The organism is Microbispora sp. H10949 (assembly GCF_014161435.1).
GTDB lineage: Bacteria > Actinomycetota > Actinomycetes > Streptosporangiales > Streptosporangiaceae > Microbispora > Microbispora triticiradicis.
On the sequence record NZ_JABBWZ010000006.1, the window covers coordinates 281,605 to 338,872 of the forward strand.

At 72.2% G+C, this 57,268-nt stretch carries 49 protein-coding genes, 1 tRNA gene and 1 pseudogene (2 of these 51 running past the window's edge); 16 read left to right on the forward strand and 35 right to left on the reverse strand.

What is annotated here, in order from left to right; genetic code table 11:
• The 4 genes in view from HHX40_RS17770 to HHX40_RS17785 are tightly spaced (at most 46 nt apart) and all read right to left on the reverse strand, a layout consistent with a single transcriptional unit that may run on beyond the window.
• Positions 1-77, reverse strand: the start of a protein-coding gene (locus HHX40_RS17770) for a hypothetical protein (protein ID WP_111698019.1). It extends 295 nt beyond the left edge of the window; only the first 77 of its 372 coding nucleotides appear in the window; its start codon is at positions 75-77; its stop codon lies off the left edge, out of view.
• 46 nt (positions 78-123) lie between these two features.
• Positions 124-528, reverse strand: coding sequence for a roadblock/LC7 domain-containing protein (locus HHX40_RS17775; protein WP_182881460.1), 405 nt, complete (start codon positions 526-528; stop codon positions 124-126).
• Between the two features lie 38 nt (positions 529-566).
• On the reverse strand, positions 567-1,433 hold the full coding sequence (locus HHX40_RS37740) for a MarR family transcriptional regulator (protein WP_182881461.1): 867 nt from the start codon (positions 1,431-1,433) through the stop codon (positions 567-569).
• Positions 1,433-1,771, reverse strand: coding sequence for a roadblock/LC7 domain-containing protein (locus HHX40_RS17785; protein ID WP_244302199.1), 339 nt, complete (start codon positions 1,769-1,771; stop codon positions 1,433-1,435). The genes HHX40_RS37740 and HHX40_RS17785 overlap by 1 nt, the downstream gene beginning before the upstream one ends.
• Before the next feature lie 262 nt (positions 1,772-2,033).
• Here HHX40_RS17785 and HHX40_RS17790 point away from each other — a divergent pair, with 262 nt between their 5' ends.
• Entirely contained in the window at positions 2,034-2,525 is a 492-nt protein-coding gene (locus HHX40_RS17790) for a DUF523 domain-containing protein (RefSeq protein WP_182881462.1), read from the forward strand.
• A 1-nt stretch (position 2,526) separates the two neighbouring features.
• On the opposite strand, the gene HHX40_RS17795 is transcribed toward HHX40_RS17790, so the two are convergent.
• Complete coding sequence (locus tag HHX40_RS17795; protein ID WP_182873882.1) at positions 2,527-3,753, reverse strand: DUF4032 domain-containing protein; 1,227 nt, start codon at positions 3,751-3,753, stop codon at positions 2,527-2,529.
• Between the two features lie 56 nt (positions 3,754-3,809).
• Here HHX40_RS17795 and HHX40_RS17800 point away from each other — a divergent pair, with 56 nt between their 5' ends.
• Positions 3,810-5,384, forward strand: coding sequence for a DUF885 domain-containing protein (locus tag HHX40_RS17800; RefSeq protein ID WP_182881463.1), 1,575 nt, complete (start codon positions 3,810-3,812; stop codon positions 5,382-5,384).
• Positions 5,385-5,414: 30 nt separating this feature from the next.
• Here the strand turns inward: HHX40_RS17800 and HHX40_RS17805 are convergent, their stop codons facing one another.
• Positions 5,415-6,068: a class II aldolase/adducin family protein gene (locus HHX40_RS17805; protein ID WP_310738163.1), complete on the reverse strand. Its 654-nt coding sequence runs from the start codon at positions 6,066-6,068 to the stop codon at positions 5,415-5,417.
• A gap of 46 nt (positions 6,069-6,114) precedes the next feature.
• Here HHX40_RS17805 and HHX40_RS17810 point away from each other — a divergent pair, with 46 nt between their 5' ends.
• Together HHX40_RS17810 and HHX40_RS17815 are read left to right on the forward strand one after the other, a co-directional pair.
• A complete protein-coding gene (locus HHX40_RS17810) occupies positions 6,115-6,387 on the forward strand; it encodes a 4a-hydroxytetrahydrobiopterin dehydratase (RefSeq protein ID WP_182881464.1) in 273 nt (90 codons plus the stop codon).
• 1,019 nt (positions 6,388-7,406) lie between these two features.
• Positions 7,407-9,077 carry a DUF222 domain-containing protein gene (locus HHX40_RS17815; RefSeq protein WP_182881465.1) on the forward strand — a complete coding sequence of 557 codons (1,671 nt, stop codon included), beginning with the start codon at positions 7,407-7,409 and terminating at the stop codon, positions 9,075-9,077.
• Positions 9,078-9,105: 28 nt separating this feature from the next.
• Here HHX40_RS17815 and HHX40_RS17820 read toward each other — a convergent pair whose 3' ends face one another.
• Positions 9,106-9,948: a fused MFS/spermidine synthase gene (locus HHX40_RS17820; RefSeq protein WP_310738164.1), complete on the reverse strand. Its 843-nt coding sequence runs from the start codon at positions 9,946-9,948 to the stop codon at positions 9,106-9,108.
• Between the two features lie 32 nt (positions 9,949-9,980).
• On the opposite strand from HHX40_RS17820, the gene HHX40_RS17825 reads away from it, so the two are divergent.
• Positions 9,981-11,615: a penicillin-binding transpeptidase domain-containing protein gene (locus tag HHX40_RS17825; protein WP_182881466.1), complete on the forward strand. Its 1,635-nt coding sequence runs from the start codon at positions 9,981-9,983 to the stop codon at positions 11,613-11,615.
• Positions 11,616-11,620: 5 nt separating this feature from the next.
• On the opposite strand, the gene HHX40_RS17830 is transcribed toward HHX40_RS17825, so the two are convergent.
• Entirely contained in the window at positions 11,621-12,067 is a 447-nt protein-coding gene (locus HHX40_RS17830; RefSeq protein WP_182881467.1) for an Lrp/AsnC family transcriptional regulator, read from the reverse strand.
• Complete coding sequence (locus HHX40_RS17835; RefSeq protein ID WP_182881468.1) at positions 12,064-13,419, reverse strand: transaminase; 1,356 nt, start codon at positions 13,417-13,419, stop codon at positions 12,064-12,066. Before HHX40_RS17835 ends, HHX40_RS17830 begins: the two co-directional genes overlap by 4 nt.
• 227 nt (positions 13,420-13,646) lie before the next feature.
• Here HHX40_RS17835 and lat point away from each other — a divergent pair, with 227 nt between their 5' ends.
• The gene (gene lat, locus HHX40_RS17840) at positions 13,647-14,921 is read left to right on the forward strand and encodes an L-lysine 6-transaminase (protein WP_111698009.1); all 1,275 of its coding nucleotides are present in this window, start codon (positions 13,647-13,649) and stop codon (positions 14,919-14,921) included.
• Here lat and HHX40_RS37745 read toward each other — a convergent pair.
• From HHX40_RS37745 to HHX40_RS17895, 11 genes are all read right to left on the reverse strand, one after another.
• Positions 14,841-15,158 carry a helix-turn-helix domain-containing protein gene (locus tag HHX40_RS37745; protein WP_111698025.1) on the reverse strand — a complete coding sequence of 106 codons (318 nt, stop codon included), beginning with the start codon at positions 15,156-15,158 and terminating at the stop codon, positions 14,841-14,843. The genes lat and HHX40_RS37745 overlap by 81 nt on opposite strands.
• Positions 15,159-15,269: 111 nt before the next feature.
• Complete coding sequence (locus HHX40_RS17850; protein WP_259403691.1) at positions 15,270-17,561, reverse strand: penicillin acylase family protein; 2,292 nt, start codon at positions 17,559-17,561, stop codon at positions 15,270-15,272.
• A gap of 17 nt (positions 17,562-17,578) precedes the next feature.
• Positions 17,579-19,831, reverse strand: a complete 2,253-nt coding sequence (locus HHX40_RS17855) for an FtsX-like permease family protein (protein WP_182881470.1) — start codon at positions 19,829-19,831, stop codon at positions 17,579-17,581.
• On the reverse strand, positions 19,828-20,508 hold the full coding sequence (locus HHX40_RS17860) for an ABC transporter ATP-binding protein (protein ID WP_182873876.1): 681 nt from the start codon (positions 20,506-20,508) through the stop codon (positions 19,828-19,830). Before HHX40_RS17860 ends, HHX40_RS17855 begins: the two co-directional genes overlap by 4 nt.
• Complete coding sequence (locus tag HHX40_RS17865) at positions 20,505-21,029, reverse strand: PadR family transcriptional regulator (RefSeq protein WP_165900476.1); 525 nt, start codon at positions 21,027-21,029, stop codon at positions 20,505-20,507. The genes HHX40_RS17860 and HHX40_RS17865 overlap by 4 nt, the downstream gene beginning before the upstream one ends.
• A 91-nt stretch (positions 21,030-21,120) precedes the next feature.
• Positions 21,121-21,196 (reverse strand) — tRNA-His (locus tag HHX40_RS17870).
• 111 nt (positions 21,197-21,307) lie between these two features.
• A complete protein-coding gene (orn, locus tag HHX40_RS17875; RefSeq protein WP_111698004.1) occupies positions 21,308-21,904 on the reverse strand; it encodes an oligoribonuclease in 597 nt (198 codons plus the stop codon).
• Positions 21,905-21,925: 21 nt separating this feature from the next.
• The gene (locus HHX40_RS35775) at positions 21,926-23,119 is read right to left on the reverse strand and encodes a DUF2510 domain-containing protein (protein WP_220499242.1); all 1,194 of its coding nucleotides are present in this window, start codon (positions 23,117-23,119) and stop codon (positions 21,926-21,928) included.
• Between the two features lie 19 nt (positions 23,120-23,138).
• The gene (locus HHX40_RS17885; protein WP_182881471.1) at positions 23,139-24,545 is read right to left on the reverse strand and encodes a hypothetical protein; all 1,407 of its coding nucleotides are present in this window, start codon (positions 24,543-24,545) and stop codon (positions 23,139-23,141) included.
• Positions 24,542-26,059, reverse strand: coding sequence for a serine/threonine-protein kinase (locus HHX40_RS17890; RefSeq protein ID WP_182881472.1), 1,518 nt, complete (start codon positions 26,057-26,059; stop codon positions 24,542-24,544). The genes HHX40_RS17885 and HHX40_RS17890 overlap by 4 nt, the downstream gene beginning before the upstream one ends.
• A 102-nt stretch (positions 26,060-26,161) precedes the next feature.
• Positions 26,162-26,803, reverse strand: a complete 642-nt coding sequence (locus HHX40_RS17895) for a pyridoxamine 5'-phosphate oxidase family protein (RefSeq protein WP_138462119.1) — start codon at positions 26,801-26,803, stop codon at positions 26,162-26,164.
• Between the two features lie 99 nt (positions 26,804-26,902).
• Between HHX40_RS17895 and HHX40_RS17900 the strand changes: the two genes are divergently transcribed.
• A complete protein-coding gene (locus HHX40_RS17900; RefSeq protein ID WP_310738165.1) occupies positions 26,903-28,306 on the forward strand; it encodes a PLP-dependent aminotransferase family protein in 1,404 nt (467 codons plus the stop codon).
• Here HHX40_RS17900 and HHX40_RS17905 read toward each other — a convergent pair.
• The 3 genes from HHX40_RS17905 to HHX40_RS17915 all read right to left on the reverse strand — a co-directional run bounded on the left by HHX40_RS17905 (position 28,284) and on the right by HHX40_RS17915 (position 32,609).
• Positions 28,284-28,823: a hypothetical protein gene (locus HHX40_RS17905; RefSeq protein ID WP_117408607.1), complete on the reverse strand. Its 540-nt coding sequence runs from the start codon at positions 28,821-28,823 to the stop codon at positions 28,284-28,286. The two genes, HHX40_RS17900 and HHX40_RS17905, sit on opposite strands and share 23 nt — an antisense overlap.
• A 157-nt stretch (positions 28,824-28,980) precedes the next feature.
• A complete protein-coding gene (locus HHX40_RS17910) occupies positions 28,981-30,645 on the reverse strand; it encodes a sigma factor-like helix-turn-helix DNA-binding protein (RefSeq protein ID WP_182881474.1) in 1,665 nt (554 codons plus the stop codon).
• Between the two features lie 167 nt (positions 30,646-30,812).
• Entirely contained in the window at positions 30,813-32,609 is a 1,797-nt protein-coding gene (locus HHX40_RS17915) for a substrate-binding domain-containing protein (protein ID WP_182881475.1), read from the reverse strand.
• Positions 32,610-32,735: 126 nt separating this feature from the next.
• Here HHX40_RS17915 and HHX40_RS17920 point away from each other — a divergent pair, with 126 nt between their 5' ends.
• A complete protein-coding gene (locus HHX40_RS17920) occupies positions 32,736-33,551 on the forward strand; it encodes a TrmH family RNA methyltransferase (protein WP_182881476.1) in 816 nt (271 codons plus the stop codon).
• Between the two features lie 27 nt (positions 33,552-33,578).
• Here HHX40_RS17920 and HHX40_RS17925 read toward each other — a convergent pair whose 3' ends face one another.
• The 5 genes from HHX40_RS17925 to HHX40_RS17945 all read right to left on the reverse strand — a co-directional run bounded on the left by HHX40_RS17925 (position 33,579) and on the right by HHX40_RS17945 (position 40,797).
• Positions 33,579-34,472, reverse strand: a complete 894-nt coding sequence (locus HHX40_RS17925; protein WP_182881477.1) for a D-alanyl-D-alanine carboxypeptidase family protein — start codon at positions 34,470-34,472, stop codon at positions 33,579-33,581.
• A complete protein-coding gene (locus HHX40_RS17930) occupies positions 34,465-34,989 on the reverse strand; it encodes a DedA family protein (protein ID WP_138462113.1) in 525 nt (174 codons plus the stop codon). The genes HHX40_RS17925 and HHX40_RS17930 overlap by 8 nt, the downstream gene beginning before the upstream one ends.
• A gap of 241 nt (positions 34,990-35,230) precedes the next feature.
• Positions 35,231-38,575: a BTAD domain-containing putative transcriptional regulator gene (locus HHX40_RS17935; protein WP_117408613.1), complete on the reverse strand. Its 3,345-nt coding sequence runs from the start codon at positions 38,573-38,575 to the stop codon at positions 35,231-35,233.
• A gap of 228 nt (positions 38,576-38,803) precedes the next feature.
• Positions 38,804-39,994: a lysylphosphatidylglycerol synthase domain-containing protein gene (locus tag HHX40_RS17940; RefSeq protein ID WP_310738166.1), complete on the reverse strand. Its 1,191-nt coding sequence runs from the start codon at positions 39,992-39,994 to the stop codon at positions 38,804-38,806.
• 5 nt (positions 39,995-39,999) lie between these two features.
• Positions 40,000-40,797 carry a PIG-L deacetylase family protein gene (locus HHX40_RS17945; protein WP_182873864.1) on the reverse strand — a complete coding sequence of 266 codons (798 nt, stop codon included), beginning with the start codon at positions 40,795-40,797 and terminating at the stop codon, positions 40,000-40,002.
• A gap of 144 nt (positions 40,798-40,941) precedes the next feature.
• Between HHX40_RS17945 and HHX40_RS17950 the strand changes: the two genes are divergently transcribed.
• Complete coding sequence (locus HHX40_RS17950) at positions 40,942-42,069, forward strand: glycosyltransferase family 4 protein (protein ID WP_182881478.1); 1,128 nt, start codon at positions 40,942-40,944, stop codon at positions 42,067-42,069.
• A 310-nt stretch (positions 42,070-42,379) separates the two neighbouring features.
• Here the strand turns inward: HHX40_RS17950 and cysS are convergent, their stop codons facing one another.
• Positions 42,380-43,747: a cysteine--tRNA ligase gene (gene cysS, locus HHX40_RS17955; protein ID WP_182881479.1), complete on the reverse strand. Its 1,368-nt coding sequence runs from the start codon at positions 43,745-43,747 to the stop codon at positions 42,380-42,382.
• Positions 43,748-43,935: 188 nt separating this feature from the next.
• Here cysS and HHX40_RS17960 point away from each other — a divergent pair, with 188 nt between their 5' ends.
• A complete protein-coding gene (locus HHX40_RS17960; RefSeq protein ID WP_310738167.1) occupies positions 43,936-44,628 on the forward strand; it encodes a DUF427 domain-containing protein in 693 nt (230 codons plus the stop codon).
• Positions 44,629-44,787: 159 nt separating this feature from the next.
• Here the strand turns inward: HHX40_RS17960 and HHX40_RS17965 are convergent, their stop codons facing one another.
• Entirely contained in the window at positions 44,788-45,075 is a 288-nt protein-coding gene (locus HHX40_RS17965) for a hypothetical protein (protein WP_117408619.1), read from the reverse strand.
• Between the two features lie 239 nt (positions 45,076-45,314).
• On the opposite strand from HHX40_RS17965, the gene HHX40_RS17970 reads away from it, so the two are divergent.
• The 5 genes and pseudogenes from HHX40_RS17970 to HHX40_RS38235 form a co-directional block, all read left to right on the forward strand.
• The gene (locus tag HHX40_RS17970) at positions 45,315-46,778 is read left to right on the forward strand and encodes an XRE family transcriptional regulator (protein ID WP_117408620.1); all 1,464 of its coding nucleotides are present in this window, start codon (positions 45,315-45,317) and stop codon (positions 46,776-46,778) included.
• Between the two features lie 22 nt (positions 46,779-46,800).
• Positions 46,801-47,739, forward strand: a complete 939-nt coding sequence (locus HHX40_RS17975; RefSeq protein WP_244302188.1) for a phosphotransferase enzyme family protein — start codon at positions 46,801-46,803, stop codon at positions 47,737-47,739.
• Positions 47,740-47,951: 212 nt separating this feature from the next.
• Positions 47,952-48,155, forward strand: a complete 204-nt coding sequence (locus HHX40_RS17980) for a cold-shock protein (protein WP_117408627.1) — start codon at positions 47,952-47,954, stop codon at positions 48,153-48,155.
• 124 nt (positions 48,156-48,279) lie between these two features.
• On the forward strand, positions 48,280-49,965 hold the full coding sequence (locus HHX40_RS17985; protein ID WP_182881481.1) for an alpha-amylase family protein: 1,686 nt from the start codon (positions 48,280-48,282) through the stop codon (positions 49,963-49,965).
• 165 nt (positions 49,966-50,130) lie between these two features.
• A pseudogene (locus HHX40_RS38235) lies at positions 50,131-50,523 on the forward strand (DUF998 domain-containing protein); the annotation flags it as partial.
• A 60-nt stretch (positions 50,524-50,583) separates the two neighbouring features.
• Here HHX40_RS38235 and HHX40_RS36795 read toward each other — a convergent pair.
• From HHX40_RS36795 to HHX40_RS18005, 3 genes are all read right to left on the reverse strand, one after another.
• Entirely contained in the window at positions 50,584-51,633 is a 1,050-nt protein-coding gene (locus HHX40_RS36795) for a hypothetical protein (protein WP_182881482.1), read from the reverse strand.
• A gap of 58 nt (positions 51,634-51,691) precedes the next feature.
• On the reverse strand, positions 51,692-53,080 hold the full coding sequence (locus HHX40_RS18000; protein WP_182881483.1) for a dihydrolipoyl dehydrogenase family protein: 1,389 nt from the start codon (positions 53,078-53,080) through the stop codon (positions 51,692-51,694).
• Between the two features lie 117 nt (positions 53,081-53,197).
• Positions 53,198-54,175: a malate dehydrogenase gene (locus HHX40_RS18005; protein WP_117408628.1), complete on the reverse strand. Its 978-nt coding sequence runs from the start codon at positions 54,173-54,175 to the stop codon at positions 53,198-53,200.
• Positions 54,176-54,591: 416 nt separating this feature from the next.
• Between HHX40_RS18005 and HHX40_RS18010 the strand changes: the two genes are divergently transcribed.
• On the forward strand, positions 54,592-56,436 hold the full coding sequence (locus HHX40_RS18010; protein WP_310738168.1) for a glycoside hydrolase family 6 protein: 1,845 nt from the start codon (positions 54,592-54,594) through the stop codon (positions 56,434-56,436).
• Positions 56,437-56,522: 86 nt separating this feature from the next.
• On the opposite strand, the gene HHX40_RS18015 is transcribed toward HHX40_RS18010, so the two are convergent.
• Both HHX40_RS18015 and dapD read right to left on the reverse strand, forming a co-directional pair.
• Entirely contained in the window at positions 56,523-56,699 is a 177-nt protein-coding gene (locus tag HHX40_RS18015; protein WP_182873855.1) for a hypothetical protein, read from the reverse strand.
• Between the two features lie 99 nt (positions 56,700-56,798).
• Positions 56,799-57,268, reverse strand: the end of a protein-coding gene (gene dapD / locus HHX40_RS18020) for a 2,3,4,5-tetrahydropyridine-2,6-dicarboxylate N-succinyltransferase (protein WP_182873854.1). Its footprint extends 496 nt past the window's final position; the window shows 470 of its 966 coding nt (coding positions 497-966); its start codon lies beyond the right edge, outside the window; its stop codon occupies positions 56,799-56,801.

Below are 57,268 nucleotides of genomic sequence, written 5' to 3' on the forward strand. Positions count from 1 at the left end.
CCGTAGTCGGCCACCACCGCGCCGACCGCGCCGTCGATGGTCAGCATCTCCTTGAGGGAGACATCCATGTTCGCCATGCGTTCTCTCCTGGTTGGTGTTCGTGTCCGCGGTCGCCCGCTGGCGCTATCCGCGTCCGGCGATGGCGGCGATCCTGTCCGCCGCCCTGCGTCCCTCGATCCGGAGCAGGCCGAGGTTCGCCCCCGGGCCCGCGAGAACGGTGAGGACGAGCGTGGGTCCCGCGGTGTAGCACGCGGTGTGCCCCTGGGCCGCGGAGACCAGCGTCTCCTCCAGCCGCCCGATCTGGGCGAGATCGGTCATCTTCCGGCTCAGCGACAGCAGCGCCGACGTGAGCGCCGCCGTCTGCTCGGTGCCTGTGCCTGTGCCTGTGCCTGCGCCGGTGCCGGTGCCGGTGGAGAGGTCCGTGGTCACGAGCATGCCGTCGACCGTGCACGTGAGCGCCCCGGTGATCTCGGGCGCCCGCTCGCGCAGGACGACCAGCTCCCGATGTATGTCGTGGCGAAGATCCACCGAGGCATCCCTTCCGGCCCGCTTGAGCCACCCGATCACTACAGCGCCTCCAGCGCGTCACGCACTCTGAGCAGCAGGTCCACGTCGGTCACGGCGCCGGCGACCGGAACCGCCGCCGGCCGGGGCGTGCGCGTGGGCAGCGCGGCCGGCGGTTCGTGCGGCTGTTCGTCCGACTGTTCGTCCGACTGTTCGTCCGGCTGTTCGTCCGGCTGTTCGTCCGGTTCCGCCTGATCCCTCGCCAGCAGGCCCGCCGCCGCGAGCTCCCGTACGGCCAGCAGCGTGGAGTAGGCCGGGTGCCCGAGACGGCGGGCCAGCTCGACCGGAGTGGCGGTGGAGTCGGCGGCCAGCAGCAGCTCCCACTGCAACCGGGTGAGCAGCGCGTGGGTGCCGGGAATCCGCCGCAGGGGCGTCACCGGCCGCGCGTCCAGCTCGGCCGACGGCCACGCCCGCTCCAGCCGCGCCCGCCGCCTGGCGCACTCGCGCAGCAGCCCCGGCACGTCGAAGAACCAGTGGACCCCGAGCCAGTGCGCGTCGCCCGCCCTGAACCTGGTCCGGAGCGTCCTCGGGGCGAGCAGGAAGAACGCGGCGTCCAGCGTGGCCGACAGCACGCAGAACTCCAGCTCGCCCCGGCTGAGCACGCCCCTGCTCACGAGCAGCGCGCCGCCGTCCCCGCCCGGCCCGGCCTCCTGCCGCGCGTGCCGGATCCCGGCGGCGTCGATCCGGCCCGACCCGCCGAGCAGGTCCTCCACCCCGGGCGTGGCCGCGCAGTCCACGTACGACACCCGGCCGCGTACGAGGTAGACCGTGCCCTCCTTGCCCACCCGCAGCGAGCCGGTGGCCTCGTCCTGGGCGAGACCGGCGAGCACGGTGTCCAGAGCCGGAGCGGACCCGGGCCGGGTTCCCATCAGGAGGCGACCAGCTCGTCCGTGACGGCGCGCAGCCGCAGCCGGGCCAGGGCGAGGTTCGCCCGCTCCACGTCCAGCCGTACGCACAGCAGCAGCGGGCCGTCGAACATCATCTCCATGGGCCGTACGAGGTGGTAGGACGTGCCCGTGGTCACGATCACGTCCTCGACCCGGAGGCCGGTCTCCTCGGACGCCGTCGCTACGCCGTCGAGCGTGGCGCGGTAGGCCGCGCTGAGCCCGGCGGCCGCCCGGCCGGGATCGGCGATCCCCCTCGCCGCGACGGCCATTCCGCTGGTGTGGTCGACCAGAATGGCGCCGAGCGCGCCAGGGATCGACATGGCCTCCGAGAGGCAGTCCTCTATCCCGATCAACCCGTCACTCCCGTCACGTCACGCCTCGCCGGTACAGCGCGGCCAACATTAGAGGAGCAGGTGGACGGGCCACCCGAGTCGGAAACGGGCTGGGATGAATGGATTAATCCATAAGAATAAGAATTGTTCTCCCCGGACTGGTAATCCCGGTTTTCATGAAATTTCCTCGTATCGAGCGTCTCGGTGGGCAGGGCGCGGGGAGCCTCGTACGGCGGCCAGAATGGGAGGCGTGGAACGGATCCTGGTCAGCGCCTGCCTGCTCGGCCGCCGGGTGCGGTACGACGGCGGGGCCAAGACGAGCGACGACGACCTGCTCGCCCGGTGGCGGGCGGAGGGACGGCTCGTACCGTTCTGCCCCGAGGTCGAGGGCGGGCTGCCCGTGCCCCGCCCGCCGGCCGAGATCGAGGGCGGTGCGGGCGGTGCGGCGGTGCTCACGGGAGAGGCCCGGATCCTGACGCCGGACGGCGCCGACGTGACCGAGGCGTTCCTGTCCGGGGCGCGGCAGGCCCTCGCCGCCGCCCGGTCCTCCGGCGTACGGATCGCGATCCTCAAGGAGGGCAGCCCGTCGTGCGGGTCGCTGCGGATCTACGACGGCACCCACCGCGGCAGGACCACCCCGGGGCAGGGGGTGACCACCGCGCTGCTGGAGCTGAACGGCGTCCGCGTCTTCGGCGAGGACCGCGTCCCCGACGCCGCCCGCTACCTGGAGACCCTCACGTAGCTCAGGGGGACAGCGGATCCGCGGTGACGATGACGGCCTTCTCGTCGGGCTTGTGCACCAGGACGTTGTCCACGTAGGACCGCACCGCGGCGTCCAGGCCGACGTCCTTGCCGGCCGCCTCCGACATGTACCAGCGGTGGTCGAGCACCTCGTGGAAGAGCTGGGCCGGTTCCAGCTTGCGCCGCATGGCGGCCGGGATCGCGCTCACCACCGCCTGGAACACCTCGGCCAGCCAGCGGTGCGCCACGATCGCCTCGTCCTCGTGCCGCAGCCCGTTCGACACCCGGAACGCGTCGAGGTCGTTGAGCAGCCGCCTGGCCTGGTTCTCCTCCACGTCGAGGCCGGTCAGGCGGAGCAGCCGGCGCTGGTGGTGCCCGGCGTCCACGACCTTCGGCCGTACGATCAGCCGGGACGTGCCGGCCTTGCGGCGCACCATCATCTCGGCCACGTCGAAACCGAGCGAGTTGAGCCGGCGCACCCGCTGGTCGACCCGGTGCCAGTCGACCTCCTCGATGATCTCGTCCTCGGTCAGCTCGTCCCACAGCCGGTGATAACGCTCGACCAGCTGGTCGGCGAAGACCAGCGGGTCGATGGTCGGGTGGAGCAGCCCGCCGGCCTCCAGGTCGAGCATCTCCCCGTAGATGTTCACGTGCGCCACGTCGATGTCGTGGGCGCGCTGGCCCTCGCTGATCGCGGGGTGGAGGTCGCCGGTCTCGGCGTCCACGAGATAGGCGGCGAACGCGCCGGCGTCCCGGCGGAACAACGTGTTCGACAGCGAGCAGTCGCCCCAGTAGAAGCCGCTCAGGTGGAGCCGTACGAGCAGCACGGCGAGCGCGTCGAGCAGGCGGGTAAGCGTGTCGGGCCGCACCGAGCCCGACAGCACGGCGCGGTACGGCAGGGAGAACTGCAGGTGCCGGGTGATCAGGGCGGAGTCGAGCTCCGAGCCGTCGGCGGCGCTGCGCCCGGTCACCACGGCCACCGGCTCGACCGACGGCGCGTCGTGCCGGGCCAGATCCCACAGCAGGCGGTACTCCCGCTTGGCGTACCGGGTGCTGATCTCCTTGATCGCGTAGACCCGGCCGGACAGCCGGGCGAAGCGCACGACGTGCCGGGAGATGCCGCGCGGCAGCGTCACCAGGTGGTGGACGGGCCATTCTTCGAGGGGGAGGTCCCAGGGCAGGCGGATCAGGTCGGGGTCGCTGGGGGCTCCGGTGATCTGCAGGGGCACCGATTGCTCCTTATCTGGGGGCTTCCACACAAGTGTCGCGGATAGAGTCGGGCGCTATGACGCTGGTGGACGAGTTCATCGATTGGTACCTGGCCGAGAACCCGGTCATGGCCGCTCTGCTGGGGGCCGACGGGTACGACCGCACGCTGGGCGACTTCAGCGAGGCCGCCTTCACGGGACGGGAGCGGGCGGCCGAGGAATGGCTGCGCAAGCTGTCGGAGGCGACCCCCGAGGACCCGGGGGACGAGATCGACCGCGACCTGGTCGCCGCCCATCTGCGCGGCGCCGTGGCGCTGGCCCGCTGGCCGGAGTGGCGGCGCGATCCGGCCGCCTACCTCGGTCTGGTCTTCGCCTCGATGTTCACGCCGTTCCAGCAGCGCCTCAAACCGGAGGCCGAGCTGGTCGACGCCGCCGTCGCGCGCCTCGCCGAGGTGCCGGCCGTGCTCGCCGCCTGCCGGGCGAACCTGGACCCCGAGATCGCCGCCGACCTGCTGGTCCGGCGCGGCCTCGACCAGGCGCGTACGGGACGCCGGTTCCTGACCGAGACGCTGCCCGCCCAGGTCGGCGACCCGGAGCTGCGGGCGCGGCTCGCCCGGGCCGCCGAGCCCGCCGCCGACGCCTTCGACGGGCTGGTCCGCTTCCTGGAGGACTTCCGGCCGGGGGGCAGCTGGCGGATGGGCGAGGAGCTCTACTCCGCCCTGCTGCGCGAGCGGGAGATGCTCGGGTACGGCGCCCCCGAGCTGCACGAGAAGGGCAGGCAGGCCTGGGCCGAGCTCGACGGGCGGATGACCGAGGTCGCGTCCCGCCTCGGACCGGGCACGTGGCGGGAGGCGATGGAGTCGCTCATGGACGACCACCCGCCGACCCTGGAGGCCATGCGCGCCGAGTACGAGGCCGAGACGTTGCGGGCCCGCGACTTCGTCCGCGAGCGGGGACTGGTGACCTTCCCGGAGGGGGAGGAATGCCGCGTCGAGCCGTCTCCGGAGTTCCAGCGGCCCATCATCGCCGTGGCGAGCTACCTCGCCCCGCCGCCGCTGTCGGCCTCGCGGGACGGGATCTTCTTCGTGCCGTACACGCCGGACGGCTTCACCGAGGAGCAGGTGCGGCAGCGGCTGCGGACCAACTCACGGGCCCAGATGCCCTCGATCAGCGTCCACGAGGCCTACCCCGGGCACCACTGGCACCTCGGGTGGATGGCCGGCAATCCGCGCCGCGCCCGCAAGATCTTCCGTACGCCGTACTTCGTGGAGGGCTGGGCGCTCTACGTCGAGAAGCTGATGCACGAGCAGGGCTACTTCGACACCCCGCAGACCGAGCTCGCCCACCTCGACTGCCGCATCTGGCGGGCCGCCCGCATCGTCGTGGACACCGCGCTGCACTGCGACGACATGACGCCGGAGCAGGCGGAGGAGTTCCTCACCACGAAGGCGTCCCTGTCGCCGGGGACCGCCGCGGGAGAGGTCGGCCGCTACTGCGCCTGGCCCACCCAGGCTCCCTCGTACCTCACCGGCGCACTGGAGATCGAGCGCATCAGGGCCGACTACGCGGGCGACCTGCGGACCTTCCACGACACGATCGCCGGGTCGGGCGGCCTGCCGCTCGGCCTCGCCAGGAAGGCCGTGCTGGGCTGAGCTTCGCATCCCGGGTTCCGGGCGCGTGGGTCAGCCGGCGAGCGCACGTTCGATCACGGCGGTGAGCTGGTCCTCGGTGAGCACCGCGGGCCGGCCCACCCCCAGGGCGCGGACGTAGACCTCACACAGCCATTCGAGCAGGCGGGTCGCCTCGAACGCCTGCTCCAGGCCGTTCCCGATCGTCACCGCGCCATGGCTGGCCATCAGGGCGGCCTGCCTGCCCTCGATCGCGGCGAGGACGCCCCGCGCCAGTTCCGGCGTGCCGTACGTCGCGTACGGGGCGACCCGGACCGTGCCGCCGAGCAGCAGCGCGTTGTAGTGGACCGGCGGCAGCTCGGTCATGGTGGAGGCGACGACGGTCGCGAAGACCGAGTGGGTGTGGACCACGGCCCGCGCGGAGGTCGCCTCGTACAGGGCGAGATGCGTCGGCGTCTCCGAGGAGGGCTTGGTCCCGCCGTCGACCACCCGGCCGGTGAGGTCGAGGACCGGGCAGTCCTCGGGCCGGAGCCGGTCGAGTGCCACTCCGGACGGAGTGACGACGACCAGGTCGCCCTCCCGGGCACTCAGGTTGCCCGAGGTCCCGATCACCAGACCGAGTTCCGCCGCCCTGCGGCCGTACTCGCACAGCTCACGCCGCAGCTCGTCCACTCGCTCGTTCACCTGCTCGTCCACCCCGTCATCCACCCGGCGAATCTACACAATCGGCGGGTTTTCGTGATGTCCTGAACCCATGTACGAGGCTTCCGAGTGGCGTCGCGAGGGTGACACGATCCGCAGGACCGTCGTCGCCCGCGACTTCCGTACGGCCATCGCGATCGTCAACGACATCGCCGAGCAGGCCGAGGCGCTGAACCACCATCCCGACATCGACATCCGGTGGCGCACCCTGCATCTGGCGCTGACCACCCACGACGCGGGCGGCCTCACCGACCTCGACTACAAACTCGCCGCCCGCATCGACGCCATGGTCGCCGACCACGAGGCAGGATCCGCACAACCCTGAAGCACGGGCTCCCGATCTTCGAAGCCCGTGCTGCCCGAGCTGCCCGCGCTGCCGCCGGCCCTGCGCATCGCGGGTGCGGCGTCACGCCGCTGCGCCCGAGCACGGTTCGCGGAGTCGTCCCGCCCCTTGCTGCGGCTTTTTTGGGCGATTTCGTACGGCTGAACCCCCTTATGCGGTGGCTTTGATCGGCGCGTGACTGTGCGATTTGTGCTGGGAGCTGACGACGTCGTGCAGTGATATATGCCGATTTATTTGATTCGCTGTCGCAGCGTCATCCCTGCGCGCCTGTGACTCCAGCAAAATCGCTGCTCAGGGTGTTCGTGGCGCGCTGGTGTGGAAGAATTCATACAGGATTTCGAATCGGCAGGGGAGGTGTGATGGATCTGTTCGACATCGATCCTGAGCGCCTCCGTCGTTCGAACGATACTGGTGATGGCGACTGGTGGGATCAGCTCACCGCCGGCTCGCCCCTTTGGTCTTCCGAGGGCGCACTTGCCCGTGAATACGTGCCGATCGTCGATCCCGATGTACGAAACGACGCGAGCCGGCACGGTATCCCGGCGAATTTCCCCTTCATTCGAGCATTTAAGACTCGTGCGGGTACCGCTGCCGTTGACGACTCCAGCGCTGACGACTCCAGCGCTGACGACTCCAGCGCTGATGAAATCGTGAATGGCCCCGCCCCTGATGGTGCTCCTGACCATGCCGACATCCTCGGCCCTGGAGTCGGTCCCACCGCCCCTGCCCCTCGCGCAGGAGATGCCGACAGCGGCGCCCCTGGCCCTGGCCCTGCCGGTGCCGGTGCTGATGCCCTGGGCGCCGATGCCGCGCGCGCCGATGCCGCGCGCGCCGATGGCGGTGCCGCCGACGGTGCTTTTCCTGACGGTGATCCTCCCGGTTGTGCTTCTCCCGACGCGGCTTGTCCGGATGGCGCCGGGGGTGCCTACAGCGGCGCTTCCGGCGGCGCTTCCGCTGGTGCTTCTGGTGCTGGTGGCAGTGGTGCATCGTCGTGGGTGGCGGTGGCGGCTGTTGGTGAGGCGGCGCGGGTGGTGGCGTTGGTGCCGGTGCCTGAGTCGGCGGAGGTGTGTCTGGCTGAGGCCGAGGAGTTGCTGTCGGCCCGCGACCGCATCACCAGCGCGTTGGCCGCCCGGGTGGGGCGGGTGCACCGGGCCGGAGAGGCGGACCGCCGCTTCTTCCGGGTCCGGCGGCGCAGGAACGGCGGACTGGAGGGAGAGTTCTACCTCCCGGTCGAGGCCGCCGCGCGGATGCAGCACCTGCTGGACGTCTACGCCAAGCCGAAGGCCGAGGGCGACGACCGCACCCCGAGCGTGCGGAACGCCGATGCGGTCATCGCGTTCCTGGAGAACAAGATCGCGACCGAGCTTCTGGTGCTGGTCACCGCCGAAAGCCTCCCCGACGACCCCCCAGCCGACGAACCCTCAGCCGACGAACCCTCACGCGAGCCCGCAGGCACCACCCCCTCAGGCGACTCCACAGCCGACCCCTCTGCCGACCACCCCACCACCGACTCGGTAGACCCAGCCCCGAGCGATGGCCCTGGTCCCGACCTTTCGGGCACCGGCCCCTCAGGCGATCCCACAGCTGACGCATCTGTCGACCACCTCACCAGCGACCCCTCAGACGCCGGCCCGAGCGACAGCTCTGGTCCCGACCTCGGCTCCTGCGGCCCAGGCTCCGTCCCCGGCTCTGACGCCTGCGTCAGCGAGGACTTCGGCATGCCTTACGCCGGCACAACCGACGCCGACAGCGAGCCCTCTGCTTCCGAGCGCCCGGCCACAGGTGGCCCGGCCGTCGTCTGGCCGCACTTCGACGCGGCCGACGGCGACGAGCGTGCCGACCTCGGCGAGGTCGGCGAGGTGGGCGATACCCGGCAGGGTCACGCCGACGAGGCAAAGACGCACAGACACCGAACCTGGAATTCGCAGCGCACTCGTGCGCAGCAGACGCATGCTCCTGATCCCCCGACTGAGCCCCCGACCAAGAGTGACGACACCACTGGCGCTCACACCGAGGACAGTCCAAGCGGGGACTGCCCTAGGGATCGCCGTGCTCACGGCAGCCCCGGCGGGGACCGCCCTGCCGACGACTGCCCAGCGGAGGGCTACCGGCACGCCTCCTGGACAGGCGAGGCACAGCATGAGACGTCCCGGACAGGAGCCGATGCTCCGCCGGGAGTGGAACGCGACGATGACGCGTGGCCGAGGGCGGGGGGCAACAGTCCGCCGGGGGTGTGGTTGCGGGGGTTGCCGGGGTTGATCCTGGCGACCGGGCATCTGCTGCCCGTCTCCAGGGTGCACCGGCTGGCTCGCACCAGCACTTTGGTGCGGATCGTGATGGACGCCGGTGGGCAGGTGCTGGACATGGGCCGCAAGGTGAGGTTGGCGACCCCGGCTCAGCGGCGGGCGGTCTTCGCGCGGTATGCGACCTGCTGGGTGGACGGCTGCCCGCTGCCGGCCACGATGTGCCAGGTCGACCACGCCGAGGACTGGTGCAGCGGCGGGCTGACCGACCTCAAGCTGCTGGGACCGGCGTGCCAGTTCCACAACCGCGACCGCTACCGCCACCCCACCCGCTACACCCGCCGCAAGATCGGCGACGACCGCTGGGCCTTCACCTACCGCAACCCCCGAGACTCCCGAAACCTCCGCAGCACCCGGCGGCGCCTATGACTGTGAACCTCTCGACGCCGCTGGCCGGTCAGCCGAACAGGTCGGCCGGGGGTACGGGGGCGAGGATGGAGTCGCCGTCGTGAATGGGGGCGGCCCCCGCGACCAGCCGGGTCAGGTCGCCGTCCGCGACGCATCGGGCCTGGGTGAGGCCGCCCGCGGCCCTGCGGGTCAGCGCCTCGACGGGCAACTGCCCGGGGGCCGCCGTCAGGATGACGTTGCCGAACCTGCGGCCGCGCAGGATGCCGGGTTCGGCGAGCAGCGCGGTATGGGGGAACACGCGGGCGGCCGTGGAGACGACCCGTTTGACGAAGGGCAGGCCCTTGCCGTCCGCGATGTTGATCAGGGCGGTACCGGAGGGACGCAGGACACGGGCCATCTCCGCCATGTACTCCGCGGTCGCGAGCTCGACCGGCATGGTCGCGCCCGAGAACGCGTCGAGCACGAACAGGTCGGCCGAGGCGTCCGGCAGAGCGGCGGTCGCCGTGCGGCCGTCCGCCACCCGGACCTTCAGCCGGGGCACGGACTTGAGCCTCAGCTGGTCGCGTACGAGCTGGACCAGTCCGGCGTCCGGCTCGACGACGATGTGCCGGGACCCGGGCCTGCGGGCGGAGACGTAGCGCGGGATCGTGCAGGCCCCGCCGCCGACGTGCACGGCGTCGAGCGGGCCCTCCGGCAGGCAGTCGATCACGGCGGCGATGAGCTGTACGTAGGAGAAGTCCAGATAGGTGGGATCGGTCAGGTCCACGTACGACTGGGGCACGCCGTCCCTGATCAGCATCCACCCGTCGGGCCGGTCGAGGTCGCGCAGGAGCTCCACCTCGCCGAAGGTCACTTGATAGCGGCCTGGCAACGGTTCTTTGCTCCTTGCCACCTTTGGCTCCTTTCGCGTGATATGAGAACCGTATGCGGAACAGGGCCCTGCTCGCCCTCGTCACGGTCGCCGCGGCCATTTTCGTCTTCGGCGTGGTCGGCCTCGTGGTCTCGGGCAGGCAGGAGCCGGTGATGGTCGCCACGCCGGTCGCGTCCCCCACCCTTCCGCGAACGCTCCAACTGCGTCCGGACGGCTCGCCGGACGAGACGGCCGCCGCCTACTTCGACGCCTGGGCCAAGGGTGACTACGAGGCGATGCGCGACCTCGTCGACGAGCCGCCGGCCGACTTCGCCGACCAGCACCGCCAGTTCGAGGACGCCGCGCTGTCGAACTCGATGCGGATCACGCCCGGGACCGTGAAACGCGACGGGGACGAGACGGCCGAGGTGCCCTTCACGCAGGAGCGGGACGAGCCGGACAAGGGGCCCTGGCGTTTCGACTCGGTCCTGCGCCTGGCCGTACGGGACGCCACCTGGAAGGTCCTGTGGACGCCGGCCGTCCTGTTTCCCGAGATCGAAGCCGGTGGCCGCCTGGTCAGGACCACACCGACGACCGGGCCGTTGCGCCCGGTGACCCGGGAGGGAGAGGAGTTCCCCCAGGACTCGGACGCCGACGCGTACCTCGACGGGCTGGCGGGCCAGGTGGCGGCGCCCACGAACGGTGTCGAGGTGGGGTGGGAGCTGCGGGTCGAGAACCCCGCGTCGCCGTCGAAGGTCGTCCTCGCCTACACGCCCAAGCAGCAACCGGCCGGCGTGCGGACGACCATTGAGTGGTCGGTTCAGGCGGCGGCGGCCCGGGCGCTCGACGGCGTGCCGCAGCGGGCCGCCATCGTCGCCGTACGGCCGACGACCGGGGAGATCCTCGCGGTCGCCGACCGTCTGGGCGGCCGGGGCGCGTTCGAGCGCAAGTACGCCCCCGGTTCGACGTTCAAGACGGTCACGGCCGCCGCCCTGCTCGGTGGAGGGCTGGCCCCCGACACCACGGTGGAGTGCCCGGCGGTGTACCAGATCCCCTTCCACCGGGCGATCCCCAACTACCACGACGAGGACCACGGGGCGGTCACGCTGCGCCACGCCTTCGCCCTGTCGTGCAACACCACCTTCGCTCGGTTGACGGTCGAGCGGCTGAACGCCGACAGGCTGGTCGAGCAGGCGAGGGCGTTCGGCTTCGGCGTGCAGGGGGAGAGCGGCGGCGGGGAGGGCAGTGGGCAGGGCGGAGGCTACACCTGCGGCAGCCTGAAACGGCCGGAGAACCCCGACGCGCTCGCCGAGGACTCCTTCGGGCAGGGCACGGTCGAGGCGACCCCCCTGTGCATGGCGCTGGTCGCGGCGGCGGTGAAGAGCGGCGAGTGGCGGCCGGCCCGCCCGCTGGCGGATGACGCGTCCCAGGGCGAGCTGCCGCAGAGCGTCCCCCTACCGGCGAACGTGGCGGAGGGGCTGCGCGACCTGATGAGCGCGGTCACCGTCGACGGGACCGCCGCCGAGGCCCACCTGCCGGAGGGGGTGGCCGGCAAGACCGGCACGGCGGAGGACTGGCAGGGCGGCCAGGACCACGCCTGGTTCATCGGCTACCAGGGTGACCTCGCCTTCGCCGTGTTCGTCGAGCACGGCGGCACCGGGCGGAGCGCCGCCGTGCCCATCGCCGCCCGCTTCCTGCAGGCCCTCTAGACCCTTCAGACACCGGGCCAGGCGAACCGGTGGGTGTGGATCCCGAAGTAGGTGAACGCCTCGGCCCTGGTGACGCCGGGCACCCGTTTGACGTGGTCGTTGAGCACCGCGAGGAGCTCGGCGGGCTCCTGGCACACCACCTCGGCGAACAGGTCGAACGAGCCCGCCGTGAGCACCACGTAGATCACGCCGGACAGTTCGCTGATCCGGTCGGCGACCTCGTGCACGTCGCTGTCGACGCGTACGCCGATCAGCGCCATGACCGGCAGGCCCAGCGCCATCGGGTCGGTGACCCCGACGATCTGCACGACGCCCTCGTCGCGCAGCCGCTGCACCCGCTGCCGTACGGCGGGGGCGGACAGGCCGGTCGCCTCGGCGAGCGCGGTGTAGGAGGCCCGGCCGTCCCGCTGCAGCTCGCGCAGCAGGACCCGGTCGATCTCGTCCGGGATCATGCGACCAGCTCGGCGACCGCCGCCGCGAACACCTCGTGGTGCCGGTCCACATCGGCCTCGGTCGTGGCCGGGGACATCAGCGCCATGTTGTGGAACGGCGTGAGCAGCACCCCCCGGTTGGCCAGGTAGACGTGCAGGTAGTCGTCCAGGTCGGGATCGCCGGCCGCGTTCGACTCGCCGCCGTTGCGCGGGGCAGGGCTGGTGAAGCGATACTCGGCGCGTGCGCCCAGCCGGCTGACCGACCACGGCAGGCCGTGGTCGCCGATGATCTCCTCGACACCTTTGGCGAAGCGGGTCGCCAGCTCGGTCATGGCGGTGAACGCGTCGTCGGTGAGCACGTGCTCCAGCGTGGCCCGCATGGCGGCGACCGACAGGGGGTTGCCCGCCAGCGTGCCGCCGACCCCGCCCATGTCGACCAGGTCGAGCCCGTCCATCGCCTCGATCCGCGCGGCGACCTCGGCCGACAGGCCGTACCCGCCGCTCGGGATGCCGCCGCCGACGGCCTTGCCGATCGTCACGATGTCGGGACGCAGGCCCCAGGCCTTCGTGCAACCGCCGGGCCCGGCCGAGAAGGTGTGGGTCTCGTCGTTGATCAGCAGGCTGCCGTGCCGCCGGGTCAGCTCGCGCACGCCCTCCAGGTAGCCCGGCTCGGGCAGCACGATCCCGATGTTGGTCAGCGCGGGCTCCATCAGGACCGCCGCGACGTCGCCGTACGCCAGTTCGCGCTCAAGCGCGGGCAGGTCGTTGAACTCCACGACGCGGGAGGTCACAGTGGGGTCGACCGGTGCGCCGACGTTGCCCTCGCGGGACACCTGCCGGCCGTCCGGGCCGACCACGATCAGCACCTCGTCCACGCTGCCGTGGTAGCAGTAGCTGTTGACCAGGATCTTCGGCCTTCCGGTGATCGCCCGCGCCAGCCGGATGGCCCACCGGTTGGCGTCGGTGGCGGTCAGCGAGAAGCTCCAGTACGGCAGGCCGAACCGGCGGTCGAGCTCGGCGCCGACCCAGGCCGCGTCCTCGGTCGGCATCATCACGGTGGCGCCGCCCAGGCGGCCGAACCGGTCGGCGACCGCCTCCACGGTCGCCCGCGGTGAGTGCCCGGCCATCGCGCCCGTGTCGCCGAGGCAGAGATCGACGTACTCGTGGCCGTCGAGGTCGGTGACGCGGGCGCCGTGGGCCTCGGCCAGGTACAGCGGGAAGCCCGCGGCCGTCTTGTTCATCCACGTCATCGGCACGCCGCCGAAGAGGTGCCCTCTCGCCTGCTCGTACGCGGCGGCCGAGCGCGGGTTCCGCTCCCGGAAGAGGCCACGCTCGCGGTCGAGCAGCCGGGCCAGGTGAGTACGGTCGATCATGTTCCCTGCCTCAGAAAAGCTTGCCGAACCCGGTGTCGGCCACGGATTCTGAAGTAAACGTACACAACTACGTTCGTTTCGTCATCACCGGGGTGGTCGCGTCCGTAGTCGGGAAAACTTCTCGTCTGAAAAATATTTGTCCTGGACGGTAGTAAGGCGGAAACCATTCACATAGTTGACCGACTGTGAGGGAATCATCTCGTCTCCCAGCCTGACGCGGAGGCGACATGGACCCCAGCGCTGTGCACGACGCCCTTGCACGGCACCTGCTCGTCGACGGCTTCCGGCTGGTGCTCGACCTGGACCGGAGCGCGGGCTCCTGGCTGGTCGACGCCCGTGACGGGCGCAGGTATCTGGACTTCTACACGTTCTTCGCCTCGTCGCCGCTCGGGGTCAACCCCTTCGCCGGCGACCCCGGGTTCGTCGGACTGCTCGGCCGGGTGGCGGCCAACAAGCCCGCCAACTCCGACATCTACACCGTGCACCTCGCCGAGTTCGTCGAGACGTTCCGGCGGGTGCTCGGCGACCCGGAACTGCCGCACCTGTTCTTCGTCGAGGGTGGGTCGGCGGCCGTGGAGAACGCGCTCAAGTGCGCCTTCGACTGGAAGAGCCGCTGGAATGAAGCCCACGGCCGTCATCCGGGTCTCGGCACCCGGGTCCTCCACCTGACCCGGGCCTTCCACGGCCGCGGCGGCTACGCGCTCTCGCTCACCAACACCGACGCCGTCAAGACCGACCGGTTCCCCCGGTTCTACTGGCCGCGCGTCGACGTCCCGGCGATCCACCTCGGGGACGTCGAACGCGCCGAGAAGCGGGCGCTGGCGCAGGCGAGGGAGGCGTTCGAGCGGTTCCGCCACGACATCGCCTGCTTCATCGCCGAGCCGATCCAGGGCGAAGGGGGCGACAACCACATGCGCCCCGAGTTCCTGCGGGCCATGCAGGGCCTGTGCCACGAGTACGAGGCGCTGTTCGTGCTGGACGAGGTGCAGACCGGGGTGGGTCTCACCGGCACGCCCTGGGCGTACCAGCAGCTCGGGCTGGCCCCCGACATCGTGGCCTTCGCGAAGAAGGTGCAGGTCGGCGGCATCATGGCGGGCCGCAGGGTGGACCTGGTGCCGGACAACGTGTTCCGGGTGAGCGGCCGGATCAACTCCACCTGGGGCGGCGGGCTGACCGACATGGTGCGGTCCCGCCGGATGCTGGAGATCATCGAGCGGGACGGGCTGATCCCGAGAGCGGCCATCCTGGGCGAGAAGCTGCTGGGCGCCCTGCGGGGCCTGGAGTCCGACGGCCTGGTCGCCAACGCGCGGGGTCGTGGGCTCATGTGCGCCTTCGACGTCCCCGACCCCGGCGGGCTGGTCACCCGGCTGCGGGAGGAGCGGGCGATCCTGGTCCTGCGCTGCGGCGAGCGGTCGGTGCGGCTACGCCCTGCCCTGTCCGTCCAGCCCGACGAGCTTGAGCACGGCCTCGCCGGTCTCCGCGCCTGCCTCGCCGGCGTCTGAGCACCTCTCCCGTCCTTCCCCGGACGGCTCCGCCTCCCCGCGCCAGCGGCAGATGGCCCTGACCCGCGACTCCACGCCCAGCTTCGCGTAGATGCGGTTCACGTGGTTCTTCACGGTCTTCTCGCTCAGGAACAGCCGCTGGGCGATCTCGCCATTGGAGTGACCTGTCGCGATCAGCTCCATGACCTCGCTCTCTCGCTTACTCAACCCAAGGGCGGTGTGGTCGTCGCCTCTCATCCGGCCTCCGTCGAAGACGTCAGAGATCGCCGGGGCCCCCGCGCGGCGGTTGTCAGGCAGCATAACCCGCAATGTCCACCGATGGGGGCTAAGAGGGCTGACTTGCCCGGGTCAATGCCCTCCGTGGACCGTGACGGTTTCGAGGTGCGGATCGGCGGCGATCTCGGCCGGCGTGAAGCGCTCGGTCACCCACCCGCCGCGCGAGAACAGCGCCGTCTGGTCGGTGTGGTGCGGCGACGCGGGGTTGGCGGACAGGGAGTAGGTGAGGACGGTCCGCGTGCGGGGGCCGTCCTTGGTGAGCTCGACGGCCATCAAGAAGCTGGAGCCGGTGTTCACCTCCGGATAGCGTCCGTCCGTGCCCAGCGGTCCGCCCGTGCGCACCCGGTCGAAGCAGCCCTCTCCTTCTGTGCAGCCGGGAATCGGGATCGAGGAGTAGCTCTGCGCCTGCCCGGGGGTGAGCGTCAGGGGAATCCGGTTGGACCGGAAGCGGAGCACGGCGTCGGCGAGGGCCTGCCGTACGGTCGGGTCGTCGCTCTTGAGCCCGCTCGGGGTGGTCAGCGGGCGCGCGGGGTCGAACGGCACCCGCCAGGGGCTGAAGACCGGCTCTCCCGGCTTGGTGGGGCGGCCCAGCCGGCTGAAGAACTCGCGCCACAGGACGGTGCCCTCGCCGTCCAGGGTGGCGCGCCCGTTCCACTTCTCCAAAGTCCGGCAGGCCTCGCGCACGTCCAGGAGTTCGGGGTGGGTGCGGCACAGCTTCAGCAGGTCGTCGCGCATGAGCTCGAAGGTGAGGTTGCGCTTGCCGCGCACCGTGGCCTGCAGCGTCTCCAGCGTGAAGCCGGGCGCGCCGAGCCCGTCGGCGCCGGACAGCCGCTGGGCGATCATGTCGAGGCTTACCCGCGGGCGCGGCTCCAGGTCGGTGCCCGTCTGGCCGTACGCCTCGGGATAGCCGGTGAGCGGCTTCGCCGGGTTCGTCATCCAGTAGGTGTTGTTGGAGTTGGCCACGTAGTCGGCGCGGACCAGCCTCGGCTGGTTGCCCGGCCCGAAGACGCCCGGCACGACGGCGTCGCCGTCCCTGCCCCACAGGCACGCGGACGTCGAGCCGTCCAGGACGTACGCATCGAGGCCCGGAACGGGCGAGGGCCTGGCGCAGCGCTCCGCCTCGGCGTCGGTGACGTGGGGGACGAGAGAGGTGTCGGCGAAGTAGGCGGTCCCGCTCGCGTCGGTGGCGAGGGTGTGGACGAACGGCATCCCCTGGTAGGTCCGCTGGGCCGTGCGCAGCTCGTCGAGGCTGCCCGCCCTGGCCATCGCCAGCCACTCGTCGGCCGCCCGCAGGTTGGCGGCGTTCGCGTCGGCCAGCGCGTACGCGGCCTCGTCGGTCCGGCCGATGGCGAGCACCGGGCCGTAGCGGGAGGTGAGGAGCGTGTGGCCGGAGACGGTGCCGTCCGGCAGGGTGACCTCCACCTCCTGCTCGCCCATCGGCTCCGCCCGGCCGTCCACGGTGTAGCTGTGGCCGTCCGCGAGCTTCAGCCGGTAGACGGTGAAGTGCTGGGCGTGGGAGACGGTGTGGGTCCAGGCGACCTTGGCGTTGTGGCCGATCTGGACGACCGGGGTGCCGTACAGGCTGCCACCGGAGACGTCGAGCACGCCGGGGATGGTGAGCTGGACCTGGTAGAAGCGGCGGATCCCCTGCCAGGGGAAGTGCGGGTCGGCCAGCACCATGCCGCCGCCCCCGCGCGTGGCCCGACGGCCGAGCGCCCAGGCGTTGCTGCCCGCCGCCGGCTCGGGCTTCGGTCTCTTGTCTTCTGGGGGCCCCTCGGGTTCGGCTATCCCGGTGACGGCCTCCTTGAACGAGGAGCTCGACGTCATGCGGGCGAGGTCGAGCAGATTGTTCCACATGTCGGTGGCGGTGATCGGACCGACCCACGCCTTGCCCCGGCAGGTGGGGTCGGGCAGGTTCGCCACGCCGGTGTCCGCGAGGTAGCGGTTGTATCCGGCGACGTAGCCGTCGACCAGGCGGCGCAGCTCGTCGCTCGGGCCGACCGGCGCGGGCCGGGCCAGCAGCCGCCGTACGACGCCGGAGGCGGCGACGCTCTTGTAGTAGACGTCGCCGGCGAGATTGGAGACCGGGCGGACCGGATCGTCGGACTCGGCCTCCGGGCCGAAGTAGCGGGAGCGTTCGCCGCGCAGCGTCACCACCCAGGAGGCCAGCGTGCACAGGTTGTCCTGGGCGAAGGCGTAGCCGTACCCGAATCCGAGGCCGCCGTAGTCCTTGGCGGTGATGTGCGGGATGCCGTACTCGGTGCGCCGGATCGTGGCCGAGTAGCCTCCGCCGGCCGCCTCCGCGGGGGGTACGGCCGCGACGGCGGGGGCGAGTAACGCCAGCGTGATCGCCGCAGTAGGCATGAGCCTCATGGGAGCTCCTATTCGAAACGCGCGTTGTCAGGCGTGGTCATGCGCCGCAGCAGCGGCAGCGTCGTGAGGATCACCAGGAGGGAGGCGGCCAGGCCGCCGCCGAGGGAGGCGAAGTAGACGGGTCCCGGCATCGCGATCGACGCGCTCCTCATCGCGAGGGCGTCGATGAGCGGCTCGGCCACGCCGAAGCCGGAGCCGGCGGCGAGCGCGGCGGCCAGCACGAGCGGCAGCGCCGACTCCAGCAGCACCACCGCGGCCAGGGTGCGCGTGGGCGTGCCCGCCAGCCGCAGCAGGGTGAACGGCCGCCTGCGCTCCACCAGCCCGCCGCCGGCCGCCACCACGAGGCCGCAGGCACCGGCGACCAGGGTGAGCCCGACCATGGCCAGCGCGACGTTCTCCGCCCGGACGTAGAGGTCCGCCCTGACCTCGGCGATCTCGGCGAAGGTCATCGGCGCTTCGACGGTGTAGCCGGACAGCAGGGTGCGCAGCCGCTCCAGTGTCGCGGGATCGCGTGTGGTGATCATGATGGCCGCCAGGTCGAGCCCGTCGGTGGAGGCGTGCGGGCTGGCCGGGCCCGCCAGCGGAAGGAGTCTGTCGACGGTGAGAGGGTTGTCGGCGCCGACGATGCGGGCGAAGTTGCCCGCCACGGCCCGGGCGCCCCTGCCGTCGATGTTCACAGGGCAGCGGCCGAGTACGGGGAAGCGGGCCAAGTCGGTGCACTCGACGACGTACGGCATGGGCGGCGGGCCGTCGGGCCGCGGGCCGGCATCGACCGGCAGCGCATTGATCGGCAGCGCATTGATCGGTAGCGCGTAGATCGGCAGCACGTCCACGCCCGGGCGGGCGTGCAGCCGGTCGAGGAGCTCCGTCCCCGCCCGCGGTGAGAGGCCGGAGACGCCCGGCCGGTCGAACCTGGCGCCCAGAACGTCGTTGAGCGTGCCCCCGGCCACCTTCTGCTGGCCGGCGACCACCGTCGGCACGAGGGCCGCGATCGTCGTTCCGATGAACACCGCCAGCACCAGCCCGCTCACCGACCTGAAGGCGGTCTTCGGATCGGCGGCCAGGCGCCGCGCGGCCAGCAGCGTCGCCCCGCCCCGGGTCAGCCGGGCGGCCAGCCGTGCGGCGACCATGGTCAGCCAGGGACCGGCCAGCATCAGCCCGGCCATGACCAGCGCGAGCGCGACGACGGCCGGCAGATCGTCGGGCTCGCCGTTCCGGTACACCGGGCCCGCGAACATCCCCAGCCCTGCCAGCAGCGGGATCACCCGCCAGGCTCGCGGCGGGGACGCGGCGGTCTTCCGCGCCACGCCGAGCGGCGAGATCCGCACCCGGCGCAGCGACCACAGGGCGGCGCAGGCCGCCACGACCGGCACGCCGCAGAGCACGGCGGCGTACTGCCAGGCGTGCGGGGCGACCAGCCCGGGGAAGAACCGGGCACCGGTGATCCGCACCCCGGCCACGGCCGGCCGGACGAGCTGGAAGATCGCGAGGCCGGTCAGCGCGCCCACCAGCGCGCCCAGCGCGGCGTCCACCGTCGCGAGCACGTTGATCTGCCGCGTGGTCGCTCCGACCAGGCGGATCGCGGCGAAGCGGGTCTCGCGGCGAGCCGCGGCCAGCCGGGTGGCGGTGCCCACGAGCACCAGCAGCGGGACGATCAGCCCGACGGCTGCCATGCCGAAGCCGAACCGGTAGACGTCCGCGCTGTCGTCGAACGCGGGCTCGGTGGAGACCGTGTCGACCTGCCTGGCGCCGGGCATGGCGACGACCTGATCCGGCGTCTGTCCTACCACCACGACCAGCTCGTCGGGCCCGGACAGCGCCGCGTCGCCGATCAGTCCGGCGCGCGTGCCGGGGAAGCGGGCGGCCAGCTCCTCACGGGGTGCCGAGTCCAGCAGCCCGGCCAGCGCGGGCGAGGCGTAGTACTGCCCCGGGCCCGGCATGCGGGACAGGCCGGGGACGACCGGCGCCCGCGTGCCGAGCGCGGCGGCGTCGAGCCTCTTGATCGTCCGGCCCCCGTAGAAGTCCTCGTGGTAGTTCCACAGCGCGCCGTCGGCCGTCGCGTCGAGGGCCCAGCCGCTGGGCGCCGAGCCGGTCGTGCACTCCCAGCAGGGACGGCCGCCGGTGGCCTGGAAGGCGTTGAACAGCGACAGCGTGGCCAGCAGCACCGCGACGCCGGCCGCCACCCCGACGACGATCAGCGCCAGCCTGGCCGCCGCCTCCCTGCCGCTGCTCAGCGACAGCCGCAGGCCCAGCCGGATCACCGGACGGCCCCGATCGTGTACGGGTCGGAGACACGGCCGTCGCGCACCACGACCTCCCGGTCGGCGCAGGCGGCCACCCGGGCGTCATGGGTGACCACGATCACGGTGGCGCCCTCCTCGCGGGCCAGGCCCACCAGCAGGTCCATCACGTGCTCGCCGGTGAGTGTGTCCAGCGCGCCGGTGGGCTCGTCGGCGAACACGACCCGCGGCCGCGTCACCAGCGCTCTGGCGATCGCCACGCGCTGCGCCTGCCCGCCGGACAGCTCCCCGGTGCGCCGGCCGCCCAGGTCGGCCAGCTCCAGCCGCTCCAGCCATTCGGCCGCCCGCCGCTGGGCGTGCTTTCTCCTGGCGCGGCCCAGCAGCAGCGGCAGCATCACGTTGTCGGCCGCGGTCAGCTCCGGCACGAGCTGGCCGAACTGGAAGACGAAGCCGAAGGCGGTGCGCCGCAGCTCGCTGCGGCGGCCGTCGTCCAGGGTGTCCAAACGGCGTCCGTCGAACCACACCTCGCCGCTGTCGGGCGTGAAGATGCCGGCCAGGCAGTGCAGCAGCGTCGACTTGCCGGACCCGCTGGGACCCATGATCGCCACGACCTCGCCCGCGGCAACCGACAGGTTCGCCTCCCGCAGCGCGGGCGTGCTGCCGTAGGAGCGGCTGACCCCCCGAGCTTCGATGATCACGACGCGCGCACCACCTCGGCCAGGGCCCCCAGCCGGGCCTGGGTGACGTCGATCCACCGCAGGTCCGCCTCCAGGTGGAACATGGCGTGGTCGGCCAGCAGGGCGTCGGTCAGAGGGCCGCCGCGCTTGATCTCCGCCAGCTCCCGCATGCGCCGCATGTGCGTGGCGCGCTGCGCGTCCAGATAGCCGGCCGCGTCCCGGCCCAGCATCAGCGCCAGCACGACCTTGGTGAACAGCACGGTCTGCAGATACGGCTCGGCCGCGACCGGTTCGGCCAGCCACGTGGCGACCTCCTGCCTGCCCAGCGGGGTGATGGCGTAGCGCTTGCGGTCCGGCCCGTCGCCCGGTTCGCTCTGACCGGTGACCTTGCCGTCCCTGGCCAGGCGGCCCAGCGTCGAGTACACCTGCCCGAAGGGCAGCGGCCTGCCCCGGCCGAAGATGGTGTCGTAGTCGCGTTTCAGGTCGTATCCGTGGCTCGGCTCCCGTTCCAGCAGGCCGAGCAACGCGAGGGGAACGGTCATGTCCGCGACTATACATCGAGTGTATACGCGGAGGTGCTAATTCCTCATGGAAAAACGAACGGCCGGTCCGTGAGGACCGGCCGTTCGCCGTTGGGGTGAGTGATGGGACTTGAACCCACGACATCCAGGACCACAACCTGGCGCTCTGCCAGCTGAGCTACACCCACCATGTCCGCCGTTCGCGGCGTACGAAGAAAGTGTAGCGGTATTTTCGAGTCCTCCGCGCCCTCGATACCGCACGTCCCTCCCGAGGTCCGGAGGGTCCGGAGGTCCGCCTCCTACGATCCGGAGACGGCCTCGGCGACCTCGCGGGCGGTGGCCGAGTCGGGACCCGGCTGCGGGACGAAGACCGCGGCACGGTAGTAGCGCAGCTCCCGGATGCTCTCCGTGATGTCGGCCAGCGCGCGGTGTCCACCCTGCTTCTCGGGAGAGGCGAAGTAGACCCGGGGATACCAGCGGCGGGCAAGTTCCTTGATCGACGACACGTCGATCATCCGGTAGTGCAGGTGGCCGTCCACCAGAGGCATGTCCCGGGCGATGAAGGCGCGGTCGGTCGCGATGGAGTTGCCGCACAGCGGCGCCCGCTTGGCCTCGGGGATGTGGGACCGGATGTAGCCGAGCACGACCGCCTCGGCCTCGGCCAGCGTCACCCCCGTCGAGAGGGCCCGCAGCAGTCCCGAGGCCGTGTGCATCTCCCGCACGACGTCCGACATCTGTTCCAGTGTCTCGGCGGGCGGCTTGATGACGACGTCCACGCCCTCGTCCAGCTGGTTCAGCTCACCGTCGGTGACGATGCAGGCCACCTCGACCAGCGCGTCACGGCCCAGGTCGAGCCCGGTCATCTCACAGTCGATCCAAACCAGCGGGTCAGTCATGCCTCAAGCGTAATAGGGACGTCACTGGGCTTGGAGCGAGTTCAGCACCCGCTTGACGACCGACTGGTCCAGGTTGTCGGGCACCGAGACGTACAACATCGCCGGTTGGACCCCCTGGCCGCGGTCCACGAGGACGAACGCGCCCCGCTCCGTCTTCCAGGCGAGCTTCTGGGCGGTGGACGCCTTGGAGAAGTCCATCTCGAACTCGATGACCCAGCCCTGCTTGCCACTCACCTTCATGGCCTCGCTGCGCAGGACCTTGCGCGTGTGCGGAAGGCCGTAGAAGGCGGGTTCGTACGCGACGAGCATCGTCTGGGAGAGCCGCTCGAAGTCCTGGGGGCCGGTGTAGGGGATGACCCGGGGCAGTTCGGCGGCGAAGACGCTGCCCACCCAGCTGCTGCCCTTGCCGTCGTAGTCCTGCTGGGACATCGCCTGGTAGCCGCTCGTCCACAGCGGGAACTGTTCGTTGGACGGGTTGTTGATCTCCTGCGACTTCGGCACCACCCACTTGCCGCCCGGGAAGGCGTAGGACAGCCCGGACACCGAGTCGTTGATCCGGCCGCCGGCCGGCTCCGGCAGCGTGGGCAGCGGCCGGGACTGCTCCGGGCTCGGCTGGGGCGGCACGGTCTGGTCCAGCCGCGGCGGGGCCGTCGTCGCCGGCTCGGGGCGGGCGGTCACCGTTCCGGCGCGGTCGCGCAGGAGGACGAACGCGCCGCCGATGAGGAGCGCCAGCACGACCACCGCCGCGATGCCCCCGACGATCCACGGCCACACCGCCGTGCTCCGCTGCTGCGTGCCGAACTGGGGCGCGGGAAGCTGGGCCGTGGGCGCGCCCTGCTGGCCGGGATGGCCCTGCTGACCCTGATAGCCCCACGGCGGCCCGTAACCCCCGGGGCCATAGCCTCCAGGGCCGGGGCCTCCGGGACCGCCGGGGCCGTAACCTCCGGGACCGCCCGAGGGCTGGGTCCACTGCTGGGCCGGTGCGGACTGGCTCGGCACAGCCTGACTCGGCACAGTGTGGGCTGGCACAGTGTGGGCCGGCGCAGTGTGGGCCGGCGCCGTCTGGGGCGGTGCCGTCTGATCGGGTGCGGCCGCGGCCTCCTGCCCCGGCTGTCCGGGGGCGTGGGTGGCGTCGGTCCACTGATTGCCGTCCCACCATCGCAGGAGGGGGGAGCCGTACGGGTCCGGATACCAGCCGGCAGGGGTCGTCGTCATGCGCGCCACACTAATGAAGTCAGCATTTGTAGGTAAAACTTGCCGCGTCCTGAATCGATTTCCCGGTCGTCGTGGGGGAAAGGACACGGAGCGTCGCCGATCCCTTGAACGATCCGGGGCCGGTCACCTTCCAGTGCAGGGGGAGATGTACCGACGTGTCCCCGGAGGATACCCGCTGCTCCTGCTCCTGCCGTTTGCGGTCGTCGCTGCGGATCCAGAGGTAGCGGATCGTCCCGGCCCCGCCGTTGGTCGTGACCACCCCGACGAAGTCGGCCGTGCCGTCACAGCGCACCGTCTTCTTGGCCACCTTGACGTCGACGCCGCTCACCGCGGCCTCCACGGCGGGTGTCTGCCGAAGCCACAGGATCACCGCCGCGATCAGGATCGCCAGCAGCGCCGTGCCCGCCCAGGCCGTCGTACGCCGGCGGCGCCGGGGCGGGGCGGCGGCCGGGCGCCCCTGGGCGACGGCGGAGGTCCGGCCCGACCGCCAGATCTGCGCCGCCGTGGTCTCGGACGGGGCCTCGGTCGGCACGCCGGGCCCGAACCGCATCAGCACGTCGTCGTCCATGCCGGAGGACGCGCCGGAGGACGCGCCGGAGGACGCGGCGGAGGGTACGGCGGAAGGCAGGTCGAGCAGGGTCACCGCCTCACCCGCGGCCGGCACAGAGCCGGGAACAGAGCCGGGCAGAGAACCAGGCACAGGACCGGGCACAGGACCGGGAACGGACCCGAAGAAGTCGCGCGCGGCCCGGGCGAGCCGGTCTCGTGTCATGAACCCGGGCGGCAGCCCCTCGCGCCCGGAGAGCAGGGTGTCACGGGCGGCGGCCAGCCCGTGGGCGGTGGCGGCGCTGATCGCCCGGCGCAGGAGATCCGCCTCGGGCCCGGCCGTCTGTCCGGCGGCGAGTCGCCGGGCGAGCGTCACCCAGGCCGCGACGTCGTGTTCCGGCGGCGCGTGCTCGCCGCGGAGCGCCGCCACCAGGCCGCGCTCGGCGAGCAGCGCCGCGCCGTCCTCGGAGACGACGACGGTTCCGGCGCCGAACGCGCCGTGCGTCAGCCCGGCGGCGTGTACGGAGGCGAGCGTCTGCGCCGTCTCCAGGAGGACGGCGGCCACGCTGCCCGCGTCGAGATGCCCGCCGGCGCTCCTCAGCAGCTCGTCGAGGGACGGCATCGCGCGGCCGGTGATCAGCCACACCTCGTCGCGCGCGGCCACCAGGTCGACGACGGGCAGCAGCCCGGCCGCCCCGCCGCGCTGGAGGCGCAGGTCGTCGGCGACCGTCGCGACCAGCCGTTCCCTCGCCCGGGCCGCCGCCGCTGGTTCGAACCGCAGCACGCCGGACGGCCTGCCGCCGGGGGAGACCGCGTCCGTCCAGACGCCGGCCTCGCTGATCCGGGTGCGGCCGGTGAGCCGGTGCCCCGCGACCGTCACCGGGGCACCTCCTCCGGCGGTGAGCTGCTGCCGGTCCCGCTCACGGTCGGGGTGGGCCGCGTCGTGGGCGGCGTCGAGGTCCGGGTGGCGCTCGGCCTGGGGGAGGGCCGCGTGGTGGGCGGGTCGCCGGGGATCGACGCGGTGACCGTGGGGTCGGGCTGCGAGGTGGGCTTCGCCGAGGGCTTCGGCCGCGTCGTGGGCCGAGCCGTGGGCCGCGGCGTCGGCCGCACGGTGGGCTTGACCGTCGGTTTCACGGTCGGCCTGCGCGTCGGCCGGAGGGTCGGGTTCACGTTCGGCCGGCCGGTCGCGGTGGGCCGGACGACCGGCGTCGGTGAGGCGACCGGCTTCGGGCTGGTGGAGGCGGGGGAGGGCTCGGGGGAGGGCTCGGAGTCCTCCGGCTCCTCCGTTGGAGTGTCGCCGGTCGTCGAGGGATCGATCCCGAGGGGGCTCGGCGTCGCGATCGTCGTGCCCGCCTGCAGGGTGGTCCCGCTGACCGTCTGCACGAGCGCCACGGTTCCGGCCGCGATCACGACCATTCCGGCCAGGGTCAGGCCGATCTTCATCCGGGCCTGGCCCAGCAGGCCGCCCAGCCGGGTCTCGGCCAGCGTCGTGCCGGCCTCGGGAACGTCCTTCTTGAGGGGGAAGAACGGCACCAGCAGCCCGGCGAGCGCCGCGAGCCGCCGCCGTCCCCGCTCCTCCCAGGCCGGGCCGTACGCGCCGGCGGCGACGGTCTCCAGTTCCCGCAGGAACTCCTCGGCGGAGGCGTACCGGTCCTCGGGCCGCTTGGCCATGCCGCGCTCCACGAGCCCGCGCAGCGGCGGCGGCACCTCGTCGACCGGCGGAGGCATGGTCTGGTGCTGGCGGGCCAGCGCGGCGATGTTCTGGGCGCGGAACGGCCGGCTGCCGGTGAGGCACTCGAAGAACACGACGGTGGCCGCGTAGACGTCGCCGGCCCGGCCCGCCCTGCCGCCGGACCACTGCTCCGGCGCCATGTACGGCGGGGTGCCGGAGGCGTTCACGCCCTCGCCGGCCTGGACGGCGATGCCGAAGTCGACGAGCTTGCTGTTGCCGTCGGCCTCGACCATGACGTTCTCCGGCTTGTAGTCCCGGTGAACGACCCCGATCTCGTGCGCCGAGGCCAGGCCGAGCAGCGAGCCCTTCAGCACGGTGAGCGCGGCCTCGGGGCCGGTGGGCCCCTCCGATCGCAGCATCGCGCGCAGCGAGACGCCGTCGACCAGTTCCATGACGATGGCCGCGCCGCGGGAGGTCTCGGCGTACTCGTAGAAGCGGGCGGCGTGCGGATTGGGATCCATCGCCGCGAGCAGCCGGGCCTCGTGCCGGAACCGGGCGACGAAGTGGAGGTCCGTCATCAACTGATCGGACAGGTACTTGATCGCCACCGGGACGTCGTCGGCGTCGTGCCGGGCGAGCACCACCCGCCCGCCGCCCCCCACGCCGAGTTCCTTGATCTCGGTATAGCCGGGGACGCGCCAGGCGTCCGTCTGGCCGTACATAACGGTCTCCTCATCGCCTGGGGCCCCCGCCGAATCCGAGACCGTAGCTTAGTGACGACCCCGCCATTGCGATGAAAAGTCATGATTCAGTTAGGTTTGGTGTCAGTACCGGCGGTCGCCGACATGTGGCGGAACCGGGATGCCGGGGGTGAGGCGCGGGTCGGGCTCGGGGACGCCCCAGGACACGGCGAGCGGCAGCACGCCCGCCCAGACGGGCAGGTCGTAGTCCTCCTCGTCGTCCTTCGGCGGCCCCTGCCGCACCTTCACCGACGCCTCCTCAAGCGGCAGCGCGAGCACGGCCGTCGCGGCCATCTCCTTGCGGTCGGGCGGGCGTACGACGTCCCACTGACCGGGCGCGAGCTGCTCGGTGATCGCCCGCAGCCCGGCGAGCCGCTCCTCGGGGTCGTCCACGAGCCGGGCCGTGCCGTAGACCATGGCGCAGCGGTAGTTCACCGAGTGGTGGAACGCGGAGCGGGCCAGCACGACACCGTCGAGGTGGGTCACGGTGACGCAGACCTGAGCGCCGGAGCCGGCCCGCAGCGAGGCGGCCCCGGTGGAGCCGTGCAGGTAGAGGGTGTCGCCGATCCGCCCGTAGCCGGTGGGGATCACCATGGGGGAGCCGCCGGCCAGCACGCCGAGGTGACAGACGAGACCGGCGTCCAGGATGGCGTACAGGTCCGCGCGGTCGGTGCGGGCCCGGTCCTTCGAGCGGTTCAGGGTGGTGCGAGGGGTCGTGGAGAGCATGTCCGTTACGTTATGTCCAGGGTGGACTGGTGGAACATGTCCACTTCTGGCCGCCGCGGGGAGACCACTTTTGCGGAGAACACTTTTGCGGAGAACGCTGTGCGCCTGACCATCGATGTGCCGCTGACGGTGGACCGCGCCGCTCCGGCGTCGCTCGCCGTCCAGGTCGCCGCCCAGTTGCGGGAGGCCATGCGTACGGGCGGGCTCAAGGCGGGGGAGCGGCTGCCGTCCACCCGGAGACTCGCGGTCCTGCTGGGGGTCAGCAGGACCGTCGTGACCGACGCCTACCAGCAGCTCTACGCGGAGGGGTGGCTGGAGGGGCGGCACGGATCGGGCACCTACGTCGCCGAGGACGCGCTGCCGTACGAGTACGCGGTCCCGGACCACGCCGCCACCGGCACGGCCGGGACGGGGGAGGACGCCCCGGCGGCGTCGGCCGCTCCCGGGGACGTGGTGGACCTGCGGCCGGGGCGGCCGTGGGTGTTCGGGTACGACCGGGCGGCCTGGCGGCGGGCCTGGCGATCCGCCGGCGACCTGCCGCTGAACGCCTTCCCCGACCCCTACGGCCACCCGGAGCTGCGCGAACTGCTGGCCGGGCACCTGCGCAGGGCCCGGGCGGTGCCGGTGGACGCGGGGAACGTCATGGTGACCCGGGGCACCGGCAACGGCCTCGACCTGGTCGCGGCGACGCTGCTGGGTCCGGGAACCCGGGCCGGGGTCGAGGAGCCGGGCTGGGGGGCGGCCCGGCGCGTGTTCGCTTCGCGGGGGGCGGAGGTCGTGCCCTGCCCGGTGGACGAGCAGGGCGTGATCGTCGAGGCGCTCCCCGACGACCTGCGGGTGCTCTACACCACGCCCGCGCACCAGTTCCCGGTGGGCGGCAGGCTGCCGATCCCGCGCAGGGAGCGGCTGCTCGCCTGGGCCCGCAGGACCGGCGCGATCGTCGTGGAGGACGACTACGACGCAGAGTTCCGCTACGACGTCGCGCCGCTGCCCGCGCTCTACGGGCTCGACCCCGCGCGGGTGGTGCTGCTCGGCACGCTGTCGAAGTCGCTCGGCCCCGATGTGGGCCTCGGCTGGCTGGTCGCCCCGGCGGACCTGCTCGGCAGGGTCGCCGAGCGCCGGGCGCGTGTCGCCGACCGCACGTCGGGGCCGGTCCAGCGGGCCGTGACGACCCTGCTGGAACGCGGCGACCTCGACCGGCACCTGCGCAGGATGCGGCTGGAGTACGCCCGCCGGAGGGCCGCCATCGTCGAGGCGCTCGGGCCGTGCGTGCGTGGCGACACGGCCGGGCTCCACGTGATGGTCGCGCTGCCCGCCGCCGTCGTCCCCGGCCTCGTGCGGCGGGCCGGGGAACACGGCGTGCTCCTGGACACGACCGAACGCCACCACCTCGGGCCGCCCCGGGTGCACGGCCTCGTGCTGGGGTACGGCTCCGCCTCCCTCGCCGGGGTGCGGCGCGGATGCGCGGTGATCCGGGCGCTCATACCTCCTGGAGAAGCCTGAGCCCGCCCCTGGGCAGGGCGTCCTCCAGGCCGGGCGCGTCCTCTCCGATGATGCGGGCGATGTCGATCGACCCCGGGTCGCCCTCCCGGGTGCCGGGCACCTGGGAGTGGCCGAAGTGCCCGCCCCGCGCCCACAGGCGCCTGCTGCGCTCCGCCGCCAGGGAGTGGGGATAGGGCAGCGGGGGGCCGGCCGGCCAGCGGCGCGGCACCCCCCAGGAGTCGAGCCAGGCCAGGATGTCGTCCAGGCCGTCGAGCTTGGTGTCGGTGAACGGTTCCCTCGCCGAACCGATGACGTGGATCTGCACGCAGACCCGTCCGTTCCTGCCCCGGTCCGCCGCCAGCGCGCCGCCCGCCAGGGTGGGCGGGAGCAACTGGACGATCTCCCCGGTCACCGGGTTCCACACCAAGTGGGAGGGCCGGCGGAGATGGATCAGCCGCTGGGCGACGGATCTGGCCGAAACCCCGTGGGGATCGGCGGGCCAGATGAACCAGACGGTCCTCGGGGCTCCTCCGAGCATCGATCCGGAGTCCCCGGGGGAGGGAAGTCGGCTTGCGCCGGGCAGCCATGCTTGGGCCACAATGCCCCCTCAAATCCTCGGTCGCGTCGTTTTTCCCCTTTCAAACTTTCCTCGACACCTCAGGTCGCCTGATTGTTACCGCCCGGTGCGGATCTCCTCACGAGGAAGGAGAGGACACCGGATCGTCGGCGGGACTCGGGCTGGGGGTGGACTCGTCACCGGGGTCGTCACTGGGCCGGGTGGTCGGGCCGGGACCGTCGTCGCCGTTCCCCTCCTGCCCGTCCCAGGAGATCCGGCAGGACGGCCGGCCCGCGGCCGACCGGAAGGTCACCACACCGCTGCCCGGGACCGCCGGATCGGCGACGGCGAGCGTGATCCGTCCGCTCGCCCCCGCGCGTAGCCTGCCCTGCCGGGGGGAGACGGTGACGCCGCCGGACGCGGCGGCCGTCCACTCGATCACAGAGCCGCGCGCGGCCAGGGTGATCGTCGCGCCGGTGGCCCCGCCGAGGTCGCCCGGGCACAGGGCGGTCAGCGACGGCCTCGGCGCGCGGGTCGTACGGGAGGATGTCGGCCGCGACCGCCCCGGCGGTGGGAGGGTGTGGGGCGGGGCGGTCGCGGCCGGGTGGGGGGAGTCGTCCGGAGGGGCGGAGGGGTCGCCGTCCTGGTCATCGGTCTGCTCATCAGCCGGGTCCTCGTCGGCCGGCGGGTCGCCCTCGTCCAGATCCAGCGCGGGATCCATCGCGGGGTCCAGGGCGGGGTCCGGCGCGGGGGAAGGGGCAGCGGAGGCGGTGGGGGGCACGCGCACCGCCTCCAGGCGGTCGGCGGGGGACTCCCCGGAGACCAGCGCGAGCCCGCCCGCGGTGGCGAAGACGCAGGCGGCGGCGAGCAGCACCGGGGCCACCTTGAGCGGCCGGGGCCGTCTGCGCGCTCCCCCGTGCCCACCGCTGTGCCCACCGCTGCGCCGGGCCCGCCCCTGTGCCCGTCCCCGCGCCGCGGCGGCCGGGAAGCCGCGGTGGTCGAGGGGAGCGGTGGCGTCGGCCGGGGGGTCGGCGCGCAGGATCGAGTCGATCACCTGGCGGCGGGCGGACAGCGGCGGATACGCGATGGGGATCATGTCCAGCAGCCGTTCGGCCGACACATGCCTGCCCCGGCCCTCCCGGCAGATCTCGCAGCCGGCGACGTGCCTGCTCAGCCGCTTGCGCAGCGGGTCGCTCAGCGGCCCGTCCCGCCAGTCGGCGCCCACGCCGTTGTCCACCAGGGCCGACAGGCCGGGGCAGTGGGCCCGGGCGACCCTGGCCAGCACGAGGGCCGCCGCGCCGTTCTCCAGGTGGTCCCGGGCCCGGCCGAGCCGCGCCGACACCTGCCGGGAGGACAGCCCGAGGACCGATCCGGCCTCGGCGGGCGTCAGGCCGTGCCGTACGGCGAGGATGAGCGCCTCGCGCTCGGCGGCGCCGAGTTCCCCCAGCACCTCCTGCACGAGCGCGGCGAGCGGGGGATCGGCGGACTCTTCGAGAGCGATCACCGGTCCGGCGTGGCCGCCCGTGGTCTCGGGTGCGGCGCACTCGGACCGGGTCAGCGCGTACAGCCACGCCCGCAGCCGGGCGGGCTCGGTCAGCCGATCCGCGTAGCAGGACGCGGCGACCAGCGCGTCGTGCATGGCGCGCGCCGCGGCCTCCAGGTCGCGAAGCAGGGTGTAGGCGTAGTCGCTCAGCCGGTCGGCGTACGCGTCGTACAGGGCGGCCGCCGCCTCGGCGTCGCCACGCCGCAGCGCCTCCAGCAGTCGATGGTCGTCGGCTCGCCCGACGCCGGGCCATTCGGGCAACGGATATTCCTCCCCGTGTGACGGAACCGGATGTCGCCGATCCCCACACGAGTGGGACGCCGCCCTGACGGGCGCCGTTTACGGGCCGCACGGCCGTGCCCGAAATCATGCCCAACCGGCATGACCTGCGAAAACAGGGACTGATGCGACCCTTGTGAATCAGGAGGTCACCGCTGCCCGCCGTCCCCGCAGTCGGGCGCGCAGAGGCGGCGCGCGATGCCCTTGAGGAAGATGTTGCGGATCTCCAGCACCGTCTGCGGGAAGAACGCGGCGCCGCCCGTGGCCTTGGCGATGGAGGTCATCTGCGTCCGGTCCTCGTCCTTCTGCGTGTTGTAGGAGATGATCAGGAGGCTGACCGGCCGCTTGGGATCGAAGGCGCCCTTCAGCTTTCGCAGGATCTCGGTGTTGGAGATGCCGCCGTTCGGGTCGTCGTTGCCGACGCCGTCGGTGAACAGCAGGATCGTGTTGACCTTGTCGGGTTCGTACTCCTTGGTCATCTTCTGGTAGGCGGCCCAGAGCGTGTCGTTCAGGCCGGTGTTCCCGGTGGGGATGGCCTGCGCGCTCTGCAGCGCCTTCGTGATCACGTCACGGCGGGTCACACCGTTGATCTGCTGGGCCAGTGGCCCGATGTGCACGACGGGCTTCCAGTCGACGCCCTTGCCCTGCAGGTTGTCGGAGAACGCCCAGATGCCGATCTCGGCCTTGTCGGGGAACAGCTTCAGGCCCTCGACGCTGATGTCGGTGATCGCGCGCATCCGGGTGATGCCGCTCTTGTCGGCGGGCAGCGCCATGGTGCCGGAGATGTCCATCAGCGCGAGCAGCTTGGTGCCGAGCTTGATCTGGTGCCAGGCCTGGGAGAGCCGGGTGACGGCCGCCGCGTCCGGCAGCGGGATCGTGGCCGGTTTCTTGGCGCTGACGCCGTTGTCCGGCTTGAGCAGGCTGCCGCCCTTGCCGTCCGGCGTGCGGAAACCGTAGTCCTGGACGGTTTTCCTGCCGCTGGGCGAGGAGACCTCGGCGGCGAAGGCCTGCGCGGCCTTGCGCGCCGCGGCGTCCCGGGCCGTGACGATCAGCGGGTAGTCCAGGCTGACCGTGCCCTCGGCCGGATAGAGCGCGACCGCCGGGTTCGAGGGGGTCGTCGTCGTGTTGTACGACCAGACGGCCTGCTCGGAGGTCACGCCGACGGGAATGCGGGCCGCGGCCTTGGTCAGCGTGGCGAACAGGCTGTCGGGCGACGGCACGGTCGACTCCGAGAGCCTGCGCAGCACGCCGACGAGCGTCTCCTCGCTCCCGCCTCCCTGGTTGAGCACGGCGGCCCCGGCCAGCAGCGCGCCGAGACCCGCGGCGTTCTGGGTGGGGTCGAGCGCGAGCACGCGCACCTTCTTCGCCAGGCCGTCGGGGTTGGCGGCGTTCGCGGCGCTCATCAGGCCGGTCCAGCTCGGGCTGAAGGCCGACTGCAGCTTGTCCGCGCCGGCCCTGGAAGCGGCCAGTACGACGGGGGTGCTGGCGGCGTTCGCCGCGGGCTTGGGCGCGCTCTTCAGGCCGGTCAGCCAGAGGCTGGAGTCGGGAATCCACAGGTCGGGGTCGAGCTTGCCGCTGGTGGGCCCGGTGCCGGCCAGCCCGTTGGCGACGTCGGCGGACTGCGCGGCCTTGACCGTCACGGCGACGCACCTGCCGTCCACGGATCTGCCCGCCTGGCCGAACCTGGAGGCGATCTTCTTGATGGCCGGCTGGATGTCGGGTGAGGCCACGACCGACAGCGACACCTTCTCGCCGGCGCAGCCCGGGCTCTTGTTCACCACCACGTACGCCGCGACGCCGAGGAGCACGGCCAGGGCGACCGCCCCGGCCAGGGGGACGAGCACCGAGCCCCGCCCGGCCCGCCGCCGCGGCGGGGGCTCGTACGGGGGCTCGTACGGGGGTTCGAAGCCGCCATCGAGCTCGTCTGTGCGGTGCCGTCCGCCCACGGTGCCCCCTTTCTCCACAATTTCTTAGGGGACGATACTGGCAGGGCGAAGCATGGTGGTACGCCCGTTTCTCCGTCTGAGCATGGTTCCGTCCGGCATGGTTCGCGAACGGCGTACCCTGGGCCGGTGGTCATCCCGGTCGAGGACGCCGCCGACGCCCGTCTGGCGGATTACGTGCGGTTGCGCGACGTCGACCTGCGCAGGAGCGTGGAGAGCGAGCGCGGGCTGTTCGTCGCCGAGGGCGAGAAGGTGATCAGGCGCGCGATCGGGGCCGGCCATCCGGTGCGCTCGGTGCTCACCACGGCCAAGTGGCTCGACGCGCTCGCCGACGTCGTCGACGGGACCGCTGGGGGAACCACCGTCTACCTGGTCTCCGACGAGGTGATGGAGGGGGTGACCGGCTTCCCGGTGCACCGTGGCGCGCTCGCCGCCATGGAACGGACCGAACTGCCCTCCGTCGGCGCCCTCCTGACGGACGCGGAGCGGATCCTCGTCCTGGAGGACCTGGTCGACCACGGCAACGTGGGGGCGATCTTCCGCTGCGCGGCGGCGCTCGGCGTCGGCGCGATCGTGCTGTCGCCGCGCTGCGCCGACCCCCTCTACCGCAGGGCCGTCAAGGTGTCGATGGGCGCGGTGTTCGCCATCCCGTACGCCCGGATGACCGACTGGCACGGCGGGCTGGCGGAGGTCAGGGCGGCCGGGTTCCGCCTGCTGGCGCTCACGCCGGACCAGTCGGCCGTGCCGCTGGACGAGGCCCCGCTGTCCGGCCGGGTCGCCCTCATGCTCGGCTCCGAGGGAGACGGGCTGTCGTCCCACTGGCTGCACGAGGCCGACCAGCCCGTCTGCATCCCGATGAGCCCCCGGGCGATGGACCTCGGCGTCGACTCGCTCAACGTGGTCGCCGCCGCGGCCGTCGCCTGCCACGGCCTGCTCAGGCGCTGACTCAGGGGGCTGACTCAGGGGGCTTACTCAGGGGAGCGCGAGCCCCTGCTCGTCGATCCAGTCGAGGAGCCTGCGCGCGGTGGTGTAGCGCGCCCGTTCGCTGCGCTCGCCCAGCAGCACCCCGACGTACGTGCGATCGTCGCGGGTGACGGCGAACGACAGGCAGTATCCGGCCTGGCGGGTGTAGCCGGTCTTCAGCCCCACCGCGCCGTCCTTCAGCAGTTCGTTGGTGTTGCGCCACACGTGCGCCCGGTGGAGGCGCGACTTCGTCACCGCGCGCTTGGGGCTCCGAGCGACGGTCGCGATCACCGGGTCCCCCAGCGCGGCCACGGCCAGCGTCGCCTGGTCGCGGGCGGTCGAGTAGCCCTTGGAAGGCAGCCCGTCGGGGTTGGCGTAACGGGTGTCGCGCAGCCCGAGACGCTTCGCCGTGTCGTTCATCTGCGCCACGAACTTCGCCGTCCCGGGGCCGTACCGCTCGGCCAGGGCGTGCGCGGCGTCCGCGCCGGAGGGCAGCATGAGCGCGTAGAGCAGGTCGCGCACGGTGAGCCGCTCGCCCGCCCGCAGCCCCGCCGCCGAGGCGCCGCCGGCCAGTGCGTGCTTCACGTCGGCCTTGGTGATCGTCAGCACGTCGTCCAGCCGGGCCCGGCGGCGGACGACGTACGCGGTCATGACCTTGGTGAGGCTCGCGACCGGCACCCGCCGCGTCTCCCGCTTGGCGAACTGGATCGTTCCCGTCGTGACGTCGACCAGATAGGCCTCGCGGGCCGTCACCGACGGCGCCGCGGACCGTGCTGAGGACCGCGCCGCGTGTGCTGTCCCAGAGGGCTCCGCGGACACCGGGCGGGCGTCCGCGGGCGCCGCGACGGCCCCTGCCGTGACGAGGGCGGCGGCGGTCAGCGCGATGAGTACCCCGTTACGCATCCCGACATGATCGCACGGCTTCGGGGGCGGGGGCGCCGGGCCGGTTCCTGCGGCGGCGCAGGAGCAGCGCGACCACGACGGCCGCGGCGAGCACGGCCGCGGCGGCCAGCGCCGGGGACCGGGCGGCGAGCGACAGCCAGGCCCACAGGAGCGAGTAGAGACCGAAGGAGGTCACCGGCACCCAGGTCAGGCAGCCGAGGGCGCTCGCCACCAGATACCAGCGGTAGTCCACCCGCAGCGCGCCGGCCACCCACGGCAGGGTGTGCCGGAGACCGGGCACCCAGAAGCAGCCGTACACGGCGAGCGCGCCCCACCGGCGCACCACGCCCTCCACGCGCTCGATGCGCTCCCGGCCGATCCTGCGGCCCACCCGGGAGCGGTAGAGGGCGTCGCCGAGCCTGCGGCCGATCCAGTAGTACGCCTGGAACGCGCCGAACAGGGCGACCGCGCCGACCGCGACGACCAGCCACAGGGGCAGGCCGAACACCGAGGCCGCCGTGGGGTCAGGGATTCGCACGTGCTCTCACCACCGGTCCGGGGGGAGTCATCAGGCAAGCCTCACCTTAGCGTCACCGAACGCCATGTCTGCAAGCAGATGGCAACTCACGGTCAATCCACCCTCCGTACACCTGAGAGTGACGAAAACAACGAGGCGACGGGTTCGCGAAGTTGTGCGGTGTGACGCGGCCGGGGAACGCGCCCACCACCGACAGGGGCCTTCGCGAACTCGCCTCCGCAGCTCCGGCGCGGGCCGGGGCTCATCCGCCGAGCGCCGCGCCGGCCTCGGCGACCCAGCGCGGCACACCCACCCGCTCGGCCACGGCCAGCGCCTTCTCGTAGTGCTCCCGGGACGGCAGGCCGAGCCGTACGGCGAGATCCCCGAGGGTCTTGGCCACCGGCCAGAGGGCGACCACCCCCGTGCCCGCCCCGGCGATGCGGTCGTGGAAGGGCGCTAGCTTCTCGTACGCCTCCCGCATCCTGCCTTCGTCGTCGAGCAGCATCCCCGCGAGCGCGCGCCAGATGAGCGTCAGCTCGTAGAGGAAGTCGGTGCGGACCGGCTCCCGGCTCGCGGCCACCACCCGGGCGTCCCGGTCGTGGCCCGCGGCGGCGAGCGCCACGGCGTAGGCGTCGAGCGTCCACTTGGCGCCGCGCTGGTGGGCCTCGCTCAGCGGATCGACCATCTCCGCGGCCCGCCCGTCCACCAGGTGCAGGCAGAACGTGGCGATCAGCGGCAGGTCCTGGCGGCCTTCGAGCATGCCCGCGCGCGCGGTCAGCCGGGCCGCGTTGCGGTAGGCGCGCTCGGCCCCCGCGTAGTCGCCGGTGATCATCAGCCGCTGCCCGGCGTACCACGCGCCGACGGCGGCGGGGGCGGGCAGGTCGTAACGCCGTCCGAGCCGCTCGGCCTGGGCGAGGTGCTCGTCGGCCTCGGCGAAGGCGCCCCGCGCCGCCGCGCACTCCAGCAGCACGAGGTGCGCCAGCGTCTGCACGGCGATCTGACCCGACTCCGCGCCGACCCGCAGCAGTTCGCGGCCGATCGTCTCCCGCTCGTCGACCTGCGTCAGCGTGTACGACTGCCGCAGCCGGCCGCTCAGCGCCATGGCGAGCAGCGCGGGGTCGCCGCTCGACCTGGCCAGCTCCTCGGCCTCCAGCGACGCCTGGTAGCCGCGCTCGGTCGCCGACCCCTCCAGTTCGAGGGCGAGCGTGGCGAGCAGGCTGGCCCGCAGCGACTGCTCTCCTGCCGGCAGCTCGACCAGGGCCTTCTCGGTGACGTCGACGATCTCCCAGGCCGTGCGGGTGAAGTCGCGGGCGATGCCCTTGTGCGGCACCGCGAGGGCCGCCGCGACGCGGGCGGTCAGCTCCAGGTCGCCGAACGGCAGCGCGACCGCCATCGCCTCTCCCCGGTGCGCGCGGGCGGCGGTCATGTCGCCGCACAGCGCCAGCGCCCTGATCATGCGCAGCTGTAACTCCAGCCGGTTCCGTACGGGTCCCCGGCCCGCGTGCGCCCGGTCGAAGGCGGCGATGGCCTGCTGCCACAGGGTGGCCGCCTCCCGGTGGGCGAACCTCCGCTCGGCCTGCTCGGCCGCGAGGCCGGCATACCGCACCGCCTTGGCGGCCGTTTCCACCGTGCCCGCCGCGTCGTAGTGGTGGGCCAGCGCGGCGACGTCGTTCGGGCTGCGCTGCTCGATGACGGAGGCGACCGCCGCGTGCAGCCGCGACCGGCGCAGCCGGGAGGCGTCGGAGTAGAACGTGTCCCTGACCAGGTCGTGGTCGAACCTGAGCTTCCCGGGGCCGGGCTCGGTCACGAGGCCGGCGAGCAGCGCCGCCTCGACCGCGTCCACCACCGCGTCCTCGTCGCCCGAGACGTCGACGAGCACGTCCACGTCCACGTCGCGGCCGATCACCGCGGCCTGGAGCAGCACCTGCTGGGCCCGCTCGGGGAGCCGGGCGATCCGCCGCCGCAACACGTCGCGCACGCCCGAGGGCACCTCGGAGATGTCCGCCTCGGCCTCGAACAGGCGGGCCGTCTCCTTCACGAAGAACGGGTTGCCCCCGGCCCGCTCGACGATCGTGCTGACGACCTCCTCGTCCACCTCGCGCACGCAGGTCGCCCGGACCAGTTCCGCCACCGCCGCGTCGTCCAGGCCGCCGAGGCCGACCCGCACCGGGTCGAGCCGGGCGAGCGCGGCCAGCACGTCCTGCTGCTGGTCGTTCAGCTCGCCGTCGCGGCAGGTCACCACGACCAGCACCCGGCTGGCGGCGAGCAGGCTCGGCAGCGCGCGCAGCAGCGCGAGCGTCTGGTCGTCGGCCCAGTGCAGGTCCTCCAGGAGGATCAGCAGCGGAGCCTCCCTGGCGACCGCGGACAGGTAGCCGCCGACCGCCCGGTGCAGCCGGAAGCCCCCCGACGTCTCGTCGTCGCCCGTGTCCGGGGCGGCGTCGTCCAGCAGCGGCGCGAGCAGCGCGGCGTACTCGCCCGCGCCCCTGCGGGAGATGAGGGCGCGCAGCACCTCCACCCAGGCCCAGCCCGGCGGGGTCGCCGTGCTGTCGGGGCAGCCGCCGGTCGCCCCTATCCAGCCCTCCTGCTCCAGCCGCTCGAACAGCCGCCGTACGAGCGTCGTCTTGCCCGCGCCGGGGTCGCCGCTGATCACGGCGACGGTGAACCGGCCCGCCTGCGCGCGGGGCACGGCGGAGGCGAGCGCGGCCAGCTCGGCGTCGCGCCCGACGAACGGCTCGGGCTCCAGCGGCGGCGCGTCCCCCGTCGCGACCGGGCGCGGCGGCCAGGTCGCGGTGATCTCGACGGGCCGGCGGGGCGCGGGCAGCACGAGGTCGAGCCCGGGATCCTGGGCGAGGATGTCCGACTCCAGCTTCCGCAGCGCGGGACCGGGGTCGATGCCCAGCTCGTCGTCCAGGATCGTGCGGGCCCTGCGCAGGGCGGCCAGGGCGTCGCCCTGGCGCCCGCACCGGTAAAGGCCGAGCGCGAGCAGCCGCCAGCCCTCCTCGCGCAGGGCGTGCTCGGTGGTCAGCGCCTCCAGGTCGGGCACGGTCTCGGCGTGCAGGCCCATCCGCAGCCCGGCGTCGGCGTGCCGTTCCCTGGCCACCAGGCGCAGCTCGCTGAGCCGCGCCACCTCCGCCTCGGCCCACGACTGGTCGGCGAAGTCCGAGTACGGCGTGCCCTGCCACAGCGCGAGCGCCGACTCCAGCCGGGCCCGGGCGGACTGCGGGTTCTCCTCCAGCCGCTCTCCGGCCGACCGGACCGTGGCCTCGAAGCGCAGCGCGTCGACCTGCTCGGGAGCGGCGCGCAGGGCGTAGCCGGACGCGACGGTCACGAGCAGCCGGTTCGGCCCGCCGCGCGGCCGGTTCGGCTCCAGCACCCGGCGCAGCCGGGAGATGTACACCTGCAGGCCCGACTGCGCGCCCTTGGCCGCGTCGTCGTCCCACAGGTCGAACAGCAGGGTGTCCACCGGCACCACCTGGCCGCGCGCGGCGAGGAGGCGGGCCAGCACCGCCCGCTGCCGCAGCCCGCCGAGGTCGAGCTCGGCGGCGCCGTCGTGCGCCCCCACCGGCCCGAGGACCCGGAACGTCACCGGGCTCGTCGGGGGAGTCATGGGGCGCTCCTCTGCTGTTGTCGTGTGCCAGGGCGGACGGGGTGGCAGGCGTCTGTCAGGCGTCACCGTATGCGCGCCCCGAAGCGGGCACAAGGCTTTCCCCAAGCCGTGCGCCCTCACCTTCTCGCCCTGCGATATTAGGCGATCAACCGGGTGATCACGGGCGATATCGGGGTGAGTCTCGCGGCAGGACTGGCCAGAGGACTGGCGGGAAGACCGGCAGGAGGCTCAGAGGGCGCGGGAGTGCCGCACGGCGGCCGGGTCCGCGTCCGGGTCGGCGTCCGGGTCGGCGTCCGGCCCGGCGGCCCGCGCCTCCCGCCTGCGCAGCAGCGCCCAGCCGCCGAGCGCGAGCCCGCCCCACGGGATCTCGATCGTGTACGTCCAGAAGCCGAACAGCACGGCCGCGGCGGTGGCCCCGCCCGCGGGCTGGCCGAACGCCCCGATCAGCAGGGTGGCGACGCCGCCCTCCATGATCCCCGCCCCGCTGGGCGTGACGAGGGCGGTGGTGAGGACGCGGCTCAGCGCGAACACGGCGACGGTCTCGGCCGGCCCCGGGTAGGAGTCGGTGGCGACCATGCAGGCGGCCATGATGAGGCACTGCAGCGACAGGAACGCGACCATCCCCAGCGACAGCCCGGCCCACCGGGTGTGGATGATCCCGGCCGTGTCCCTGCGCAGCCGCTCGATGGCCGCCGACGCCGCGTGCTCGGCCGGGCGGAACCGCCGGGGCGCGAGCCGTACGAGCCGGTCGAGCGCACGGCCGAGCAGGGCGGCGGCGCGGTCCCAGTAGAGGGCGGCCGCCACCACGGCCACCAGCGCGAGGATCGAGACCGCGCCGGCCCAGCCCGCCTTGGCGACGGTGGGGTTGGTGGCCTTGCCCGCGATCAGCAGGCAGGCGATCCCCACGGCGGGCAGGATGAACCGGAACAGCGAGTTCCAGATGCCGGTGACCAGCGTGTAGACGACGATCGGCCGGTTCGCGAAGCCCCAGCCGCGGGTCATGCCGAACGTCAGGGCCACCCCGGCCGCGCCGCCGAACGGCAGCAGGTTGCTGACCGCGCTGCCGGCCGCGTTGAGCGTGAGCGCCTGCGGGTGGGTGAGGCCGGGCAGGGCGGAGGTCATCACGTACGTGTACGCATACAGGCTGGCCAGCCAGAGCAGGGTCATCAGCGCGATGGTCTGCCAGCCGAGGCCGCCGAACCGCAGGCCGATCTCGTGCCAGCTCACGGTCGCGCCGGTCAGCGTGTGCACGATCTGCGGCAGGTAGACCACCAGGGCCACGGCGAGCCCGAGCGACACCGTGGACAGCGCGATCTGCAGCCACTTCCTGTTCACCCGCGAATGCCCCCAGTCCGGTCTCCGGTCGCCTTCAGTCTGCCGGGCCGCGAGACCGCCCGGCTCCTCCTCACGGAGGATCACGTCCCCTAGGGGGAGTCGAACGGATGCCTGAGGCGGGTGCCTCTGGGCAGCCCCCGGCGGACGAACCACTCGGTGCCGAAGACGAAGCGGTAGGCGGGACCGGGGATCCTGAGCATGGCGCCCAGTGTGCGGTCGCCGTCACCGCCGGTCGCCTGGCTGGCGTGGGCCGCCATCGACGCGCGCTTCGCCTTCGCGTACCTGCGTACGCTGACCCGGTGGGTGATCGCGTCGCGCGGGGAGTAGGCCCGCTCGAAGCTCCGCACGTCGATCGCCGGGTAGAACCTGGCGGCCAGCCGTACGCCCCTGAGTAGCAGGTCGCGGTCGACCGTCGCCTCCAGCACGATGGGCGTGCCGGCGATCTCGGCGGCCCGGCTGCCGACCCGGTAGACCTGCACGTGGTCGGGGTGGCCGTAGCCCCCCGCCGGGTCGTAGATCGTGAGCAGGTCGGCGGCCTCCTCCTTGAGCACCGAGGCCAGCCGTTGCGCCGCGTCCTCGACGTCGGCGTCGATGAACGCGTTGTCGGGCCGGTCGTCGGCCACGCCGCCGTCGATCGCCAGGCCGGAGTCGCCGTAGCCGAGCAGCACGACCCGGGCGCAGCCGAGGGCCGCGGCCGAGCGGTACAGCTCGTCCATTCTGGTCCTGCCCAGTTCCTCGCCCCTGGGCAGTTCGGCGAGGCCGCGCTCTCCGGCGGTCGCGACGACGAGCACCACCCGGTGTCCCTCGTCGGCCAGCATCGCCATGGTTCCGGCCGTCAGCAGCGCCTCGTCGTCGGGATGGGCGTGGAAGAACACCGCTGTGCTCATCGCGCCCCACGGAACGTTGTCATAGTGTGCTCCACCACGTGTCGTCCTCGTGCCATGATCCCACGTGGTCCGCGTCCCGCGACGCCACCCCTGCCGGGGAGCGGCCGGTTTGATGGGCATCGCGCGCTCTGTCAGGCTGACCCGGTGAGGATTCTCCACGTCAGCGACTGCTACCTGCCGCGGCTCGGAGGCATCGAGGTGCAGGTCGCGGATCTCGTCAGGGCGCAGCGTGAGGCGGGCCACCAGGTGGAGGTGGTGACGGCGACGCCGGGGGAGCCGCTGCCCGGCGTACACCGGGTGGTCGCGAACCTCCCGTTCGACCTGCCGGTGCACCCGCGCGGGACCGCCCACCTGCTCCGGATCATGGCGAGCGGGCGGTACGACGTCGCGCACGTCCACACCGGGGCCGTCTCGCCGTTCGCGTGGATGGGGGTGCGGGCGGCGGTGCGGGCCGGGCTTCCGGTGGTCGCGACCGTGCACAGCATGTGGGACCCGGTCACCCGGGGGATGTACCGGGCGCTGCAGGGCGCCTTCGGCTGGCGGCGCTGGGGGCTGGTCGTCAGCGCGGTCAGCGAGGCCGCCGCCCGGCCCATCCGCGACGTGGCGGGTCCGCGCGTGCCGGTGCAGGTCGTCTCGAACGGGCTCGACGTGACCTCCTGGCGGCCCGGCCCGGCGGACGGGCTGGTCGACGGGCCCGTGGACGGCCCGGTGGACGGCTTGGCGGACGGGGCCGTGCACGTGGTCGCGGTGGGCAGGCTGGCGCCGCGCAAGCAGCCGCTGCGGCTGCTCAAGCTGCTGGAGGCGGCGCGTGCGCGGGTGCCGGGGGACATCGCGATGCGCGCGACGATCGTGGGGGACGGCCCCGCCCGCGGGCGGATGGAGCGTTATCTGCGGGAGCGGCGGATGGGCTGGGTGTCCCTGCCGGGCAGGTACACACGGGAGCAGATCAGGGCGTTGCTGGCCGCGGCCGACGTGTTCGTCGCCCCGGCCCCGCGCGAGTCGTTCGGGCTGGCCGCGCTGGAGGCCCGCGCGGCCGGGGTGCCGGTCGTGGCACGGGCGCAGAGCGGCGTGGCCGACTTCGTCAGTCCCGGCAAGGAGGGCCTGCTGGGCCGTACCTTCGACGACCTGGTGGCCTCGGTCGTCCGGCTGACCCGCGACTCCGCCCTGCGGCAGTCGATCGCCGAGCACAACCGGGAGACCGAGCCGGTCAGGTGTTCCTGGCCCGCGGTGCTGGAGGGCTTCGCCCGCTGCTACGAGCTGGCCAGGGGCTGACCGAAGCCGCGTTCAGAACGGGAGGACCCTTCCCGAGGGGGTGCGCAGGTCGACCGGGGCTGGCGTTCTCGGCGGCCGCGGTCGCTGCACGATCTGCACCTTCTTCATCCGGCCCTCCTTTCGGCGGTGTCCGCTCGGCTGGTGCCGTCATGATTCCCATGATTTGGCCAGGATTACCCTCCGTGCGTCAGTTCTTGTTCTTGTAACATCCGCCGTCCGGTCACCCCGGCGTCTCCCGCCGCCGCGGAGGGCCTGGCGCGGGCCGGGGCCGGGGATGTGAACGCTCACTCACCGGCGGGCGGCTCGTGATCTATCTGATAAGGACGGGGTGCTCGATTTGGCGCCGATTAGCGAGCGCCGTCTCGATGTGCTGTTCCATGGCCCGCGCGCGATCGTGATCACCCTGCCGGGAGCTGGCGGAGGCGAGATCGCGAACCACCCGCAGCACCGCCGCCGCGACTTCCTGCAGATGTGTTTCCCGGTGCCAGTTCCCGCTGAGCGGGTCCAGGCCGAGGACATTCAGCATGGCCCGGGCCGAGCGGCATTCCCGCGCCGCCCTCTCGCGGTCTCCGGCGGCCAGCGCGGCGTTGCCGTCGGCCACCGCCGCGTGGACGGCGGCCAGGGCCTGCGGCACGTTCAGGTCGCTGTCCATCGCCGCGCTGAACTGCGCGGGAAGGGGGGAGGGAAGGGGAGCGGCGGCGTCGGAGCCCACCCGCATCACGAACCTCTCGACGCGCCGGTAGGCCGCGGCCGCCTCGTCCAGGGCGTCGAGGCTGAATTCCACCGGAGACCGGTAATGGGCGGCCGCCAGGTAATAGCGGAGTTCGGCCGGCCGTACGCGGTCGAGCAGGGCCGGGAGGGCCAGCGGGTTGCGCAGGTGTTTACGCACTTTCTCGCCGCCCTGGGTGACCGGTCCGTTATGCAGCCAGAATCGCGCGAACGCGTCTCCGGCGGCCCGTGACTGGGCCATCTCGTTCTCGTGGTGCGGGAATATGAGATTGGCTCCGCCGCCGTGGATGTCGAATTCCGTGCCGAGATATCGGCGGGCCATCGCGGAACATTCCAGATGCCACCCCGGGCGCCCCTCGCCCCAGGGTGAGTGCCACACCGGCTCGCCGGGCTTGGCGCTCTTCCACAACGCGAAATCGCGAGGGTCGCGTTTTCCGCGTTCGTGTTCCTCGGCCGCCCGGAGATGCCGGGCCTGCTGCCGCGAAAGGGACCCGTAGTGTGGATAGGAGTCGACCGAGAAATAGACGTTGCCGTCGGCCTCGTAGGCGTGCCCGGCCGCCACGAGCTCCTCGATCATCTCGACCATCTCGGGGATGTGCCCGGTCGCCCGTGGCTCCACGCTGGGAGGAAGGCAGCCCAGGGCGGCGTAGGCGCGGACGAAGGCGCGGTGCACGGGATCGGTGATCCGCCACCAGGGAATTCCCTCGGAAAGTGACCTGCCGATTATCTTGTCCTCGATGTCGGTGACGTTACGGCAGAGCAGGACCTCGTATCCGCTGCTTTTCAGCCAGCGGTGCAGAATATCGAAGTTCACCTGCGACCTGAGCTGTCCCACATGCGGCGGAACGACGACGGTGGGGCCGCAGAGATAAATCGACACCTTTCCGGGAATTCGGGGGACGAAATCGCGGACGGCGCGGCGATGCGTATCGTAAAGGCGAAGACCCACCTAGCCGAGGGTAAGCGACTTATCCGCTCGCTGTCGATAGTGCGGGCCGACCCGGGTTCGCACACCGGGAAATGTCGATTGTGAGGGCGGGTGAGGGTGGGGGAATAAGGACGTCTCGCCCGCTCGTTGCCGCTGCCATGGAGCCGACGAAACGGGGCCGTGTCCGGGTGGAGCCGACGGCCAAGCGCGTGCGCGTCTATGTCGAGGGGCTGCCGGTGGCCGACACCACTCGCGCCCTGCTGGTCTGGGAGGTTCCCTACTACCCGACGTACTACTTCCCGGTGGAGGACGTCCGCATGGACGCGCTCAAGGCCACCGGCGAGACGCGGCACTCGCCGAGCAGGGGCGACGCGCCGGTCCACGACGTGGCCGGCAGGCCGGGCGCCGCCGTTGTCCACGGCGACGACGCGCCGCTGCCCGAGATCCGCGGGCACGTCCGCTTCGACTGGGACGCGATGGACAACTGGTTCGAGGAGGACGAGGAGGTCTTCGTCCACGCCCGCGACCCCTACACCCGGGTGGACGTCCTGGCCGCTTCGCGCCACGTCCGGGTGGAGGTGGGGGGCGTCACCGTCGCCGACTCGCGCAGTCCCCGCATCCTGTTCGAGACCGGCCTGCCCCCGCGGTACTACCTGCCCAAGACCGACGTGCGGCTGGACCTGCTGCGGCCGTCGGAGACCGTGACGCGCTGCCCGTACAAGGGGCGGGCGGAGTACTGGTCGGTCGGCGAGGACGAGCAGGGCAGGGACCTCGTCTGGTCCTATCCCACCCCGCTCCCGGAGTCCCAGAAGATCGCCGGACTGGTCGCCTTCTACGACGAGAAGGTGGACGTCTACATCGACGGCGTTCTCCAGCCCCGCCCGAAGACCAAGTTCGCCTGACCCGGCACGGCGGGCGGGGTGCTGGTCCGGCCGGACGGGACCGTCGCGCGGGCGGGGGACCGCTGCGCCGGGGGCCGGCCCGGCCGGCGCGCCGTCCCACTGGTTCGTCCCCGCGGTGCCGTCCGGCCGGCGTCGGGTCAGCGTCGGGTCAGCGTCGGGTCAGCGGCGGATGACGTGCAGGACGCTGGCGATGCGCTCGGCGGCGGTGACGACGTCCGAGGCGTGGCCGATGCGGCCCGCCCAGGACAGCCAGTACCACCACTCGCCGTCGCTGGCGTTGGACGCCAGCACGTCCTCGGCCATCGTGGGCTCCATGGGGTTGATGACACGCAGACGCGGGTAGAGGCCTGCCGGCGCAGTCAGGCGTACCTGGAACGAGTGAGCCTCGAGCTGGGCCGCGAGCCGCTCCAGATGGTCCATCGCCGCACTTCGGTCTACCGTCGTCATCGTCGCCTCCGGGGAACGTCAGGACCTATCACCGGAAAGGGTGAACCCGCTACGACACACCGGCAATCGTCCGGATCCCGCGAAACCGCGCAATAACCAGGGAACTCACCTCGATTCCGTGGAACGCACACGGGTTCCCGGCCACGAACGCATAACAGTCGCGGGGGGTTGGGTGCCTGCTCCTTTACGTTGGGGAAACAACCGTAAACGGGGACTCTGCACAAACGGAGGGCGTGTCCATGGCCCGCGGAGAGCACTCACCCGCTTGCGCGCGACGCTGGCGCGAACAGGCGCAGATACGGCAGTGGACGCTGTGGCAGACCGTCCAGGCGATCCACGGGTGCTGCGGCGTGAGCCTGCTGAAGGCCCACCGGCTCGGGCGCGGCTGGTCGGCCCGGCAGGCCATCGAGGAGCTGGAGCACCTGTGTGACCAGCAGGACCTCGGGCACCCGCACGCGAGCATCGACCTGCTGAACGCCTGGGAGAACAACCGGGCCCGCCCCCGCCCGCAGACGATCGACCTGCTGGCCCGTTTGTACCGTGCCAACGCCGTGCGGCTCGGCCTCGCCGCCGACTACTGCGAGGACACGGGCGGGCAGCGGATCGTCGTCGTGGGGCCCGGACAGACCGGCGAGCAGGCCCGCACCGAGGACCTCACCGCCGACGACGCCGAGCGCCGGGCGCTGTTCCACCAGGCGATGCTGCTGGGCACGCCGAACGGCCGGTTCTTCGCCGAGGTCGAGGGCATCCGTCACGAGCTCGACCGCACCCTCGCCCTGGGCACGGTGAACGAGGACCAGCTCGACCGGCTGGACGAGCAGGTCCTGCGTTACCGCCGTGAGTACATGACGACCCCGCCGATGCCCATGCTCTGCCGCGTCATGCTGGAGATCTCCGACGTGCGCCGGCTGAGCGCCGCCCGCCAGCCGTCCTCGGTTCAGCGCCGCCTGCTCACCGCGACCACGATGCTCACCCTGCTCGCCGCCGACGCGCTGATGAAGCTGGGCGACACGCGCCAGGCCCACGCGTGGTACGGCACCGCCCGCGCCGCCTCCGACGACGTGGGCGACCTGCGGCTGCGCGCGCTGGTCCGCGCCCAGCAGACGATGCTCCTCTACTACTACGGCGACCTGAACGAGACCGTCCGGCTGGCCCGCGAGGCGCGGATGCTGGCCGGCTCGGCGCCCAGCTCCCCGGCGGCGCTGGCGGCGGCGGCCGAGGCCCGCGCGCTGGCCAGGATGGGAGACGGCAAAGCGGCCAGGATCGCGCTCGCCGAGGCCGAGCAGATCTTCGCCCGGATGCGCGGCATGAGCCAGGACGACCTGGCCTTCGTCTTCACCGAGAAGCGGATGACGTTCTACCGCACCGGGACCCTGATCGAGCTGGGGGACGCCCAGAAGATCCAGGGGATGGACACGTTCCCGCCGGGCTTCCAGACGATCGACCCGGCGCTGATCCTGCTCGACCAGGCGAGCCACCTCGCGAGGACCGGCGACCACGAGGAGGCCTGCCGGATCGCGGCCGAGGCGCTGCGGCAGGTGCCGGCCGAGCACCGCACCTCGATCGTGGTGACGCGGGCCAGGGCTCTGCTCGCGGACGCCGATCCCGCTCTGCCCGCCGTGCGTCGCCTGCGGCAGGTGCTGGCCGAGTCGTCGCCCGCGCTCGTGCTGAGCGGGCTGTTCCCGTCCGCAGAGAACGCCTGACGCCGTCGTGAGGACCTCCGGCATGAGGATCATGGAACGCCCGTCGCTGGCCGAGGAGGCGTTCGAGGTCCTGCGCGAGGTCTGCGCGCGGATCGGCGTGGACGCGCGCGGCGCGCAACTCATGCGGCTGCGCAGCAACGCCGTCTTCAAGCTGCGCGCGAACGCCGCCGGTGGCGGCGCGGCGGCCGGGGAGATGGTGGTGCGGATCGCGACGGCGCCGGACGCGCTGACCCGCCTGCCGGTGGTCCTGGCGGTCGCCCGCTGGCTCGCCGACCGGGGCTTCCCGACCGTGCGGCCGGTCGACGAGATTCCCGGCCAGCCCATCGTCCACGAGGGCCGCGCGGTGACCTTCTGGCGGTACGTCCCCTCCTGGGGCCGTCCGACCACCCGGCAACTCGGCCGGGTGCTGCGCAGCCTCCACCGTGAGCCGGTGCCGCCGATGGGGCTGCGGGCGCTCACCGACCCGCTCGCCGAGGTGCGGCACGCCGTGGAGCAGCGGGCCGAGGTGCTCACCCCCGGGCAGCGCTCCTGGCTGAGAGACCGCATCGAGGAGCTCACCGGGCGCTGGCGCGACCTGGACACCGGCGCGCCGGTGCTGCTGCACGGCGACGCGTGGATCGACAACCTGCTGCGCCGCCAGGACGGGCACGTCGTGCTGTGCGACTGGGACGGCGTGGCCGTCGGGCCGCGCGAGTGGGACCTGGTGCACACCTATCACGGGCAGCGCCGCTTCGGGCTGTCGACGGACGACGTGGACGGCTTCGCCCACGCGTACGGCTCCGACCTTCGGCAGTGGCCGGGCTACGGCACGCTCATGGAGGTGCGGGACATGTACGCCGTGGGCATCCACATCCGCAACGCCGCCGGAGACCCGTTCTCCCGCCAGGAGCTGCCCCGCCGGCTCGACTCGCTCACGCGCGGTGACGGCCACGCCCGCTGGTACATGGCGGCACCGGCATAGCCTCAGGTAATCGCGGGTACTGTCCGTACAGGCTGTGAGTGTCGCAGTGGACGATTTCCAAAAACGTGGTCTGTGAAAAGCGCACCCGGGTTGTTCCCGGCGGCGGGCGTGCGTGCCATTCCAGCGTCCCACGCGGATGGGCGACGATTCCGCTACGCAGCCTCATGCTCCCGACCTGGGAACATGGTGCGGCTTCCAAGAAGGAGAAGCAGTTGTCTGAAGGCACTGTCAAGTGGTTCAACTCGGAAAAGGGCTTCGGTTTCATCGCTCCGGACGACGGCACCGCTGACGTGTTCGTTCATTATTCGGCGATAACGTCGAACGGTTATCGTACGCTGGACCAGAACCAGCGGGTCAGTTACGTGACCGTTCAGGGCACCAAGGGACCGCAGGCCGAACAGGTCACGCCGCTGTAGATCGTGACCCTCGGTGACGGTGCGGCCGTGAGCGGCCGCACGAGCGGTACCGCGTCGGCCCGCGCCGTTCCGGCGGCGCGGGCCCGATGTTTTGCCGTTCCTTTGCCGGGAAGCGGGAACGGTCATGAGACTCAGCATGACCTCCGACCTCTGGTGGAAGAACGCGGTCGTGTACTGCCTCGACATCGAGACCTTCGCCGACGGCAACGGCGACGGGATCGGCGACTTCCGGGGCGCGATCCAGCGCATCGACCACCTGGACAGGATGGGTGTCACGTGCATCTGGCTGATGCCGTTCTTCCCGACCCCTGACAAGGACGACGGGTACGACATCACCGACTTCTACAACGTCGACCCGCGCCTGGGGACGCTCGGCGACTTCGTCGAGTTCATGCGGGTGGCCAGGGACCGCGGCATCAGGGTCATCGCCGACCTCGTGGTCAACCACACCTCCGACCAGCATCCCTGGTTCAAGGAGGCGCGTTCCAGCCGGGACTCCCGCTACCGTGACTGGTACATCTGGTCGGACAAGCCGGAGCCGGACGACCCCCAGGGCGTCGTGTTCCCCGACAAGGAGGACAGCCTCTGGGAGTACGACGAGAAGACCGAGCAGTACTACTACCACCGGTTCTACCGGTTCCAGCCCGACCTGAACACGGCCAACCCCGAGGTGCAGGACGAGATCTCCCGCATCCTCGGCTTCTGGATGGAGCTCGGCCTGTCGGGGTTCCGGGTGGACGCCGTGCCGTTCCTCATCGAGCAGGTCACCGACAGCGGTGACGACCTGCCCGACCCGCACGAGTTCTTCGCCTGCCTGCGGGCGTTCCTCAGCCGCCGCGACGGCAGCGCGATCCTGCTCGGCGAGGTCAACCTGCCGTACCCGGACCTCGTGAAGTACTTCGGCAACGACCTCGGCGACGAGCTCACCATGTGCTTCGACTTCATCAGCATGCAGCGGACGTACCTGTCGCTGGCGCGCGAGGACGCCCGGCCGCTCGCCGCCGCGCTGCGGGAGCGGCCCAACCCGCCCAGGGACAGCCAGTGGGCGACGTTCATGCGCAACCACGACGAGCTCACGCTCGACAAGCTCAGCGACTCCGAACGCGAGGAGGTCTTCGCGGCGTTCGGCCCGGACAAGGACATGCAGGTGTTCGGGCGTGGCCTGCGGCGCCGCCTGCCGACGATGCTCGGCGGCGACCTGGAGCGGATCAAGATGGTCTACAGCCTGCTGTTCTCCCTGCCGGGCACACCCGTGCTCTTCTACGGCGAGGAGATCGGCATGGGGGAGAACCTGGAGATCGAGGGCCGTCTCGCCGTACGGACGCCCATGCAGTGGACCCCGCACCGCAACGGCGGCTTCAGCGACGCCGATCCCTCCAAGGTGAGCATCCCCATGCCGAAGGGCGACTTCGGCCCGGAGAAGGTGAACGTCAGCGCCCAGGAACGCGACCCCGACTCGCTCCTGGCGTGGATCACCCGCCTGATCCGGCACTACCGCGACTGCCCCGAGTTCGCCTGGGGGAAGTACACCGTGCTCGACACGGGCGTGGACGCGGTGTTCGCGCACCGCGCGGACTGCGACGGCGAGACGGTCGTCGCCGTGCACAACCTCGGCGACGCCGAGACCGAGGTGGAGCTCACGCTGGAGGGGTTCGACTCGTCGAAGGTGCTGACCGACCTGCTCGTGGACGGCCGGATCGAGATCGACGACTCGGGCAGGGCCGGTTTCCCCATGGGCCGGTACGGCTGCCGCTGGTTCCGGGCCTCCGCCCCCGAGACCGCCCCCGCCGACTCCGCAGACCCTTCCTAGGGGACGCCTCAGGGGCGGCTCCGGTGGATCTCCGATGGGCCGCCGCCATCCCCATGGCCACAGTGAGGAGCCATGGGGATGGTCTTGGGATACACGCTGGTCGCCGCCGGCGCCGCCGTGATGTTCGTGCTTCATCTGACGGCGGGGCTCGACCCGCTGACGGACATGATCAGTGAGTACGCCTTCGCGCCGCACGGCCTGCTGCTGCCCGTCTCGCTGACGCTGCTCGCGGCCGGCTCCGCCGTGCTCGCCGTACGGCTGGCGCGGCTGGACCGGCGCCCGGCCCTGCTGGTCGGCGTGTGGAGCGGCTGCCTGCTGCTGGTCGCCGGGTTCCCGACCGACCGGCCGGGGCTGTCCCTGTCGGTGTCCGGGGGCATCCACCGCTACGCGGCGTTCGCCGCGTTCGTCAGTCTTCCGCTGGCCGGGCTGCTCGTCGCCAGGGCCACCCGGTCGCGGCCGGTCCGGCTGCTGTGCGCGGTCGCGCTCGGGTCGCTCGTCCTGGTGGTCGTGCCGTACGCCCTCCGCGCGCTGGGCCTCGACCCCGGCATGGTGCCCGCCGGTCTCACGCAGCGCCTGACCGTCGTCTCGGAGGTGGCGGCGCTGCTGGTGATGGCGGCCTCAGCCGCCGCAGCTCAGGTACGCGAAGGCGCCGGAGCGGACCTTGTAGGAGTCCCGCACCCGGGTCCGGCCCGTCTCGGTGTCGACCTTCAGGACGGTCACCACGTCGCGGGATCCCCGCGACCGCACCAGGTGCAGGGTCACCTCGTGCCCGCCGGTCCAGTCGATCATGTCGAGCGCGGCGTCCTTCGGCAGGGAGAAGCGGACCGAGCCCGTCGCCTGGTCGGTCGCGACGTCGTAGAAGCGCAGCCTCGCCTTCTCGCCGAGGCCGGTGACGTAGGCGACCGTGCGGTCGTCGGCGGACAGTCCCCATGGGCCGTTGTTGGCCACGATCTGGGGCGGGACGGCGGCGGCCAGTTCGGCGCCCGTGTCGTCGTGGACGGCCAGCCCGATGGTGTTCTCGTCGCCGGCCCGCTGCAGGAGGACGGCCGAGCCGTCCCCGCTGAAGCCCGCGAACCCGTCCGTCTCCGGGGTGGTGCCGGTCGCGCTCGCCCGCGCCACGTCGAACAGGCGGACCCGGGTGTGGCCGTCCCCCGTGGTGTAGCCGAGGGCGAGGCGGTCGCCGTCCTGGGAGAGCTTCAGCCAGGCCGCGTTCATGCCGACGCCGCGCGGCAGCGGATTCCTCGGCATCACGCGGACGCCACCCTGAACCCCGCCGTGGAACTCGCGTACGACGAGCCGGTGGTCGGACTTGCGGAAGTAGGCCACCGACTCGCCGTCGCCGCTGACGGTGAGCGGGGCGCTGTTGGTCCTGTCGGGCCTGCCCTTGGCGGTCAGCGGCCACAGCATGGCGTCCTTGAGCGCGACCCGCCTGCCGTCGAGCAGGTCCAGCCGCCAGGTGTGGCAGGGCGTCGCGGTGCCGTCCTTGCCCGGGCAGGAGTCCACCGACGCGTAGCGGATCGTGTGGTGGATCGTGCCGTGGGAGGCCCGCGCCTGCGCGGCGGCGGCGGTGGCGGGTGCTGCCGCCGGGATGGCCAGCGCCGGGAGGGCCAGCATGGTCAGGGCGAGGCCGGTCAGTCCCCGTGTGATCGGCCGGGTGGGGTGCCGCATGATCATCTCCTTTCCGGGATGTCATGCATTGGACCCGTCCGGGACCCGGCCGGTTCTGTCACGTGTTGATATCGGCCTGCCGGTGGTCGAGGGTCTCCAGCGCGTCCTCGACGGCACGGTGGAAGGTCGGATAGGCGTACATCATGTGCCGCAGGCGTGCGGTGGGGATCTCGTTCTGCACCGCCACCACGAGCGCGCCGAGAACCTCGCCGCCCGCCGGACCGCTGCTGGTGGCGCCGACGAGCACCCCGCGCCGCGCGTCCTCGACCAGCTTGACCAGGCCCTCGTGCCCCGGCCCGTGGATCCAGCCCCGCGCCGAGTCGCCGAGGGCGGCGAACCCCACCCGCACCTCGACGCCGGCCTCCCGGGCCTCCCGCTCGGTCATGCCGACCGCGCCGACCTCCGGGTCGGTGAACGTGACGCGCGGCACCGCGCGGTAGTCGGCGGCGGGCCCGCCCTCGCCGAGGATGTCGCGGGCGGCGATCCTGCCCTGGTAGACGGCGACGTGCGTGTAGGCGCCGCGGCCGGTCACGTCGCCCACCGCCCAGACGCCGTCGCCGGCCCGCATCCGGTCGTCCACCTCGACGAACCGTGCCTTCTCGTCCAGGCCGGCGTTCCCGGCGCCGATCGCCGCCAGGTCGACGCTGCGCCCGGTCGCCACCAGCAGGTGTGCGGCGCGCAGGATCCGGCCGTCGCCGAGCGTCAGCGCGAAGCCGTCGCCGTCGTGCCGCACCCGTTCGACGGCGACGCCGGTGTGCGTCTCGACGCGTTCCCCGGCGAACACGCGGGCCAGCAGCGCGCCCGCCTCCGGCTCCTCGCGGGGCAGCAGGCGGCCGGCGCCCTCCACGATCGTGACCCGGGCGCCGAACCGGGCGAAGACCTGGGCGAGCTCGCAGCCGATCGCTCCGCCGCCGAGCACGATCAGCGACTCGGGCACCCGCCGCGCCACGACGGCGTCCCGGTTGGTCCAGTACGGCGTGCCCTCCAGGCCGTCGATCGGCGGAACGGCGGGAGTGGTGCCGGTGGCGACGACGATCCCCCGCCGGGCACGCAGCCTGCGGCCGTCCACGGTCACCTCGCGCGGGCCGGTGATGCGGCCGCGGCCGCGGACGACCTCGACTCCGGCGCTCTCGAAGTGCTCGGCCCTGTCGGCGTCGCTCCAGTCGTCGGTGCCCTCCCCGGTGATCCGGTCGATCACCGGGGTCCACGCCGGGGTCACCCGGACCGACCCGGCCACACCGGGCACGCGGCGGGCCTCGGCCAGCAGGTCGGCCGCGCGCACCATCATCTTCGAGGGGACGCAGCCCCAGTAGGCGCACTCGCCCCCGATCAGGCCGGCTTCCACGGCGGCCACGCCGAGCCCCGCCTCCGCCAGCCGTCCCGCGACGCCCTCGCCGCCGGGTCCCATGCCGAGCACCACAACGTCGTAGGCCCCGTCTCCAGTCATGCCCGTCCACTGCCCGCAGACGGCCCCTGTGCACGTACGGGAACACCGGGAAAAACGTGAGGAGGGGGCGGGCCGTGACCGGCCCGCCCCCTCCTCACGCGGTCGTCGGGTCGTTCGTCAGATGAGGCCCAGCGCCTTGACGGCGTCGCGCTCCTCCACCAGCTCGCCGACCGAGGCGTCGATCCGCTCGCGGGAGAACGCGTCGATCTCCAGACCCTGGACGATCTCCCAGCGGCCGTTCCTGGACACGACGGGGAAGGACGAGATGAGGCCCTCCGGCACGCCGTACGAGCCGTCGGACGGCACCGCGGCGGAGGTCCAGTCGCCCTCGGGCGTGCCGTTCACCCAGTCGTGCACGTGGTCGATCGCCGCGTTGGCCGCCGACGCGGCCGACGACGCGCCGCGCGCCTCGATGATCGCCGCGCCGCGCTTGGCGACGGTCGGGATGAAGGTGTCGCGCAGCCACTCCTCCTCGACGAGCTCGGCCGCGACCTTGCCGCCGACCTCGGTGTGGAAGAGGTCCGGGTATTGCGTCGCGGAGTGGTTGCCCCAGATCGTCATCTTGCTGATCTCGGTCACCGGGACGCTCAGCTTGCCGGCGAGCTGCGACAGCGCGCGGTTGTGGTCGAGGCGGGTCATCGCGGTGAACCGCTCGGCCGGCACGTCGGGAGCGGCGGACCGCGCGATGAGCGCGTTGGTGTTGGCCGGGTTGCCCACGACGAGCACGCGGATGTCGTCGGCGGCGTTGTCGTTGATGGCCCTGCCCTGCGGGCCGAAGATCCCGCCGTTGGCCTCGAGCAGGTCGCCGCGCTCCATGCCCTTCGTACGGGGGCGGGCGCCGACGAGCAGCGCGACGTTGGCGCCGTCGAAGGCCCGGGCCGGGTCGTCGGAGATCTCGATGCCGCGCAGCAGCGGGAACGCGCAGTCGTCGAGTTCCATCGCCGTGCCCTCGGCCGCCTTCACGGCCTGCGGGATCTCCAGGAGGCTGAGCTTCACCGGGGTGTCGGCCCCGAGAAGCTGGCCCGAGGCGACGCGGAACAGCAGCGCGTAACCGATCTGGCCGGCCGCGCCGGTGACGGTCACTTTGACGGTCATGACGATCCCCATTCGCGATATGTGTGACTCACGGATGCTACCCGCCGGATCCCGTCCCCTCGTGACCAGGTCAGGTTCGTGTCCGGCGCCGTCCGTGCCGGGCGTTCCGCCGGGGCCGCCCGGCGGAACGCGCGGAGGAGGCGGGTTGACGCGCAGTAGGCCCCTGGCCACGTGTTTCGCGGATGAATGGGTGAAACTTTCACGTAACACGCAGGCGTCTTCGGGCGTAACGTCACCATGGATGCCCTGTTCGGGCGGCGGGTACACGCCGGGTGGGCTTTCCGTGGCGATGTGGGTCTTGACGGGTCTCTGTACGGCGCCGGGGGTGGTGCCTATGGTTCGTGGGAGCGCTCCCAAGCGCAGAAACCACCGCCAGGAGGACCTTCCCAATGAGATCCACCCCCCGACCGGGAGCCGTGAGCTCCACGGTGCGCCGCGGCCTGGTCGCGGCGGCCGTGCTCGCGATCGGCTCCACGGCGGCCGTGGCCACCGCCACTTCGGCGAGTGCCGCGGTCTCCTGCAAAGTCACCTACTCCGCCAGTCAGTGGCAGGGCGGCATGTCCGCCAACCTGACCATCCAGAACCTGGGCGACGCGCTCAGCAACTGGACGCTCACGTTCACCTTCCCGAACAGCGGCCAGAAGGTCGCCCAGGGCTGGTCGGCCAACTGGAGCCAGTCGGGCAGCAACGTGAGCGCGACCGCGCTCGACTGGAACAAGTCGCTGGCGACCGGCGCGTCGACGAGCCTCGGCTTCAACGGCACCTGGACCGGCAGCAACCCGTCGCCGACCGACTTCAAGATCAACGGTGTGTCCTGCAACGGCACCCCGCAGTCGCCGTCGCAGTCGCCGTCCCAGTCGCCGTCGCGGTCTCCTTCGCAGTCGCCGTCTCAGTCTCCTTCGCAGTCCCCCTCGCAGTCGCCGTCTCAGTCTCCTTCGCAGTCGCCGTCGCAGTCCCCGTCCCAGTCGCCGTCGTACTCGCCGCCGCCGCCCGGGACCCACGTGGACAACCCGTACTCCGGCGCCACGGGTTACGTGAACCCGGACTGGTCGAGGAGCGCGTCGAACGAGCCGGGCGGCTCGAAGATCGCCAACACCTCCACGGCGGTCTGGCTGGACCGCATCGCCGCGATCAGCTCCGGCTCCGCGGGCCAGAACAGCTTGGGTCTGCGTGACCACCTGGACGAGGCGGTCAGGCAGGACGCGGCCAACGGCAGCGCGCCTCTCACGATCCAGGTCGTCATCTACGACCTGCCGAACCGTGACTGCTCGGCGCTCGCCTCCAACGGTGAGCTGAAGATCGCGAACAACGGCCTCGCGCGGTACAAGTCCGAGTACATCGACGTGATCGCCGGGATCATGGCTGACTCGAAGTACTCCAACCTCCGCATCGTGACGATCATCGAGCCCGACTCGCTGCCGAACCTGATCACCAACGTCAGCAACTTCCAGGCGTGCCAGGAGGCCCAGTCCTCGGGCGCCTACGTCCAGGGTGTGCAGTACGCGCTGAACAAGCTGCACGCGATCCGGAACGTCTACACCTACATCGACGCGGCGCACCACGCCTGGCTCGGCTGGGACACCAACTTCGGCCCGGTGGTGAACCTCTTCCACCAGGTCGCGTCCGGGACCACCGCGGGCGTGAACAGCGTCGACGGCTTCATCACGAACACCGCCAACTTCGCCGCGCTGTCCGAGCCGTACTTCACCATCAACACCTCGGTGAACGGCCAGTCGGTGCGTCAGTCCAAGTGGGTCGACTGGAACTACTACGTGGACGAGCAGACCTTCGCGGTCGGCCTGCGCAACGCCCTGGTGGCGAAGGGCTTCCCGAACACGCTGGGCATGCTGATCGACACCTCCCGCAACGGCTGGGGCGGCTCGGCCCGTCCGACCAAGGCGAGCACGTCCACCAACGTGGACACCTTCGTCAACGAGTCCCGCGTCGACCGCCGGATCCACGCCGGCAACTGGTGCAACCAGTCCGGTGCCGGCATGGGCGAGCGGCCGAGGGCGAACCCCGCCACCGGTCTCGACGCCTACGTCTGGATCAAGCCTCCGGGTGAGTCCGACGGCGCCAGCGCGCAGATCCCGAACGACGAGGGCAAGGGCGCCGACCCGATGTGCGACCCGACCTACCACGGCAACAGCCTGAACGGCAACAACCTGACGGGCGCGCTCGCCAACGCGCCGCTGTCGGGCCACTGGTTCTCCGCCCAGTTCCAGCAGCTCCTGGCGAACGCCTACCCGCCCATCTCGTAACCCGAGGAACCGCGTAGGCGCACAAGAAGGCGGGCCCCGTCGCGATCGCGACGGGGCCCGCCCCTTTTCTGCGTGTACCGCGCCGGTCAGGTGTAGTGGCTCGACCGGCTGCTCCGGGTGAGCTTGAACACGACCGACACGATCAGGGCGATCGCGCCGATGATCAGGACCCACTTCAGTGCGCCGAAGATGAGCCCGATCACGGAGCCGAGAAGGAAGAACCCGACGACGACGGCTGCTGCGATGAGGAGAATGCGTCCCATGCCTTCACGGTACGGGCCGCACTCCCCCCGCTCACAGGGCCGAAGGCCAAGTTCAGGGCAGACTCAGGGTCATCTCAGGGTGCGCCTCGGCAGGGGAGATCAGTCGTTGGCGTGCAGCGCGGCGTTGAGTTCGATGCCCCTGCTCTCCCTGGACACCGCCTCGACGGCCCCGGTCGTCGAGTTGCGGCGCAGCAGCAGGCCCGACTTGCCCGACAGCTCCCTGGCCTTCACGACCTGCCCGTCCGGGAGGGCGACCTTGGTGCCTGCCGTGACGTACAGCCCGGCCTCCACCACGCAGTCGTCGCCCAGCGAGATGCCGATGCCCGAATTGGCCCCGAGCAGGCACCGCTCGCCGATCGAGATGACCTCCTTGCCGCCGCCGGACAGCGTCCCCATGATCGAGGCGCCGCCGCCCACGTCGGAGCCGTCGCCCACGACGACCCCGGCGGAGATCCGGCCCTCCACCATCGAGGCGCCGAGCGTGCCGGCGTTGTAGTTGACGAAGCCCTCGTGCATGACGGTGGTGCCGCTCGCCAGGTGGGCCCCGAGCCGTACGCGGTCGGCGTCGG

Bases quoted from the DNA above. Each gene is read 5' to 3' on its own strand.
- orn (WP_111698004.1), bottom strand. From the start codon at position 21,904: ATGACTGACCCGCTGGTTTGGATCGACTGTGAGATGACCGGGCTCGAC.
- HHX40_RS17810 (WP_182881464.1), top strand. From the start codon at position 6,115: ATGTACGAGGCTTCCGAGTGGCGTCGCGAGGGTGACACGATCCGCAGG.
- HHX40_RS17985 (WP_182881481.1), top strand. From the start codon at position 48,280: ATGAGACTCAGCATGACCTCCGACCTCTGGTGGAAGAACGCGGTCGTG.
- HHX40_RS17945 (WP_182873864.1), bottom strand. From the start codon at position 40,797: ATGAGCACAGCGGTGTTCTTCCACGCCCATCCCGACGACGAGGCGCTG.
- HHX40_RS18000 (WP_182881483.1), bottom strand. From the start codon at position 53,080: ATGACTGGAGACGGGGCCTACGACGTTGTGGTGCTCGGCATGGGACCC.
- HHX40_RS17925 (WP_182881477.1), bottom strand. From the start codon at position 34,472: ATGCGTAACGGGGTACTCATCGCGCTGACCGCCGCCGCCCTCGTCACG.
- HHX40_RS17890 (WP_182881472.1), bottom strand. From the start codon at position 26,059: ATGTACGGCCAGACGGACGCCTGGCGCGTCCCCGGCTATACCGAGATC.
- lat (WP_111698009.1), top strand. From the start codon at position 13,647: ATGGACCCCAGCGCTGTGCACGACGCCCTTGCACGGCACCTGCTCGTC.
- HHX40_RS36795 (WP_182881482.1), bottom strand. From the start codon at position 51,633: ATGCGGCACCCCACCCGGCCGATCACACGGGGACTGACCGGCCTCGCC.
- HHX40_RS17965 (WP_117408619.1), bottom strand. From the start codon at position 45,075: ATGACGACGGTAGACCGAAGTGCGGCGATGGACCATCTGGAGCGGCTC.
- HHX40_RS17865 (WP_165900476.1), bottom strand. From the start codon at position 21,029: ATGACCGTTCCCCTCGCGTTGCTCGGCCTGCTGGAACGGGAGCCGAGC.
- HHX40_RS18005 (WP_117408628.1), bottom strand. From the start codon at position 54,175: ATGACCGTCAAAGTGACCGTCACCGGCGCGGCCGGCCAGATCGGTTAC.
- HHX40_RS17895 (WP_138462119.1), bottom strand. From the start codon at position 26,803: ATGCTCTCCACGACCCCTCGCACCACCCTGAACCGCTCGAAGGACCGG.
- HHX40_RS17835 (WP_182881468.1), bottom strand. From the start codon at position 13,419: ATGATCGACCGTACTCACCTGGCCCGGCTGCTCGACCGCGAGCGTGGC.
- HHX40_RS18015 (WP_182873855.1), bottom strand. From the start codon at position 56,699: ATGGGACGCATTCTCCTCATCGCAGCAGCCGTCGTCGTCGGGTTCTTC.
- HHX40_RS17830 (WP_182881467.1), bottom strand. From the start codon at position 12,067: ATGATCCCGGACGAGATCGACCGGGTCCTGCTGCGCGAGCTGCAGCGG.
- HHX40_RS17825 (WP_182881466.1), top strand. From the start codon at position 9,981: ATGCGGAACAGGGCCCTGCTCGCCCTCGTCACGGTCGCCGCGGCCATT.
- HHX40_RS35775 (WP_220499242.1), bottom strand. From the start codon at position 23,119: ATGACGACGACCCCTGCCGGCTGGTATCCGGACCCGTACGGCTCCCCC.
- HHX40_RS17850 (WP_259403691.1), bottom strand. From the start codon at position 17,561: ATGCCTACTGCGGCGATCACGCTGGCGTTACTCGCCCCCGCCGTCGCG.
- HHX40_RS17975 (WP_244302188.1), top strand. From the start codon at position 46,801: ATGAGGATCATGGAACGCCCGTCGCTGGCCGAGGAGGCGTTCGAGGTC.
- HHX40_RS37740 (WP_182881461.1), bottom strand. From the start codon at position 1,433: ATGGGAACCCGGCCCGGGTCCGCTCCGGCTCTGGACACCGTGCTCGCC.
- HHX40_RS17935 (WP_117408613.1), bottom strand. From the start codon at position 38,575: ATGACTCCCCCGACGAGCCCGGTGACGTTCCGGGTCCTCGGGCCGGTG.
- HHX40_RS17970 (WP_117408620.1), top strand. From the start codon at position 45,315: ATGGCCCGCGGAGAGCACTCACCCGCTTGCGCGCGACGCTGGCGCGAA.
- HHX40_RS17800 (WP_182881463.1), top strand. From the start codon at position 3,810: ATGACGCTGGTGGACGAGTTCATCGATTGGTACCTGGCCGAGAACCCG.
- HHX40_RS17785 (WP_244302199.1), bottom strand. From the start codon at position 1,771: ATGTCGATCCCTGGCGCGCTCGGCGCCATTCTGGTCGACCACACCAGC.
- HHX40_RS17905 (WP_117408607.1), bottom strand. From the start codon at position 28,823: ATGCTCGGAGGAGCCCCGAGGACCGTCTGGTTCATCTGGCCCGCCGAT.
- HHX40_RS37745 (WP_111698025.1), bottom strand. From the start codon at position 15,158: ATGAGAGGCGACGACCACACCGCCCTTGGGTTGAGTAAGCGAGAGAGC.